Annotated in this window: 48 protein-coding genes and 1 tRNA gene (1 of these 49 only partly in view); 19 read left to right on the top strand and 30 right to left on the bottom strand. The window is 71.1% G+C overall.

All coding sequences use genetic code 11. From position 1 onward, the window contains the following. The first annotated feature begins 181 nt into the window (after positions 1 to 181). Positions 182 to 964, top strand: a complete 783-nt coding sequence (locus tag AB0I21_RS38565; protein ID WP_360568643.1) for an META domain-containing protein — start codon at positions 182 to 184, stop codon at positions 962 to 964. Here AB0I21_RS38565 and AB0I21_RS38570 read toward each other — a convergent pair. The 3 genes from AB0I21_RS38570 to AB0I21_RS38580 are packed head-to-tail and all read right to left on the bottom strand — an operon-like array spanning position 959 to position 4,329. Further along, positions 959 to 2,455, bottom strand: coding sequence for a hypothetical protein (locus tag AB0I21_RS38570; RefSeq protein ID WP_360568644.1), 1,497 nt, complete (start codon positions 2,453 to 2,455; stop codon positions 959 to 961). The two genes, AB0I21_RS38565 and AB0I21_RS38570, sit on opposite strands and share 6 nt — an antisense overlap. A 9-nt stretch (positions 2,456 to 2,464) precedes the next feature. Then, positions 2,465 to 3,820, bottom strand: a complete 1,356-nt coding sequence (locus AB0I21_RS38575) for a hypothetical protein (protein WP_360568645.1) — start codon at positions 3,818 to 3,820, stop codon at positions 2,465 to 2,467. Further along, on the bottom strand, positions 3,817 to 4,329 hold the full coding sequence (locus AB0I21_RS38580) for a SigE family RNA polymerase sigma factor (protein ID WP_360568646.1): 513 nt from the start codon (positions 4,327 to 4,329) through the stop codon (positions 3,817 to 3,819). The genes AB0I21_RS38575 and AB0I21_RS38580 overlap by 4 nt, the downstream gene beginning before the upstream one ends. A 167-nt stretch (positions 4,330 to 4,496) precedes the next feature. Between AB0I21_RS38580 and AB0I21_RS38585 the strand changes: the two genes are divergently transcribed. Beyond that, positions 4,497 to 6,653, top strand: a complete 2,157-nt coding sequence (locus tag AB0I21_RS38585) for a hypothetical protein (protein WP_360568647.1) — start codon at positions 4,497 to 4,499, stop codon at positions 6,651 to 6,653. Between the two features lie 57 nt (positions 6,654 to 6,710). On the opposite strand, the gene AB0I21_RS38590 is transcribed toward AB0I21_RS38585, so the two are convergent. The 3 genes from AB0I21_RS38590 to AB0I21_RS38600 all read right to left on the bottom strand — a co-directional run bounded on the left by AB0I21_RS38590 (position 6,711) and on the right by AB0I21_RS38600 (position 9,503). Then, complete coding sequence (locus AB0I21_RS38590; RefSeq protein WP_360568648.1) at positions 6,711 to 7,043, bottom strand: hypothetical protein; 333 nt, start codon at positions 7,041 to 7,043, stop codon at positions 6,711 to 6,713. Continuing rightward, positions 7,013 to 7,282, bottom strand: coding sequence for a hypothetical protein (locus AB0I21_RS38595; protein WP_360568649.1), 270 nt, complete (start codon positions 7,280 to 7,282; stop codon positions 7,013 to 7,015). The genes AB0I21_RS38590 and AB0I21_RS38595 overlap by 31 nt, the downstream gene beginning before the upstream one ends. A gap of 169 nt (positions 7,283 to 7,451) precedes the next feature. After that, complete coding sequence (locus AB0I21_RS38600) at positions 7,452 to 9,503, bottom strand: hypothetical protein (RefSeq protein ID WP_360568650.1); 2,052 nt, start codon at positions 9,501 to 9,503, stop codon at positions 7,452 to 7,454. Between the two features lie 339 nt (positions 9,504 to 9,842). Here AB0I21_RS38600 and AB0I21_RS38605 point away from each other — a divergent pair, with 339 nt between their 5' ends. The 3 genes from AB0I21_RS38605 (at position 9,843) to AB0I21_RS38615 (ending at position 17,981) form a co-directional block, all read left to right on the top strand. Beyond that, positions 9,843 to 12,938 carry a DUF3427 domain-containing protein gene (locus AB0I21_RS38605; protein ID WP_360568651.1) on the top strand — a complete coding sequence of 1,032 codons (3,096 nt, stop codon included), beginning with the start codon at positions 9,843 to 9,845 and terminating at the stop codon, positions 12,936 to 12,938. Positions 12,939 to 13,062: 124 nt separating this feature from the next. Continuing rightward, entirely contained in the window at positions 13,063 to 16,293 is a 3,231-nt protein-coding gene (locus AB0I21_RS38610; protein WP_360568652.1) for an AAA family ATPase, read from the top strand. Positions 16,294 to 16,466: 173 nt separating this feature from the next. Beyond that, the gene (locus AB0I21_RS38615; RefSeq protein WP_360568653.1) at positions 16,467 to 17,981 is read left to right on the top strand and encodes a protein kinase; all 1,515 of its coding nucleotides are present in this window, start codon (positions 16,467 to 16,469) and stop codon (positions 17,979 to 17,981) included. 4 nt (positions 17,982 to 17,985) lie between these two features. Here AB0I21_RS38615 and AB0I21_RS38620 read toward each other — a convergent pair whose 3' ends face one another. The 8 genes from AB0I21_RS38620 to AB0I21_RS38655 form a co-directional block, all read right to left on the bottom strand. After that, entirely contained in the window at positions 17,986 to 18,630 is a 645-nt protein-coding gene (locus AB0I21_RS38620) for a CBS domain-containing protein (protein WP_360568654.1), read from the bottom strand. A gap of 175 nt (positions 18,631 to 18,805) precedes the next feature. After that, on the bottom strand, positions 18,806 to 20,539 hold the full coding sequence (locus tag AB0I21_RS38625) for a serine/threonine-protein kinase (RefSeq protein WP_360568655.1): 1,734 nt from the start codon (positions 20,537 to 20,539) through the stop codon (positions 18,806 to 18,808). 71 nt (positions 20,540 to 20,610) lie between these two features. Continuing rightward, complete coding sequence (locus tag AB0I21_RS38630; RefSeq protein ID WP_360568656.1) at positions 20,611 to 22,629, bottom strand: cation:proton antiporter; 2,019 nt, start codon at positions 22,627 to 22,629, stop codon at positions 20,611 to 20,613. Between the two features lie 85 nt (positions 22,630 to 22,714). Continuing rightward, positions 22,715 to 23,536 carry a protein kinase gene (locus AB0I21_RS38635; protein WP_360568657.1) on the bottom strand — a complete coding sequence of 274 codons (822 nt, stop codon included), beginning with the start codon at positions 23,534 to 23,536 and terminating at the stop codon, positions 22,715 to 22,717. A gap of 14 nt (positions 23,537 to 23,550) precedes the next feature. Beyond that, on the bottom strand, positions 23,551 to 24,567 hold the full coding sequence (locus tag AB0I21_RS38640; RefSeq protein WP_360568658.1) for an FHA domain-containing protein: 1,017 nt from the start codon (positions 24,565 to 24,567) through the stop codon (positions 23,551 to 23,553). 8 nt (positions 24,568 to 24,575) lie between these two features. Beyond that, positions 24,576 to 25,013 (bottom strand): hypothetical protein, encoded by a 438-nt coding sequence (locus AB0I21_RS38645; protein WP_360568659.1) that lies wholly within the window; start codon positions 25,011 to 25,013, stop codon positions 24,576 to 24,578. 18 nt (positions 25,014 to 25,031) lie between these two features. Then, complete coding sequence (locus AB0I21_RS38650) at positions 25,032 to 26,549, bottom strand: hypothetical protein (RefSeq protein WP_360568660.1); 1,518 nt, start codon at positions 26,547 to 26,549, stop codon at positions 25,032 to 25,034. A gap of 313 nt (positions 26,550 to 26,862) precedes the next feature. Further along, positions 26,863 to 26,935, bottom strand: a tRNA-Thr gene (locus tag AB0I21_RS38655). Positions 26,936 to 27,149: 214 nt separating this feature from the next. Here AB0I21_RS38655 and ugpC point away from each other — a divergent pair. After that, complete coding sequence (gene ugpC / locus AB0I21_RS38660; protein ID WP_360568661.1) at positions 27,150 to 28,241, top strand: sn-glycerol-3-phosphate ABC transporter ATP-binding protein UgpC; 1,092 nt, start codon at positions 27,150 to 27,152, stop codon at positions 28,239 to 28,241. A gap of 51 nt (positions 28,242 to 28,292) precedes the next feature. Here the strand turns inward: ugpC and AB0I21_RS38665 are convergent, their stop codons facing one another. Both AB0I21_RS38665 and AB0I21_RS38670 read right to left on the bottom strand, forming a co-directional pair. Next, complete coding sequence (locus tag AB0I21_RS38665) at positions 28,293 to 30,998, bottom strand: Hsp70 family protein (RefSeq protein ID WP_360568662.1); 2,706 nt, start codon at positions 30,996 to 30,998, stop codon at positions 28,293 to 28,295. A gap of 67 nt (positions 30,999 to 31,065) precedes the next feature. Beyond that, positions 31,066 to 31,641, bottom strand: a complete 576-nt coding sequence (locus tag AB0I21_RS38670) for a helix-turn-helix domain-containing protein (protein WP_360568663.1) — start codon at positions 31,639 to 31,641, stop codon at positions 31,066 to 31,068. 90 nt (positions 31,642 to 31,731) lie between these two features. Here AB0I21_RS38670 and AB0I21_RS38675 point away from each other — a divergent pair, with 90 nt between their 5' ends. Further along, the gene (locus AB0I21_RS38675) at positions 31,732 to 32,616 is read left to right on the top strand and encodes an SDR family oxidoreductase (protein WP_360568664.1); all 885 of its coding nucleotides are present in this window, start codon (positions 31,732 to 31,734) and stop codon (positions 32,614 to 32,616) included. Here the strand turns inward: AB0I21_RS38675 and AB0I21_RS38680 are convergent. Next, a complete protein-coding gene (locus tag AB0I21_RS38680; RefSeq protein ID WP_360568665.1) occupies positions 32,528 to 33,133 on the bottom strand; it encodes a response regulator transcription factor in 606 nt (201 codons plus the stop codon). The genes AB0I21_RS38675 and AB0I21_RS38680 overlap by 89 nt on opposite strands. A 149-nt stretch (positions 33,134 to 33,282) precedes the next feature. Between AB0I21_RS38680 and AB0I21_RS38685 the strand changes: the two genes are divergently transcribed. Then, positions 33,283 to 33,885, top strand: coding sequence for a hypothetical protein (locus tag AB0I21_RS38685; RefSeq protein ID WP_360568666.1), 603 nt, complete (start codon positions 33,283 to 33,285; stop codon positions 33,883 to 33,885). On the opposite strand, the gene AB0I21_RS38690 is transcribed toward AB0I21_RS38685, so the two are convergent. Continuing rightward, entirely contained in the window at positions 33,876 to 35,207 is a 1,332-nt protein-coding gene (locus tag AB0I21_RS38690; protein ID WP_360568667.1) for a serine/threonine-protein kinase, read from the bottom strand. The genes AB0I21_RS38685 and AB0I21_RS38690 overlap by 10 nt on opposite strands. Positions 35,208 to 35,236: 29 nt before the next feature. Here AB0I21_RS38690 and AB0I21_RS38695 point away from each other — a divergent pair, with 29 nt between their 5' ends. After that, a complete protein-coding gene (locus AB0I21_RS38695; RefSeq protein WP_360568668.1) occupies positions 35,237 to 35,770 on the top strand; it encodes a sigma-70 family RNA polymerase sigma factor in 534 nt (177 codons plus the stop codon). Between the two features lie 67 nt (positions 35,771 to 35,837). Here AB0I21_RS38695 and AB0I21_RS38700 read toward each other — a convergent pair whose 3' ends face one another. Then, entirely contained in the window at positions 35,838 to 36,608 is a 771-nt protein-coding gene (locus AB0I21_RS38700) for a HEAT repeat domain-containing protein (protein ID WP_360568669.1), read from the bottom strand. Between the two features lie 38 nt (positions 36,609 to 36,646). On the opposite strand from AB0I21_RS38700, the gene AB0I21_RS38705 reads away from it, so the two are divergent. After that, complete coding sequence (locus tag AB0I21_RS38705; RefSeq protein WP_360568670.1) at positions 36,647 to 37,150, top strand: DUF2199 domain-containing protein; 504 nt, start codon at positions 36,647 to 36,649, stop codon at positions 37,148 to 37,150. Between the two features lie 48 nt (positions 37,151 to 37,198). Here the strand turns inward: AB0I21_RS38705 and rlmB are convergent, their stop codons facing one another. Continuing rightward, a complete protein-coding gene (gene rlmB / locus AB0I21_RS38710) occupies positions 37,199 to 38,293 on the bottom strand; it encodes a 23S rRNA (guanosine(2251)-2'-O)-methyltransferase RlmB (protein WP_360568671.1) in 1,095 nt (364 codons plus the stop codon). A 5-nt stretch (positions 38,294 to 38,298) separates the two neighbouring features. Then, positions 38,299 to 39,705 (bottom strand): cysteine--tRNA ligase, encoded by a 1,407-nt coding sequence (cysS, locus tag AB0I21_RS38715; protein ID WP_360568672.1) that lies wholly within the window; start codon positions 39,703 to 39,705, stop codon positions 38,299 to 38,301. Positions 39,706 to 39,762: 57 nt separating this feature from the next. On the opposite strand from cysS, the gene AB0I21_RS38720 reads away from it, so the two are divergent. Next, entirely contained in the window at positions 39,763 to 40,395 is a 633-nt protein-coding gene (locus AB0I21_RS38720) for a helix-turn-helix domain-containing protein (protein WP_344509213.1), read from the top strand. A gap of 191 nt (positions 40,396 to 40,586) precedes the next feature. On the opposite strand, the gene AB0I21_RS38725 is transcribed toward AB0I21_RS38720, so the two are convergent. After that, a complete protein-coding gene (locus tag AB0I21_RS38725) occupies positions 40,587 to 41,111 on the bottom strand; it encodes a GNAT family protein (RefSeq protein WP_360568673.1) in 525 nt (174 codons plus the stop codon). Continuing rightward, positions 41,108 to 42,151, bottom strand: coding sequence for a hypothetical protein (locus AB0I21_RS38730; protein WP_360568674.1), 1,044 nt, complete (start codon positions 42,149 to 42,151; stop codon positions 41,108 to 41,110). The genes AB0I21_RS38725 and AB0I21_RS38730 overlap by 4 nt, the downstream gene beginning before the upstream one ends. 68 nt (positions 42,152 to 42,219) lie before the next feature. Between AB0I21_RS38730 and AB0I21_RS38735 the strand changes: the two genes are divergently transcribed. Both AB0I21_RS38735 and AB0I21_RS38740 read left to right on the top strand, forming a co-directional pair. Beyond that, entirely contained in the window at positions 42,220 to 42,900 is a 681-nt protein-coding gene (locus AB0I21_RS38735; protein ID WP_360568675.1) for a CHAT domain-containing protein, read from the top strand. Continuing rightward, positions 42,897 to 43,184, top strand: coding sequence for a hypothetical protein (locus tag AB0I21_RS38740; protein WP_360568676.1), 288 nt, complete (start codon positions 42,897 to 42,899; stop codon positions 43,182 to 43,184). Before AB0I21_RS38735 ends, AB0I21_RS38740 begins: the two co-directional genes overlap by 4 nt. On the opposite strand, the gene AB0I21_RS38745 is transcribed toward AB0I21_RS38740, so the two are convergent. From AB0I21_RS38745 to AB0I21_RS38755, 3 genes are read right to left on the bottom strand one after another with little or no spacing between them, the layout of a single operon-like run. Then, a complete protein-coding gene (locus tag AB0I21_RS38745; protein WP_360568677.1) occupies positions 43,141 to 44,070 on the bottom strand; it encodes a hypothetical protein in 930 nt (309 codons plus the stop codon). The genes AB0I21_RS38740 and AB0I21_RS38745 overlap by 44 nt on opposite strands. A 33-nt stretch (positions 44,071 to 44,103) precedes the next feature. After that, entirely contained in the window at positions 44,104 to 45,486 is a 1,383-nt protein-coding gene (locus AB0I21_RS38750; RefSeq protein WP_360568678.1) for a class II fumarate hydratase, read from the bottom strand. A 30-nt stretch (positions 45,487 to 45,516) separates the two neighbouring features. Then, positions 45,517 to 48,414, bottom strand: coding sequence for a BTAD domain-containing putative transcriptional regulator (locus AB0I21_RS38755; RefSeq protein WP_360568679.1), 2,898 nt, complete (start codon positions 48,412 to 48,414; stop codon positions 45,517 to 45,519). Positions 48,415 to 48,773: 359 nt separating this feature from the next. Here AB0I21_RS38755 and AB0I21_RS38760 point away from each other — a divergent pair, with 359 nt between their 5' ends. After that, complete coding sequence (locus AB0I21_RS38760) at positions 48,774 to 50,054, top strand: esterase-like activity of phytase family protein (protein WP_360568680.1); 1,281 nt, start codon at positions 48,774 to 48,776, stop codon at positions 50,052 to 50,054. A gap of 275 nt (positions 50,055 to 50,329) precedes the next feature. Continuing rightward, on the top strand, positions 50,330 to 51,655 hold the full coding sequence (locus AB0I21_RS38765) for a PQQ-binding-like beta-propeller repeat protein (RefSeq protein WP_344509190.1): 1,326 nt from the start codon (positions 50,330 to 50,332) through the stop codon (positions 51,653 to 51,655). On the opposite strand, the gene AB0I21_RS38770 is transcribed toward AB0I21_RS38765, so the two are convergent. Next, positions 51,652 to 52,203, bottom strand: coding sequence for an XRE family transcriptional regulator (locus AB0I21_RS38770; RefSeq protein WP_344509188.1), 552 nt, complete (start codon positions 52,201 to 52,203; stop codon positions 51,652 to 51,654). The genes AB0I21_RS38765 and AB0I21_RS38770 overlap by 4 nt on opposite strands. 87 nt (positions 52,204 to 52,290) lie before the next feature. On the opposite strand from AB0I21_RS38770, the gene AB0I21_RS38775 reads away from it, so the two are divergent. The 3 genes from AB0I21_RS38775 (at position 52,291) to AB0I21_RS38785 (ending at position 54,995) form a co-directional block, all read left to right on the top strand. Next, on the top strand, positions 52,291 to 52,971 hold the full coding sequence (locus AB0I21_RS38775; RefSeq protein ID WP_344509186.1) for an AzlC family ABC transporter permease: 681 nt from the start codon (positions 52,291 to 52,293) through the stop codon (positions 52,969 to 52,971). Between the two features lie 73 nt (positions 52,972 to 53,044). After that, positions 53,045 to 53,353 (top strand): AzlD domain-containing protein, encoded by a 309-nt coding sequence (locus AB0I21_RS38780; protein WP_344509184.1) that lies wholly within the window; start codon positions 53,045 to 53,047, stop codon positions 53,351 to 53,353. Positions 53,354 to 53,366: 13 nt separating this feature from the next. Further along, on the top strand, positions 53,367 to 54,995 hold the full coding sequence (locus tag AB0I21_RS38785) for a fumarate hydratase (RefSeq protein ID WP_360568681.1): 1,629 nt from the start codon (positions 53,367 to 53,369) through the stop codon (positions 54,993 to 54,995). Positions 54,996 to 55,116: 121 nt separating this feature from the next. Here AB0I21_RS38785 and AB0I21_RS38790 read toward each other — a convergent pair whose 3' ends face one another. From AB0I21_RS38790 to AB0I21_RS38800, 3 genes are read right to left on the bottom strand one after another with little or no spacing between them, the layout of a single operon-like run. After that, positions 55,117 to 55,476: a CopG family transcriptional regulator gene (locus AB0I21_RS38790; protein WP_360568682.1), complete on the bottom strand. Its 360-nt coding sequence runs from the start codon at positions 55,474 to 55,476 to the stop codon at positions 55,117 to 55,119. Next, on the bottom strand, positions 55,469 to 55,747 hold the full coding sequence (locus tag AB0I21_RS38795) for a hypothetical protein (RefSeq protein ID WP_360568683.1): 279 nt from the start codon (positions 55,745 to 55,747) through the stop codon (positions 55,469 to 55,471). The genes AB0I21_RS38790 and AB0I21_RS38795 overlap by 8 nt, the downstream gene beginning before the upstream one ends. Before the next feature lie 57 nt (positions 55,748 to 55,804). Continuing rightward, positions 55,805 to 56,290, bottom strand: a complete 486-nt coding sequence (locus AB0I21_RS38800; protein WP_360568684.1) for an Lrp/AsnC family transcriptional regulator — start codon at positions 56,288 to 56,290, stop codon at positions 55,805 to 55,807. A gap of 101 nt (positions 56,291 to 56,391) precedes the next feature. On the opposite strand from AB0I21_RS38800, the gene hppD reads away from it, so the two are divergent. Beyond that, a protein-coding gene (gene hppD / locus AB0I21_RS38805) for a 4-hydroxyphenylpyruvate dioxygenase (protein WP_360568685.1) crosses the window boundary here: on the top strand, positions 56,392 to 57,111 show its 5' portion. Its footprint extends 438 nt past the window's final position; the window shows 720 of its 1,158 coding nt (coding positions 1-720); the start codon lies at positions 56,392 to 56,394; its stop codon lies beyond the right edge, outside the window.

Raw genomic sequence — 57,111 nt, forward strand, 5'->3', positions numbered from 1 at the left:
CACTCGGTACGACAAACTCGCCGTCCGCTGGCAGGCAGTCCTCACCATCACCATCATCGGCGAGTGGCTCTGACCCGTTATGAAACGCGCCCTAGGTCCGTGCTACCAGCGGTGGCGGGGTCGATCCTGTCCGGATGTTCGCCTTTGGAACCGCGAGGCGGGCTCTTGCGTCCAAGGGCGCATGAGGCGTTTGGGGACCGTGCTGGTGGTGGTGCTCCTGTCGGCCCTCGGGCTGGCCGGGTGCGCCCGCGGGAATGCGGCGGGCGGCGGCGGGCCGTGGGGGCGGACGTTCCTGTCGCAGTCGGCGAGCCGCCCGCTCGTCCCCGGCACCCAGATCGAGCTGCGGTTCAGCGACGGCAAGGTCGGCTTCCGGGCAGGCTGCAACTCCATCAGCGGTGCTGCGCGGATCGACAGCGGCCGGCTGGTCGTCAGCGAGGTCGAGAGCACGGCCATGGGGTGCGAGCCGCAGCGGGGCGAGCAGGACAACTGGTTCACGACGTTCCTGCAGGCGGGCCCGGAGTTACGCCTTGAGGGCGCGGATCTGGTGCTGGAGGGCGGCGGCACCACGATCAACTTCGTCGACCGCACGGTGGCAGAGCCGGACGCGCAGCTCGTCGGTCCCGAGTGGACCGTCGACACGCTGGTCGACGGGCAGACTTCCGGCTCGGTGCCGGCCGGTGTGCGCGCGTACCTGACCTTCACGATCGACGGGAAGGTCACCGGCTCCGGCGGCTGCAACAGCCTCACCGGCACGTACACGGTCGACACCGAGACGATCACGTTCACCGCCATGGCCTCGACCCGCAAGGCGTGCAGCGAGGCAGGCATCGTTGAGAGCAAGGTGCTACACGTCCTGCAGGGCACGGTGCAGTTCCGGATCGAGGCCAGCCACCTGACGCTGACCGCCGCCGACGGCACCGGCCTGCGCCTCACCGCCGGACGCGTGACGCCGTCACCCTCATGATGACGTCAGTTGGGCGAGTCGCTGGTTGATGGTGTCGAGGTCGAACGGCGTGGTGTCCGGGCCGTCGTCCTCGTTCCAGTCCTCGACCGGGGCGTCGCCGGCGCCGGCCGTACACGTGATGGGACCCGGATCCGTCGGGACGGTGATGCGGTCGACGGTGATGGTGTGCTCCCACCTGTCGCCGAGGTCGTAGACGTACGTCATCCGCGCGCCGCGGCCGGGCAGGAGCTTCGACAGGCGGACCGCTGACTCGTCCTCCGACTCTTCCAGGTTGAAGTACACGTCGCTGTACTGCCGGCCGCCGGCTTCGAACAGGTGGACGTGCGCGTCGTCCCAGTCGAACGCGACCTGGATCGCGGCGTGGAGCACTTCCAGGGTCGTCGGGCCGGGCACGCGCAGGCGGCGCCAGACCGTGCGACTGAGGGCGACCAGCAGCTCGTACACCGGAATCTCCGGACGGCCGGACGCCTGCAGCAGATCGAGAAGATGGGCACGGGCGGGGTGGTCGCTGGCCTCGATCATCGCCGTGCCGCCGCACTCCTCGACCAGGTGGTAGCGCTCCTCCGGGTCGTCCTCGGCGAGCGCGCACTCGACGGCGAGCCAGCACCGGTCCGCCTCGGACGGCCCCTCGTCGGACAACGTCGTCCGGGCGTGCACCGCGAGCATCGGGTGCGACGAGGCCCGGCGCAGGAAGGGCCGCGCGGGGTCGCCGATCGCGGCGATGACACCGAACGCTTCGAGCCGGTCGGCGGCGCCGCCGGCCTCGGCGACGGCGAGCAGCTCGGCGACGGTCGCGGCGAGGTCGCGGCCATCGAGCCAGCGCCAGGTGATGCGCCAGGCGTCGGCGTCGGGCGTACCCCGTAGCCTGGCGAGCAGTTCGGCGGCCGGCAGGTCGGGCGACACGGGTGGCGGCACGGCGAAGCGTACGGCCGTCTCGCGGCCCAGCTCGGTGAGGCGGCCGTGATCATCGACCGCGCCGAACTCGGCGAGCAGCGAGAGCGCCCCCGCGACCGGCAGCACACCGCGGCGGAACGCCCGGTACACCGCCTGAAACTCCCGCGGCGACCGGTTACAGAGCCGTTCGTCGACAAGGTCGTCGAGGCTGGCGAGGTTGGCGCCGTCGACCAGGGCGGCCAGCACCTCGGCGCACGCAATGAACGCGCCCTCGTCCCGCGGGTCGTCGGACTCCACCGCCAGGACGGCGAGCAGCGCGTCCCACCACGCGTCGGCCGGATCACGGCCGGGGCCGTCGACCAGCGTCGCTCTGTTGCCGTCGATGCTGATGTACCCGGCGGCGACCGCCGCGGTCCACGGCCGGTGCAGGCCCTCCATGTCGGCGGCGGACCTGACCCGCGCGGGCACCTCGACGCCGACGACCGCCGCGGCCGCCGGGATGTCGGCCGGCCGCGGCACACCCTTGGCCGTGACGGGCCGGCCTCCCGGTCCGACCCACTCCGCGAGTTTCCGGGCACGGACCATGATGTCGAGCATGGTGAGGTTCTACCAGCCGTGGATCTCCGGCTCGTAGCCGCCGGAGGGCTGGTTGCCGGTCAGGTCCGCGAAGGCGCGCTGCGCGATGACCTTGCCCTGGGCGTCGAGGGCGCGGACGGTCAGCTGGAGCGGGCCGGGCAGTTCGACCCGGCCGAGGCCGTTGCTCAGCAGTACAGTCGCCAACACCTCCTCGCCCTTCAGCAGGTCGGCCCGGACGGCCTGCGGCGGCGCCACGATCTGGAGGGTGTCCGGCGCCGTGTCGTCGAAGTGGGGCATGCGCATGGCGATCACGGTGTGCTCGGGGTTGCCCGAAACGCCGGCGCCGGTCGGGTGGTTGCGGCCGTTGGGTTCCGGGCTCGTGTCGGTCGCGATGGTGATGTACGGCCCGCCGCCCTGCTCAGTCACCGCCATCACGGTGGCGATCTGGCCGACGCCGTCAGGCACCGCGAAGTCGTCGCTCCACAGCACCACGTATTGGATGCCCGGTCCGACCAGCCCGGTGCTGTACGCGAGCGCGTCCGCCGCCACCTGCGCCGCCCTCGGAGCGGGTTTGCCGCGGCCGTACAGCGGGCTCGGGTCGATCCGTTCCGCCCGCACGGTGCCGGGCGGGGCGACGGGCGCCTCGTAGAACACGACGTCGCCCTTGCTCATGCGGACCCGCAGCCCACGCGGCAACGTGCTGGTGTCGCGGACGATGTACCCCGCCGGCTCAGGCTCCCACGTCCGTTGGATTGTTCCGTCTTCCATGTACCGCGGCGCCTCCGAAACCGAGACTTCGTAGTCCGCGGGCCCGAAGAGCAGCGCGTAGCCCTGGTTCTTGTCGTTGCGCCAATCGTCGCGGACGACCGGATCCTCCACATCGGACCAGCCGGTGAGCTCCAGCTCCTTCGCCGCCGCCTTCCCTGACGCGGTGAGGTGGACCATCCGCGGCACGGCGGTGACCCCGGCGACGAGCGCCACCCTCCGGTTCCCGGGCAGATCCCCGGCGAAGAGCACCCGCAACCGCGCACGATCGCTCGGCAATCCAAAGGCGGATGGATTGTCGACGACCCGATCCAACACCGCGTCGAGGAACGCGGCGTCATCTTTGAGGGATCCGCGCGTCGGCGCTTCGAGCAGCGGCAGCACCTTGCTCGACGGCTCCCCGTCGAGCCTTCCGGGCCCGCCCTCCGGCCTTCCCGGCCCGCCGGACGGCAGCACAAACGCGAGCACCCCGACGAGCACCGCCACCATCGTCACCATCGCCACGACGGTCTTGCGCACCCGCCGGCGCCGCCGCACGACCTTGATGGCGTTGTCGGTGAGGTCGTACAGCTTGGCCTGCTCGGCGACGTCCCCCAGCACCTCCGCGAGCCGCCGCGTCACGACCACACCTCCATCACGTCTTCCAACTCCGGCGCCAGCACCCGCAACCGCCCCAGCGCATGACTGGTCTGGCTCTTCACCGTCCCCACCGACGTCCTCATGACCTGCGCCGTCTCCACTTCGGACAGATCCTCGAAGTACCGCAGCACCACAACCGCCCGCTGCCGCTTGGTCAGCTTGGCCAGGGCCTGCTCCAGCACGACCCGCAGCTCCGCCCTGCCGGTCTCATCGCCACTGACGGCCGCGTTCTCAGGAACGCTGGCCGTCGTGTGCTCAAGGAAGCGCCGCCTCCGCCAGGAGCGGACATGCTCGTGATAGAGGATCTTCCGCACGTACGCCTCGGGATCCCCGGCCCTGGAAACCTTGGACCAGTGCGTGGCCGTCTTGATCAGGGCAGCCTGGATCAGGTCCTCGGCCTGCGCGTGCCCGCCGGCAAGCAGGTAGGCAGCACGGGACAGCCGAGGCAGCCGCGCCCGCACGAACTCCCGGAATCCTTCTTCGTCCTCCACGCGGCTCCTCCCCTTCGTTGGAGTACATGCCTCCACAGCACGGTCAGGTTGGAACCTGTTCGTCATCCAGCCGGGCGTGCACGTGGAATGCACGGGTTCTGAATGTGGGCGGGGTCACGCTGGCGGCGCAAGCGGCAGTGTGAGTTCGACACTTCGAGGAGAATCGATTGAAACGACTACTTCGGGCCGCGCTCGTGGGGCTGGTGGCCCTGGGGGTGGGGCTGGTGGTGCCGGGGGACCCGGCGCGGGCGGCGCTGAACTGCGATGTGCCCAAACCGCCACCGCGTTGTAACCCGACCGAGCCGGTCGATCCGGAGGGCGTCCTGACCAGCGCGACCCGGGTGCCGGGCGGGGTGGCGGTCGTCGGCTGGGCGACCGACCCGGGCGGCTATCTGGTCCGGGTCAGCGTCATGATCGACAACGTCATCGTCGGCACGCTGGACGCGGCTCGGACCGGGGGCTTCTCCGGCACCGTGCCGGCGCGGGCCGGCTCGAACGTGTGCGCCCTGGCGGTGACCACCAGTCCCGTCGGCGGGAGCACCCACCTTGGCTGCGTCAGCCTGGCCGTCGCGGTCGACCCGGTGGGCGGGATCGACTCGTTCGACCGGTCCGGGACCGACCTGATCCTCAAGGGCTGGGCGATCGACGGCGACACGACGGGTGCGGTGGACCTGCACCTGTACCACGACGGGGCGTTCGCCGGCACCGCCCGGGCCGACGGCCCGCTGGCCTCGCCGCCGGCCGGCTACCCCAACTACGGGACCTCGCACGGCTACACCGTCCGGGTTCCGGAGCGGCCGGGCGACGGGGCGCACACGATCTGCGTCTACGCCATCAACGTCGGGGCGGGCAGTGTCAACACGCTGCTGGGCTGCCGGCAGTACACCGTGAAGCACGACCCGTTCGGCGCGCTCGACGGCGTCACGCGCACCGGCGACAAGGTGCGCGTGTGGGGCTGGTCGGTCGACCCGGACGAGCCGCGCACCCCGACCGACGTGCACTTCTACGACAGCGGTGTGTACGCCGGCTCGGTGACCGCGAACGGGAACCGCCCGGACGTGCCCGGCGAGTACGGGGCTGCGCACGGCTACGACCTGACCCTGCCGGCGCGCATGACGGTGGGCGACCACTCGTTCTGCGCGTACGCGATCAACCGCTCGTACGGCGGCAGCAACACCCTGCTGGGATGCCGCACCTACAACGTGCCGGCGCCGGTCGTGGCCCCGACGATCCTGCCCTTCCAGGAGTGGGACCTGACGTCCAAGCTGGTCGAGCTGGAGTGGACGGACAACTCGTCCAGCGAGACCGGTCACCGCATCGAACGGTCGGTGGCCGGCGGGCCGTGGCAGGAGATCTGGCGGGACCCGAACAACGTCAGGCGGACGTACCCCGACCAGGCCGTCACGCCGGACACGCGGTACTGCTACCGGGTCATCGCGTTCAACGACCTCAGCGAGGCGGCGGCCGAGGTCTGCGTGACCACCGGATTCCCGGCGCTGCCCCGCCCGACCGGTCTGACGATGGCCGGCCGCACCGACAACAGCATCACCATCCGGTGGACCGACAACGCCGACGGCGAGGACTACTACCTGGTCACGTGGGGGCGCTACACCGACACCGCCGTGACCGGCTCCGCGACCGTGGCGGCTCGTCCGGGCACCGGCGGCGAGGTGACGTACACGATCACCGGCCTGCCGGCCCTGACCGGGTACCGGTTCTACGTGGCCCCGATCAAGGCCCGCTACGACCGCGGTGATGCCGTGTCGGGCACCGGGGGGACGAGCGGGTCGCCGGTGATCGACACGTTCACCTCGTCGATCGGGTCGGCCGAGGCGTGTGTACCGCGTTCCGTCACCCTGAAGTGGTCGACCAGCGGCGCGAGCCGGGTCGTGGTCTCCCGGGGCGGGAGCGTCCTGTACGACCAGACCAGGGACCTGTTCCAGTGGTCGGACGAGGTCGGGGGCGGCACCCACGACGGCAACGTCTCCTACACGCTGACCGCCTACGCCCCGGACGGTCGAACCACGATCAAGACGGTCACCGTCGCCCGGACCACCACCATGCCGCTGTACAAGAGCATCACCTTCAAGAACAGCAGCACGAGCCACACGATGTACGTCTATGCCTACAACCTCAACGACCAACCGTTGGGCATCATCGCCGAGATCGCCTCGGGCAAGTCGTACACGCTCACCCTGCAGCACTGCACCCCCGTGCGGCTCAGGGTGGTCGAGGGGGACACCGGAACGATCAAATGGGAGACCAATCCCAGGGTCATTCTCGGCTACAACGAGGGCCACGAGTCCACCGAGGAATTGTACTGACCTGAGCCGGCGGAGTCCGGCAGCGTCGCGCATCGCGGCCCTGCCGGACTCCGCCGGTCACGCGGACGGGGACGGGCTCGCCGAAGAAGGCGACACCGTCTTGCAGCGCGCGTCCCATTCCGGCACCCGAAGCAGCGACGGCGCGCTCATTCCCTCCCGGCTCGCCGTCGCCGCGAACGCGATCCCTCGGACGCAGACCATCGCCACGTTCGGGAAGTTGTCGGCGTTGCGGAAGACCTCGATGTAGTCGACGTCGGAAATCTTGTCGGGCGGGGCGCCTTCCTTGCCGCCGCGGTCGCCGAGTTGTTCGGAGCAGCCGGCCAGCGCCAGTACCAATGCCGCGGCCAGCGCCAGGCGCTTCATTTCGCGGCCGGGCAGGTCGGGTCCCATTCGGGGACGCGGACGAGGTCCGGTGCGGCGTAGGAGTCCTCGCCGCGGGCGCCGCTGGAGGTGGCCGCGAACGCTATCCCGCGAATGCACACACGGGCCACATTCGGGAAGTTATCCGCGTTGCGGTACACCTCGATGTAGTCGACATCGGAAATCTTGTCTGGTGCGGCGCCCTCGTCGCCGCCGCGGTCGCCGAGCTGGTCCGAGCAGCCGGTCAGCGCGAACAGTACGGCCGCCATCGCAAGCATGCGTTTCATCGGTTCCCCCGTTGTGCGGATGGGGTGGAGGCCGCCGCGGCACAGCAGCGCTGGCGTGCCGCGGGTACAGCCCCCGATACCGATGAAGGTAGGGACAACCGTCGAAGCGTTGGGCGTTTCGGCCGATGGGTTGACCAAGTCTTGAGCAGTCTCAGATGCCCGTACGGAACTCCATGGTGCCCTTGCGCTGCCCCTGCATGAGGCGAATGGCCAGCTCCGCGTTCATGGCGAGCTGGTTGAGCAGCTGCACGACCGTGCCGAGGACCTTGATGGCCTTGGTCATCGCGGCGAGGGCCTTCTCCTCTTCGAGCAGTTTCGCGGCGGCCTTGGTGGCCCGTTCGAACGCCGACGGGCGGGCCTTCTCCACGAGATTCGTCAGCTTCGCCGTCAGCCGCTGGATCTCACCGTCCAGCTGCCGCTGCTTGAGCAGGCACTGCTGCACCTTCGGCGGGCACACGAGCGCGAGGCGTTCGGCCTTGCGCGCGTCCAGATCCGTTTTGACGGCCTTGATGTCGTCGTCGATCTCCTTGAGCCGAAGGTCTTTCTCGGCCTTCTTGGTGGTCGCGTCGAGCACGTTCTGTTCCTGGTCCGGCAGGCGTTCCTGGAGGTTTGCCTGGCGCCGTTCCAGCTGCTCCTTGGTCGCGCGGTCGCCGAGTTTGTACGGGTCGGCGCCGAGCCCGAGCCACGCCTTCGTCACCTCCTCCGCGAGCTGCGCGAAATCACCGATGACCGGAATCGCCCCGAGGATCGAGGCCAGGAACTCGCGCAGCCTGGTCGCCTCCGGTTCCAGCGTCAGCGCCGCATACAGGTACCCACCCGCGACGGCGATTTTGCCCTTGCCCTGGGCGATCCGAACCATCTCGTCGATGGCGGCGCGGGTGTTCGGCAGCGGCCATTCCGAGACGCTTTCCCAGTACGTCATGGCGCGCGCCATCGCGTTCACGTCGATGCTGCCGCCCGAGACGGAGCTCAGGAACCCGGCCAGCGCAGTCGCCGCGAGCGCCCGCCTGTCGGCGATGTCGGCGTCGACCCAGAAGCTCTGCCCGGCCTTGTTGAAACACCCGCCGGTCCACGTCGCGACCCCGTTCGGCGGCAGCAATCCGAGCTCCGCGGTGGCACCCGGCACAGGCGGACTCGTCAATGCCGGAGACGCCGCGGTGCGCAGCGTCGCCCAGATCCCGATGTCCGACGTCACGGTCAAGACGGTCCGGGCCCCGTCGCACGGCGCTTTCGGATCCGCGACCAGACCCTTCACGAGCCCATTGGCAAGCGTGTCAACCACGTCGATGCGATAACCGACCGTGACCTGCCGCCGCACGGTCCGCCCGGTCCCGTTCTTGGTGGCGGTCATCGCGATCTCATAGGTCCCCGGCAGCGGCGCATTCCACACCACACTCGGTCCGCTCTCACCGAGCGGTGTGCCGTTGACGCTCCACGTGTACGAGGTGTCGACGGCCGGACTCGACACCACCAACCGACGCGACAACGCCCTTCCGGGAATCTCGACGACCTCGAAATCCACCGGCGCCGTGATGGTGAACGTCCCGGTCGCGAACTTGCAGTACAGCGGCGGCGACACCGTGCAGAAGCTCAGCTTCACCTCGTACCTGCCGGGCGCCAGCCCGGCGACGGTCGCCTCGGCACCGTCCCGCTCGGCGACCGGGTCGGCGGCGCCCTCCGCGTACACGTCCCAGCTGATGAGGCCCGTGTTCGGCGCGATGTCGACCGCCTTCAACGCCACCGAATTGCCCGTCACGGTGATGACCGGCGTCGCGCTGGGCCCGCCGTCACCCTTGACCGTCCCGGTGACCTTCCCCGCCGGGCCGGACACCCCCGCCTCATCGACCTCCGCCGACCGGCACCCGACAAGCTTCCCGGCCACGGGCGCCGTGAACGTGAAGTCGACCGTCGTGTACACACCCTGCACGCGCTGATACCCGACGGTCGCGAGGTCCTCGACGACGCTGTACGAATTGTCGACGAACTTCAGCTCAAAATAGAAGTCGTTGGAACCCCGGCCCGCCATGGTGGCCGTGCCCGACATTTCCGCACCTGCACTGATGTTGTCCATGACGAGATGCGCCGGCCCAAGGTCCGTGTTGCATCTGTCGGCCGGGTATCCCGTACTGCTACTCGTAAACGCGATGGGCCGGTCCCCCGGATCGGCCTGCGCAGCGGTCTCGGAAAACGACAACGTCGCCACGACAACGGCACCCGCCAAGGCACCTGCCAGGACACGACGCGAGCGGGATAAACGCATGCCTCATACAACCGCAGCCCCCGCCGTCCAGCCTTCAGTCAAACCCGCGAACCCATCACGCCATGTGGTCAACCGATACCAGCCGGTTCGCTACCTTGCCTCGCCGCTCACGTCAGTTGCCAGCCGCCGGTACACCTCGGAATCCACCGACTGCTCGACGAACGCCTCGACAGGTTCGGGCCGCTCGCCGCGGGGACCGAACAGGACACCGCTTGGTTGCGGACGGCTTGGATCGCGGTCCTGCCGCAATCGGCGACGGCCGCCCTGGGGCAAACTGATGCGGTGGCTAACGACGTGCCTGCGGGGCTCTACGAGATCGTCGTAACGAAGGCCCTCGAAGAGCGGTTGTTGAGCGTCGACCAGGGACTCGTCAAGCGGCACGGTCTGCGGTCGGCCGACGCAGCCGATCGGATCGCGCTGCTGATCGCTCAGCAGGTGGAGCGAGCCCTCGATGCCGTGCCTGAAGCCGACCGAGTTGCGACCGGCGTCGACGTGGCGCGGCGTCTCCTTGAAGCGCTCGGCACCCAACTGCCCCGAACTGGCCCGGCGCTCGAATCGCCACTGGCGCCCGGTGAGGTGTTAACCGCCGTCGGTGAGCGGCAACCTGACGGCTCCGTCCGTAGTGCCGGACGACCACTCATTCCACTGCTTGATACGACGCTGCTCACCAACGCGCCCGGCGAACCCCGAGTCGGCAGTCAGGTCCTCACCGAAATTGAGTCAGCGGACGCCATCGACCTGGTGATGGCGTTCATCCGCACGAGCGGTCTACGGCCAATCATTGACGCACTCAGGCAGCATTGCGCGCGAGGAAGACGGCTACGGGTCCTGACGACCACCTACACCGGCTCGACCGAAGGTAAGGCGCTCGATCTGCTGGCCGATCTCGGCGCCGAAGTCCGGGTCTCCTACGACGTAACCACGACCCGCCTCCACGCCAAGGCGTGGCTGTTTCACCGTCGGTCAGCGTTCAGTACGGCATACGTCGGATCATCCAACCTCACCCACTCTGCCCAGGTGGCCGGCCTGGAGTGGAACGTCCGAGTGTCGGCAGCTCGCAACCTAGACGTCATTAAGAAGATCGATGCCGTCTTCGAGAGCTACTGGCAAAGCGGCGACTTCGTTCCCTACGTCCAGGCAGACTTTCAGCAGGCCCTCGACCGATCCCGACGGTCCGACGGACGCACTGTTCCGGTGCTGAGTCCACTGGAGGTCCGTCTTGAGCCGTTCCAGGAGCGGATGCTTGAGCTCATCGAGCTCTCACGCACGCGGGGACATCATCGCAATCTGCTGGTCTCGGCCACTGGCACGGGCAAGACAGTGATGGCAGCAGTTGACTATGCGCGGCTCCGGCAGAAGCTGCCTCGGGCACGGCTGCTGTTTGTTGCACATCGAGAGCGCATCCTCGATCAGAGCATGGCGACGTTTCGCCACGTGATGCGCGACTACGAGTTCGGCGAGAAGTGGGTTGGAGGTGCGCGACCCGCCCAGTTCAACCAGGTTTTTGCGTCTGTGCAGACGTTGGCGGCCAACGGGCTGCAGCACCTCGCTCCGGACCACTTTGACGTCATCATCATCGATGAATTCCACCACGCCGCGGCGCCGTCGTACCGCGCCATCATGGAAGATCTGAAGCCGCAGGAGCTGCTCGGACTTACCGCCACGCCAGAACGGGCCGATGGCCTACCGCTTTTGCACTGGTTCGGCGATCGCATCGCAGCGGAACTGCGCCTGTGGGACGCCATCGAACAGCACCGCCTGGCGCCGTTCGCCTACTACGGCATCCACGACGGTATCGACCTGCGTGAGGTGCCGTGGCGCCGCGGGCGCGGTTATGACGATGCGGCGCTGACGGAGATCTACACCAGCGACATGGCATGGGCGCGCTTCGTCTACAAGCAACTCGACCAGCACGTAACCGATGTCTCGACGATCCGATGCCTGGGCTTCTGTGTCAGCGTCGCCCACGCCCGCTTCATGGCCGAACAGTTCCAAAAGCTCGGCGTGGCCGCCGTTGCCGTCTCGGGTGAGACGCCGGACGTGGAGCGTGAGTCCGCGATCCGGGACCTTGAGGAAGGCAGGCTTCAGGTCATCTTCTCGGTCGAGCTGTTCAACGAGGGCGTTGATGTGCCCGACGTTGACACCCTGCTCATGCTGCGGCCCACCGAAAGTGCCACGCTGTTTCTGCAGCAGCTGGGCCGGGGCTTGCGGATCGCGAAAGGCAAGAGCGTCTGTACGGCGCTGGACTTCGTCGGGATGCACCGCCGCGAGTTCCGTTTCGATCAGCGGTATCGAGCGCTTCTCGGTGGCACTCGCAGCGACCTTGAACGAGCCGTCGCAGAAGGCTTCCCGTTTCTACCGGCCGGCTGCCACATGGAGCTTGACCGGGTGGCGCGCGACATCGTCCTGCGCAGTGTTCGCGAGGCCATCCCGTCCCGTTGGCCGTCCAAAGTCGCCGAACTCCGGGCGCTGGCTCAACATCAACCAACGGTGACCATAGCGAGCTACCTCACCGAGACGGGCCTCGAGGTTACGGATATTTACGCCGGCAACCGCGGCTGGTCGGCGCTGCGCGAGGCAGCTGGCCTGTCCGTGGCTACTGCGGGGTCACATGAACAAGCCCTCCGCCGTGGCATCGGCCGAATGCTGCACGTGGATGACCGTCAGCGGGTTGATGAGTACCGCTCGCTGCTAGCGCACACGAGCCCACCCAAGGTCGACACGATGAGCGGCGTCGAGCGGCGCCTGGTGCACATGCTCGTTGCGAACCTCGCGGATCAGGTGGTCACGAAGGACACCTCGCTCCAATCTGCGGTCGACATGCTCTGGTCACACCCTCAGGTGATCGTTGAGCTGCGCGATCTGCTTCATGTCCTTGGCGATGCGTCCAGCCACCTGCAGCACCAGGCGCTGCCCGACGTCCCACTACAGGTGCATAGCCAGTACACGCGCATTGAGATTCTGGCGGCAGTCGGCGAGGGTGCCGGGGCCAAGACGCCCCGGTGGCGCGAGGGTGTTTACGACGCAAAGGCCGTCGGTGCCGACGTGTTCGTCTTTACCCTCGACAAGACCAGTGGCGACTTCTCCCCAACCACTCGCTACCGCGACTACGCCATCAGCCCCGACCTCATCCATTGGGAGAGTCAGTCCACCACGTCTGGCGACAGCCCAACCGGTAGGCGGTACTGCAACCACGTGGCGATGGGCCGCTCAATCCTGTTGTTCGCGCGGACTCGGGCTGATGACCGGGCATTCTGGTTCCTCGGCCCTGCTACCTATGTCCAGCACGAGGGTGATCGCCCAATGGCCGTGACCTGGAAGCTCGAAACGCCTCTCTCAGGAGACCTGTTCGCCGCGTTCGCTGCTGCAGTCAGCTAGTAGTCGGCGCTGCGTGGGAGACCGCCGTCTCCGATCGATGGTTGAGTGCCCGTGCCTGAGCTTCCGGCGGCGGGCACAGGTTGGCCGTGTCCCGGTACAGTGCGGCGCACGGGAGGGGCACAGAATGAGTGTGGTGCTGCAAGTCGCGCGTGGCTGGTCGGGTGGGTATCCGTCGATCGCGGCGGCGATCGCAGCCGCGCCGGCGGGGGCGACGGTGCTTGTCTTTCCGGGGGACTACCAGGAGTCGGTGGTGCTGGCCCGGGCGGTTCGGATCCAGGCCCGCGACGGTGCCGGTTCTGTGCGGTGGCGGTCGGCGCGGGGAGCTGCGGTTCACGTCCGTGGTGGGTCGTCGGTCCTGAGCGGGCTGTCGATCGCTGGTGACGACCGGGATTTTGCCACGGTACTGGTTGACGCCGGCGAAATCCTCGTCGAAGACAGCCAGTTGGAGGGCGTCGCTTCGGCTGTCTTCGTCCGGGGTGGCGCGGCCATCGTACGGGGATGCTCGCTGCGTTCGACCGCGGCGGACGGCATTCAGGTCCGCGACGGGAAGGGCGTCATCGAGCGGTGCACGATCGGCCCCGTCGGGGTGAGCGGGATCGTGGCCGACAACGCGGCGGTCGCGGTGTCCGCCTGCACCGTCACCGGTGCGGCCGGCAACGGTCTGTACTGGCACAACGGCGCGTCCGGCGAGTGCGTCGATGTGACCGTCACCGGAAGCAAGATGCCGGCCATCATGGTGGCGAACGGCGCCAGGCCGGTCGTGCGGCGGGCGCGGCTGCGTGAGCTCGCCGCGCAGGCGATCGTGGTCCGCGGTGCCGCCGGCACGTTCGAGGAGTGCACCGTCGAGCAGGTCGACGGAGCCAGCGCGATCGCGGTCGAAGCGGGTGCGACGCCCCGTTTCGAGCACCTCCAGCTGCGGCGCATCAACGGCCTGGGGGTTCAGGTGACCGGCGACGCGGCACCTGTCATGCAGCACGTGACCATGGAGTCGGTCGCGTCCCAGGCGTTGGGCGTGACCAACGCCAAGGGAAGGTACTCCCACTGGACGGTGCGCGACGTCGCGGACAAGAGCGTGCCGGCGGTCGGCATCCAGGGGCCGACGGCCGAGGTGTGGCTGGACACGCTGGCCTTGCGCGATGTCGGCGTCGGCGTCGTCCTTTCCCAGGGCGCCGCGACCGTGTCCGGCGTGAGCATCGAGCGTGCCGAGGGGTCCGGCATCGTCGTGCAGGGTGCCCGGCTGGTCGCCGGCGACGTGCGGATCAACTCCGGTGGGCAGACGGGCATCGCCCTGAGCAATGCGCGCGCCACGCTGACCGGTGTCAGCGTCACCGACTGCATCGTGGGCATCTACGTCGGAGCCGGCACGAGCGGCGAGCTGATCCGTTGCGCCACCACCGGTAACCGCCGCGACGGCATCCAGTTCGACGCGTGCGGCGAGATGGCGGTGACCGACTGCACCGCCACCGGCAACGCCGAGGACGACGTCTGGCTCAGGGGTGGCGAACCGGTCACGTTCGCACGCCATGTCGGCCCATTGCCCGAGGGGGCGCGCGAATCAGCGCCCGCCGGCGCCGGCCCTGTCATCGATGAAGGACGACGGGCGGCGGGCGGTCAAGCCGGCAGTACAGCGGCGACACAGAACTCGGACCAGGCAGCGCCCGCGGAGCAGGGCCCCCACCTCGACACGGCGCTCGCCGCGCTCGACGCCATGATCGGCCTGGGTCGCGTCAAGGAGGAGGTGCGCAAGCTGGTCGACTTCGCCGACTACCAGCGGCGCCGGGCCGAGCGTGGGCTGACACCGGTGTCGTTGGAGCGGCACCTGATCTTCACGGGACCGCCGGGCACCGGCAAGACCGAGGTGGCGCGGCGCTACGCGGCGATCGCGTCCGCCCTCGGCCTCATCGCGCGCGACCACGTCGAGGAAGCGGACCGGGCGAAGCTGGTCGGCTCGCACATCGGCGAGACGGAGAAGCGCACGCTCGCCGCGTTCGAGCGGGCTCGGGGCGGGGTCCTCTTCATCGACGAGGCCTACGCGCTCGCGCCCGCATCCGGCAACGAGGACAGCAACGACTTCGGCCGGCTGGCGATCGACACGCTCATCAAGCTGATGGAGGACCGCCGGGACGAGGTCATCGTCATCATGGCCGGTTACCCGAACGAGATGCGCAAGCTCCTGGACGTCAATCCCGGCCTGCGCAGCCGGTTCACCACGACGATCAACTTCCCGCACTACACGGTCGAGGAACTCGTCGAGATCGTCGAGAAGTTCGCGGTGGACGAGGACTACGTCGTGCCCGGCGAGACCCGCGCCGCGTTGACCGCGACGATGATCCAGCTCAGCCGCGCCGCCAACTTCGGCAACGGCCGGGCGGCCCGGATGCTGTTCCAGGCGATGCGGGAGAACCTGGCTCGCCGTTCAGCCCGCAACGACGCCTATGACGTGGCGGCGTTGACGACGCTGCTGCCCGAGGACGTGACGGCGGCGCGAGCGGCCTCGGGCATCGCCGCCGGCGTGGGGGTCGCCGACCAGGAGGAGACGCAGCGGCTCCTCGCCGAGCTCGACGCGATGGTCGGTCTCGGCGCGGTCAAGCGGGAAGTGGCGACGCTGGTCGCGCAGGTCGAGATGGCCCAGCACCGCGCCGCGCTCGGACTGCCGGCGCAGCCGCTGAGCCGGCACCTGATCTTCGTGGGCCCGCCGGGCACCGGCAAGACCTCGGTCGCCCGCCTGTACGGTCGGCTGCTCGCCGCGCTCGGCGTCCTCGCCGACGGCGGCATGGTGGAGGTCAGCCGGGCCGACCTGGTCGCCGGGTTCGTCGGCCAGACCGCGCTCAAGACGACCTCACGGTTCGAGGAGGCCCGCGGCGGCGTTCTCTTCATCGACGAGGCCTACACGCTCTCCGCACACCACGGCCCCGGCCACGACTTCGGCCGGGAAGCGGTCGACACGCTCGTGAAGCTGATGGAGGACCACCGGGACGAGGTCGTCGTGGTGGTGGCCGGCTACCCGGCCGAGATGGACCGCTTCCTGATCACCAACCCGGGCCTGCGCAGCAGGTTCGGCCGGCGGATCGAATTCGCCCAGTATACCGTCGACGAGCTGGTCGCCATCTTCCACCGGATGGCCTCCGAGCAGCACTACCAGTGCCCACCGCAGACCCTGGCAGCTGTACGGGCAGCGCTCGACGCCCGCTCGTCGGACACCAGCGAACCCGACGACTCCTTCGGCAACGCCCGCGCCGCCCGGCAGCTCCTGGAGTCGATGACCGGCCGCCAGGCGATGCGGCTGCGGGGCACCGCCAACATGGACAGGGAAGCGCTGACCACCCTGCTCCCGGAGGACTTGGAGGACGCCTGAACGGCGTCACCAGCGGCGGGCACGCGGCGATGATCGTCGATCTATGCGGCTTCAAGCATCCGCGGCCACCCGGCCGTCCGGTCAGGGCAGGACGACGCCGGGCGTCCGGCCACCGTGACGTGTCGTGACGCCCCTATGGGGTGATTAGGACGATTGTGTCAAGGTTAACCACCATGGTGGGGCGTCTGTTGAACGGCCGGTACGAACTGCGATCGGTCATCGGCCGCGGCGGTATGGCCGATGTGTGGCTGGCTTTCGACGGGCGGCTGGATCGACCTGTGGCCGTGAAGATGCTCCACGACCAGGGCGGCGCGGATCCGTCGATACCGGAGCGGTTCGAGCGCGAGGCGCACACCGCCGCGCGGCTGTCGCATCCGAGCATCGTCGCCGTGTACGACGTCGGGGTCGACGGCGTTACGCCGTACCTCGTGATGGAGCTGGTCCAGGGGCACAGCCTCGCCGACGAGCTGGCCAGGGGTCCGCTGGATCCGCGGCGTGCGGTGCGCATCGCCGAGCAGGTGTGCGACGCCTTGACGGCCGCGCACGACGCCGGAGTGGTACACCGGGACGTGAAGCCGGCCAACATCCTCCTCAGCGACGAGGGCCGGGTGAAGGTCTGCGACTTCGGGATCGCCCGCATCACCGACCGGGCACAGGCAGCGCTGACCGCACCCGCCACCGTGGTCGGCACCAGCTCGTACATGGCGCCGGAGCAGGTCCTCGGCGAGCCCGTCGACGCCCGGACCGACCTGTACGCGCTGGGCTGCGTGCTGTACGCGATGCTCACCGGCCGTCCGCCGTTCACCGAAGGCTCGCCGGTGCAGATCGCCTGGCAGCAGATCCACCAGGCGGCGGTTCCGGTGGCGGTACTGCGACCCGGCCTGCCGCCGCGGCTTGCCGGGCTGGTCGGCGCGCTGCTGGCCAAGCGCGCGATGGACCGGCCGGCAAGTGCGGCGCAGGTCCGCGCGGCTCTGTCCGGCGCCGCCGGCGGGACCGGAACGGCTGTGCTCGCACGTACCGCTGAAACGGCCGCACTCAAGGGCGAGGCGCCGATCCGCGGCCGCGCCCCGGTACGGCCGGCGACGCAGAACCTGCCCGCGCTCGGCGAGCCACCCGAGCCGGCTGCCCGGCGGCGGGGCGGCCGTTCGACCGGGATCGCCATGACGGCGCTCGGTGCGGCGGCCGTCGCCGTGTTCGCGCTCGGTGTCCTCCCGGACCGATCCGGCCACCCGGCCGCGACGCCCACCACCCCCGCGGAGACGACCCGCTCCCTGCCGTCCGCGGACATCTCGAGCGCGGCCCCGAGTGACCCGCCGGCCGACACCCCGAGCCCGACACCGACCGACACACTGAGCGACACACCGAGCGCCCCGACGAACGACCCGGTCGAGGCGTCGCTGGCTGCGGCTCGCGCCGCCGTGCAGGCCCAGACCGGTGGCGGCGGCCTGGACCGCGATACCGCGCGTGAGCTGAACCGCCGATTCGACAACCTCGCCGGCCAACTCGCGCGCGGCAACAACGACCTCGCCGCAATGGAGCTGGCCGGTCTGCGCGCCCGGCTCAACGAGCTGCACCGGGACGGCACACTCACCGACACCGGCTACGCGGCGGTCCTCACCCCCGCCGACCAGCTCGGGGCGAACCTGCCTGCCCCGGCGACGACTGGGCCGCCCAGTCCGTCTGCTTAGGGGTTCAGGAAACGTCGGACGTCGCGTAGACCTTCCCGACGAACTCGGCCAGCCGGCGTTCGTCAAGGTTGCGTGCCAGGTCGGCCTCGCTGATCATGCCGACCAGGCGGTGGTTCTCGATGACCGGCAGCCGCTTGACCTGGCGGTCCTCCATCTGATGCAGCACCTCGTCGACGCCGGCGCCGGCATCCACCCAGACCAGCTCACCCCTGGCCAGGTCGCGCACGCTGACCTGGCCGGGATCCCGGCCCTCGGCGATGCACCGCACGACGATGTCGCGGTCGGTGACGATGCCGTGCAGCCGGTCGTCCGCGCCGCAGATCGGCAGGGAGCCGACGCCGAGCTCGCGCATCTTCCGCGCGGCGGCCGCGGCGGTCTCGCCCTCGTTGACGCACTCGGCTCCCGGGTGCATGATGTCTCTCGCCCGCCGCTCATACTTCGCACGAAGCGCCTGCTCATGGTCGTCCAGAGCACGGAGCTTCCGGGCCACGGCCTCATGCGTCGCGTGGCCGGCGTGTTCGGCGTAGCTGGCCTTGCCGAGCTCGTACAGCAGCTTGTCACGCTGCCGCTGGGCTTTCGTCTCGTCTATCCGGGCCCGGCCCGTCGCCAGGCCACGCTTGGCGGACTCCATCATCTTGTCCAAGGGCATGATGTCCTCCTCTGGCGTACGTCAACGCAAGAGCCGACAACAGCTGTGCCCAGCCAACGCTACGTCGCCGACCCCGCTGACAGCACCTCCTCATCAGCCCACGGCGCAGCTCAGCCGACCGGATCAGCACACCGTGCTGCAACCGGCCGGGACCCGAGAGCCACGTCGTGCAGGGTCAGCCGGCCGGCTTGCGGATCTCGATGTTGGAGAACAGCACGGAGTACGGCGGCGGGGTTTCGGGCTTTGACTCCTGGAAGATGCCGAGGACGACGCGGCCCTTGTTGAACATGGTGTCGGTCAGGCTGCCGACGGGCTGGCCGTCCCGGGTGAAGGTGAGGTTCGGCCCGGCGGCGGTGATGCCGACCGTGGTCGCTTCGCCGTAGGCGATCGGGGTGGTGAGCGGAAACCGGCCGAGCTCCTTGATCGTGGCCGCGCCCGTGGCGCCGTGGGCCACCAGCGAGTACGCGTCGGCGCAGATGCGCAGCGCGTAGCCGGAGCCGTCGAAGCGGAACCAGACCGCGGCGCAGCTGCCCTCCTCGCGGAGCTTCACGTCGACGGTGGCGGTGAAGTCGGCGATGACGTCCTGCGGGCCGAGGCAGCGGTAGGAGCCGCCGGTGCTCCGGGTGACGATGAGCGCGCCCGCGAAGGTGCAGGAGGCGTTGTTGGGCTTGTCGTCCTTGGGGTGCCACAGTTTCTCGACGCTGAGCGGGTCGGCGATGATCACCGGGCCGAGGGGGTCGGCGGTGGCCGACGCGCTCTGGGCCACCGTGCTCGGTGCCGGCGACCGGCCGGCGGAACCGCTGGGCAGGTCGATCGCCCCGGACGCGATGCCGACGATGGTGAGCGACGTGACCAGCGCGGCGACCGCGACCACGACGAGCGCGGCCCGGCCCCACCGGCGGCCCCGGTCCGGCGGCGCCGACGTCAAAAGCGCCGATGTCGCAGGAGCCGACGTCGCAGGCGCCGGCGTTGCTGGTACCGGCGACGCCGAAGGACCGGGCGGCGGCGCGATCCGCGTGGTTTCGTTCGCGCCGAGGACGACGGCGGCGGTCTGGCCGGTTGCCTGGGCCTCCTCGGCGGCGACGAGCAGGTCCGGCTGGCGGGCCAGCGCCGCTGCCAGGTCGGGTGAGCGCGCCGGTCCCGGGCCGAGCAGCTGCTCCAGCAGCCCGCGGGCCGTCGGCCGATCGGCCGGGTCCTTGGCCAGGGCCTGCTCGACCAGCCCGCGCAGCATCCCGGACAGCCCGGTGAGGTCGGGCGGCGAGGTGAGGATGCGCGCGGCGACCACCGGTGCGGCGTCCGAGCCGAACGGGGTCCGGCCCGTGCCTGCGTACGCGATGACGGCGCCCCACGAGAAGATGTCCGCCGCCGGGGTGACGGGCGCGCTGCCGGCCCCCGCCGACCCGAACCGCTCCGGCGCCATGTAGGAGATGGTGCCGACGATCTGGTCGGTGCGGGTGTGCCCGCTGGTGCCCTGGACCGAGTAGGCGATACCGAAGTCGATGACCTTCGGGCTGCCGGCGGCGAGCAGCACGTTGTTGGGCTTGAGGTCGCGGTGGATGACGCCCGCGCCGTGGATCGCGGTGAGCGCGGTCGCGACCCCGATCGCGAGTCCGTGCAGGTTCGACTGGGACAGCGGGCCCTTGTCCCGCACGACGGTGGCGAGGCTCGGCCCGTCGACGTACTCGACGACGAAGTACGGCATCTCGTGGTCGGGGTCGGCGTCGAGGACCTCGGCGGTGCAGAACGGCGGCACCTGCCGGGCGCGGTCGACCTCGCTGCGGAACCTGCGGCGGAACTCCTCGTCGTCGGCGAGGTCGGTGCGGACCACCTTGATCGCGACCAGGAGGCCGTCGGGTGCCTGGGCGAGGTACACGGTGCCCATGCCGCCCTCGCCGAGGCGGCCGATCACCGCGTACCTGCCCAGGTGCCGGGGATCGCCCGGGCGGAGGGGCGATCCCGGTGATGGTGCCTGGTTGCCCGTCATCGCTGTGGTGCTCCCGCGGGTGTCGGCGTTGTGGTCGACGTGATTCTGCGCTTTGCGGTGGGCTCCCGGCGACCCTGAACCCGCAGATGCGCTGTCCCCGTATCACCGGCGGTGATGACCAGCGCCGATGCCGGGTCCGGCATCGGGGCGGTGCGGGCGCCGAGCTCCTCGATGACGGCCGCGATGCGGCGGGACGGCTTGCCGCCGGTGTCCGCGATCAGCTCGACGCCGTGCGCGGCGGCGAGTTCGGCACCGACGCGCAGCGCCGCCTCGCCGTCGGAACCGCCGGAACCACTGAAACCACCGGAACCACCGGAGCCGCCACCGGCCCGCACGAGCACCGCGCTCCACGACTGCGGCGGCTCCGTCACCACGGTGACCAGGGTCGGTCCGGCGGCGTCGAGCAGCGCCTGGTAACCGGCCTGGCCGGCGTCGACGACCAGGACGTCGGGCTCGGCGGTGCCGACCTGGGTGAGGATCTCCGCGGCCGGGTCGGCACTGAACCGGGCGAGCACGGGCGCCGCCGGTCCCCGCTGCCGCACCGGTGCAGCCAGATCGGCGAGCTCGGCCATGGACGACGTCATCGCGAGCAGATCACCGGACAGGCCGGTGCCGACCTCGACCCGGGCCTGCGTGTACGGCAGGACCCGGCTCAGGACGACCTCGGCCGGGTCACGGCGGGCGGCGATGTCGGTGGCGAGCGAGACCAGCGGTGCCGCCGCCGCGCCCGCGGGCACGAGCGCGAGCACGCGGTAGGCGCCGGCGCCGCCGAGCGCGGCCCGCTGCAGCTCCGCGGCGTCGCGCTCCACGGCCGACTTCGGGTAGATGACCGCGAGCAGCGGACCGGCCATCGCGGTCGTGACCAGAGCCATCACGACCATCAGCGAGAACAGCGACTCGTCGAGAATGCCCAGCTGCAGCCCGACCGTGAGGATGACGATCTCGGTGAGGCCGCGGGTGTTCATCAACGTGGCCAGCGCCCCGGCCCGGCGGGGCGCGATCCGGTTCAGCCGGGCGCCGAGGTACGCGCCGGCGAACTTCCCGGTGATCGCCACGGCCAGGATCAGCGCGAGGTCGGTCAGGCCGGACGCGCCCACAGTGGACAGATCGACGCGCAGCCCGGCGATGACGAAGAAGACCGGCAGCAGGAGCAGGACGCTGACCTGTTCGAGCCGTTCGAGGGTCTCGTGCCGCAGCTGCTCGCCACCGGCGCGGGGCATGACCGCACCGAACACGAACGCGCCGAAGATGGCGTGCACGCCGATCGCCTCGGTGGCCCAGCACGACAGCAGCAGGCCGGCGAGCATGATGCCGAGGATGTCCGGGGTGAGCCGGCCGGCCCGGTCGCGGGCGGTCAGCAGCCGGCGCAGCAACGGCCGGACGACGAGGAACATCACCAGCGCATACGGCACGGCGAGCAGGATCTGCCACGGCACGTCACCGCCGCCGGCGCCGAACGCGACGACGCCGGCCAGCAGTGTCCAGGCAAGGATGTCGTCGACCGCGCCGCTGGCGAGGGCGAGCCCGCCGACCTCGGTGCGCAGCATGTCCCGGTCGGTGAGGATGCGGGCCAGCACCGGGAACGCGGTCACCGACATCGCCGCGCCGATGAACAGGGCGAAGGGCGCCACGTCCGTGACGCCGTGGTGGCCGGCCAGCCACAGCGCCAGCAGGATGCCCATGCCGAGCGGCAGCACGACCGAGCCGATGGACACCGACACGGCGGCCCGCCGGCGGCCGCGGACCGCGGCGAGGTCGACCTCATAGCCGACGATGAACATGAACAGCACCAGGCCGACGTTGGCGAGCCCGGCCAGGGCGCTGCGGATGTCCATCGGGAACAGCAGGTCGCTGACGGTGGTGCCGAACAGGGACGGCCCGATCAGCACCCCGGCGAGGATCTCGCCGATGACGGCCGGTTGCCCGAGCTTGCGGGCGATCGCCCCCAGGAGACGGGCCAGCAGCATGATGGCGGCGAGCCCGAGCAGCAGCTGCCCGACGGCGTGCGCGGTCATGCCGTCACCTCCGCTGCGCTCCGGCGCCGCCCTGACCGAAGAACTGCGCCCATGATGACCGGCTCCTCGCTCCGCTGCGGGCCGGTCATGCCAGCCCGTCGATCCGGGTGGCGACCGTGGCCGCGGACGGGCGCTCCCCCGCCGGGGCGAGGCAGTCGCGGACGAGGGCGGCGACGGGCCCGGGGAGCCGGTCGCTGAGCTGCGGCGGCACCGACAGGACCCGCCGCAGCGCGAGCAGGCCGTCGCCGGCGGGCAGGTCGCCGTGCACGCCGGTGCCGGCCACGACCCGGTGCAGCATGACGCCGAGCGACCACACGTCGGTGGCCGGCACGCTGCGACCGCCCATGAGGACGGCCGGGTCGATGTACTCGACCGAGTCGAGCGGCCCCATCCCGGTGATGGTGACGCCCTCGGCGAAGACCTGCGCCAGCCCGAGGTCGGACAGCTTGCCGCCCTGCGGGTGCAGCAGCACGTTGCCGGGTTTCAGGTCGCGGTGCACGATGCCGGCCGCGTGCAGGGCGGCGGCCGCCCGGGCGGCGTCGGCGACGGCCCGCAGCGCCTCGGCGGTCGTCACCGGCTGCGCGGGCGCGGCCAGCGAACCGGCCGGGAAGTACTCCATCGAATAGTAGAAGCTGCCGTCCTGCTGGCCGGCGTCGAACGGCGCGACCAGGTGCGGGGACTGCACGGTGCTGAACGCGGTCAGCTCCCGCACCGCGCGCCGGAACGCGGTGTCGGTGGACTCGGCCGACAGCACCTTGACGGCGACATACTCGACGTCGACCGGCAGCCGCTGCGGGCGCCGGGCAAGGAAGAACTGCCCGTTGTTGCCGGAGCCCAGCGGCCGGACGAACTCGTAGTCGGCTATGCCGTGCATCTGCGCGGCGCTCCCCTCTGGGTTCCAGGTCATGGGTTTCACGGGCTTCACGGATTGCGGTGCGACTCGTACCGCAGCCAGCGGCGTCCGAAGAGGACCTTCGAGCCGGGCCGCAGCACCGTCGAGTCGCCGGGTGGCACGCGGTGCGCCTCCGCCTCGCCGGGTGCCTGCAGGTAGGTGCCGTTGGCGGAGCCGAGGTCGACGACCCGCACCTCCCAGCCGGCGAGCTTGACCCGCAGGTGTCGGCGGGAGATGCCGCCGTGCGAGTCGGCGATGCGCAGCGGGCGCGCCCGCCGGGCGAGCACGTCGGGGTCCTGCGCGGGTTCGCGGCCGACGACGTAGTCGGTGTCGACCCGCAGCGTCATCCCGTTGTCCAGCAGCAGCACGCCCAGCGGCGGCCGCGGCCCGAGCCGGGTCACGTGCGTCACCTGCAGCATCCCGATCCCGCACCGCTGGCAGAACCGCAGCCCGGGATCGTTGAAGTGGCCGTTCTTGCAGTCCACACCCTCGATCAGGGCGACAGTGTCGACCACCGGCACGTCGTCTGGCGGCGGCACGGGCTGCCCGGGCAGCAGCAGCACCGACTGGAACGGCGCACCCTTGTCCTCAGCTCGGGCCGGCGGCGGAGCCGGTTGCGGCCGCGCGAACCGGGCCGTGAGACCCGCACCGGTGACCACGCCGGCGCCGAGGCGGGCGTACGGATGCGCGGCACCCGCACCGGGTAGCGCCAGGCGCAGCCGCGAGACCGGACCGGCGACCTGCCGCTGCTGCGGCGCGGGACCGGACAGCCGGACCTCCTCGTGCGGGCCGGCCAGCTCGGCCGCGCCGTGCCCGCAGACGAACACCGCGACACCGCCGTCGCCGGTCATCCCGCCCACGGCGCAGCTGAGCTCGCCGGCCGGCAGCAGCTCCGCGGTGTGCCGGGCCAGGTCGGCGCCGTCGCCGCCGTCGGCCGCCACCCGGTCGAGCAGTGCCAGCAGTTCCTCGCAGCCGGCCGGCTCGCACACGACGAACAGGTCACCGGCCCTGGCCACCAGACCGTTGCCCGGCAACGGTTGCACCATCGGCGCGCTCACGTGAGCCGCCCACCGCGGAAGCGCCAGCGCAGGAACGGCACCCGCATCGGCCCGTTCGCGGCCAGCCACACGGCGACCCAGACCACGGCGAAATGCACGACGAACGCCGCGAGCGGAGGCGCCGCCGCGATCCCGGGGACCAGCTCCGCGTCCAGCAGCAGCCAGAGCACGATCGCCTCCGGTACCCCCGACAACAGGCCGAACAACGACGGCCAGTCCTTCTCCCAGCGGAACTGCATGAGCAGGTGATAGAGCAGTTCCCAGCCGATGCCGAGGACGGCGACGGCGGCGAGCACGATGAACGTCGTGCGGTAGCGGTCCGCGAGTGCGCCGTCCCCCGGCAGCACCGGGGTGAGCAGGGCGGTCACCGCCGAACCCACGATCGCGAGCAGGAAGATCCGGGTCTGGATACGACCCAGCAGAATCGGCACCATCGGTTGTCTCCGTCCCCTTCAGACCGGTCGTCCGAGCACCCAGCGCACCCATTGCGCCGTGGAGCGGACCGGGCCGATCCGCCGGCACCAGCCGCGGCGGGCCAGGTCGTCGGCGATCTCCTGGGCGGCGACCTGCAGGCCCAGGAACGTGTCCACGCCGGGGAAGTAGCCGCCGAGCGTGGTCGCGCCGGACGCGTAAAGCGCGCCGTCGCCGCTCGCGGTGCCCTTCACCTCGAAGTGCCGCTCGACCTCGAGGCGGCCGAGCGGGTTACGGCCGGCGCCGCCGTGCTCCAGCAGGTCGGCGAGGACCCGGTGCTCGGCGATGTCGGCCTCCAGGCCGGTGCAGTCGATGATGTAGTCGGCGCGGATCTCCTGGCTGCCGGCGTCGCCGTCGACCAGGCTGACGAGCGTGCCGTCGGTGTCCGGCCACACCTTCTGGACCGTGCCCTGCGACGCGCGGTACCAGCCCTCGACCCGGCCCTTGCGCATCTGCTGCTGCCAGCGGCGGCGTTTCGGCGTGTTCGTTCCGCCCATCTCGCGGTACAGCGCGGCGCGTTCCTCCCCGTCGAGACGCCGCATCCGCGCCTTCAGCTGCCCGCCCCACACCGACTTCGGATAGTTGAATCCCTGGTACGCGAAGCCGTCGCCGCCCTTGCGGCGCGCCCACAGGTGCGGGCCGTGTGCGCCGGTCACGAACGTGCGGAACAGGTGCACGACCGTGGTCTGCAGCCCGTGCCGCTCCCGGTCGTCCATCAGCCGCTGCAGCACCCGCGACGCGACGATCCCGCCGCCGCGCACGAGGACCGTGCCCGGCCGGGTCTTGAGGAACTCGTACACGTGCTCGTGCGGCTCGTACGCGTTGACGACGCGCTGGAAGTCGCTGTGCTGCTCCCGGTACGCCTGCAGGTCCGGCAGGAACCGCAGCCCCGGATACCCGACGGCGAGATGCACGAACCGGGACCGGTAGGCGACCCGCTTCGTGGGTCCGCTGCCCGCCGGCGGGGTGAGGATCGTGAAGTAGCCGCCCTGCTCGCGCCGCCGGACCAGCCGGACGACTCCGGTGACGCGCATCTGCTCGTACCCGATCCGCGCCGACTCCCGCCGCATTCCGGCAAACACGTCCCCGGCCCGCGGGGTCCAGTAGTCCGCGAACAGCGGCTCACCGAGGACGTGCACCAGCGGCCGCAGCGTGCGGTCCCGCCAGGCCTCGCTCAGCGCGTACGACGGGAAACCCCAGATGTTGTCGGGCCGCGACGACGAGTCGGACCGGATCCGCTCCCGCTCCGGGATCTGTGACACCCGGGTCAGGTATTGGTAGGTCTGCCAGGGATGGTCGATGTTGGACAGGACGCGGATATCCGACACCGGCACCCCCGCGATCCGCAGGTAGTCGACGGTCACGAACGACCCGATGCCCCCACCGACGGAGACGAACGGCACGTCGACAACCGGTATGCCCGCGGCCTCCACCATGGCGTCCGACCATGTGGCGGCACCCAGCAGCGCAGGCGTCAGCTCGCCAGCTTGCATTCGCATCCCCCGATCCGTGTGCACATACGGATAGCACACGGACACAAACGCTGCGGTACCTCTTCCCGGTTGGAGCCTTCCGCCCCCGGTGCCCGGCGCACCGCCGCCTGCGCCGCGACGGTGGGCATCGATGACCTCAGGGCCGGCGGGGTCGTGGCAGCCGTCCGAGGAGGAACTGGACGCGGTCCCCTTGCAGGAGATCCCGGTGCCGGCCGCGGAGCTCTTCGCCAGGTTGTGGAGCCCGGCAGGACCGCTGGACGTCGCGGCGACCGGGTCACCGCCGGCGACTCGGCATCTGACAGGTCGGGCTGGACGGGAGAGCCGACGGCGGGACTTGAACCCGCAACCTTCCGATTACAAGTCGGGTGCGCTACCAATTGCGCCACGTCGGCTGGTGGGCTGATCCTACCGGGCCGGGCGGGGGGCTTGCCTCCGACATACGGGTCGGGCGGGTTGGCATCAAAGTGGGCAAAAGGGGCTGGCGACCTTGGCAGAGCGGTGAACGGCGCCTAGTGTTACGGGAACTCTGGGTGTGCAGTGACGCTGCCTGGGGCTTCTACTCGGATCGTCCGGCACGTTCCTGCCGGTGGAAGGTGGCACTCTGTCATGGCTACGGTCACGTACGCGAAAGCGTCCCGGATCTACCCGGGGACGCAGCGTCCCGCTGTTGACCAGCTGAACCTTGAGATCGGGGACGGCGAGTTCCTGGTGCTCGTCGGGCCGTCCGGCTGCGGTAAGTCAACGTCGCTGCGCATGCTCGCAGGGCTTGAGGACGTGGACGCGGGCGACATCCTGATCAACGACCGCAACGTCACGCACCTGCCGCCCAAGGCTCGTGACATCGCGATGGTGTTCCAGAACTACGCGCTGTACCCGCACATGACGGTGTACGAGAACATGGCGTTCGCGCTGAAGCTGCGCAAGACGCCGAAGCACGAGATCGACCGGCGGGTGAAGGAAGCCGCGGCGATGCTGCAGCTGGAGGACTACCTCGGCCGTAAGCCGAAGGCGCTGTCCGGTGGTCAGCGGCAGCGTGTCGCCATGGGCCGCGCGATCGTGCGTGAGCCGCAGGTCTTCCTCATGGATGAGCCGCTGTCGAACCTCGACGCGAAGCTGCGTGTGCAGACGCGTTCGCAGATCGCCACGCTGCAGGCGAAGCTCGGCATCACCACCGTGTACGTCACGCACGACCAGGTCGAGGCCATGACCATGGGTCACCGGGTCGCCGTGCTGCTGGATGGCGTGCTGCAGCAGGTCGACAGCCCGCGTGCGCTGTACGACCGCCCGGCCAACGTCTTCGTCGCGGGCTTCATGGGCTCGCCGGCGATGAACATCAAGACGGTGCCGCTGACGGAGAAGGGCGGCCGCTTCGGCGACGTCACGCTGCCGCTGACCCCGCAGCAGATCTCCGCGGCGCAGGCCGACGGTGGCGGCAACCGCGTCACGGTCGGGTTCCGCCCCGAGGACACGGACCTGGTCGGGCCGAACGACGGTGGCATCCCGATCACCGTCGACCTGGTCGAGGAGCTGGGCTCGGACGCGTACGTGCACGGCACCGTCGCGCTCGACGGCCAGGACGAGCGCTTCGTCGTCCGCGCCGACCCGCGCCGCACGCCGCGCCTGACGGAGATCGTGTACGTCCGGCCGCACGTCAACACGCACCACGCGTTCAACGCCAACACGGGCCTGCGCATCTGAGCTGAGCCACAAAGAAAAGGCCGCCTCCACCGGAGGCGGCCTTTTCCATGGTCAGGAAGACGCGAACCGCCAGACCTGGAACTTGCCCTCCGAGGCGCACAGGATCACGGAGGCGTTCCACGAGCAGCTCAGGCCGATCGCTTTCGACGACAGCGGGCCCAGGGCGATCCGCTCGCCGGAGGACGACGTGACCCCGACGAGCGAGATGTCGTAGGCGGAGGAAGCGCTCAGGGTGCCGGTGAAGAACATCAGGCTGCCGGCGGTGACGCGGACGCCGTAGGACGTCTTGTCCTCGTTGCGCAGCAGCTGCTTGCCGTCGTAGGAGAGCAGCACGCTGGCGGGCTCGTCCCCGTCGGTGGCGAACACCTGGCGACCGGCGGGGACGAGGACCGTCGAGCCGGGCGCCGGAGCCTCCCAGACCTGCTTCTTCTCGGCGACGGAGATGGCGCGGACCTTGTTCTCCTTGCCGCCGGACGGGCCGTCGATGAGGCACAGCCGGTCGTCGGCGCACGGCGCCATGTCGACGATCTGGACCTTGTCGTTGGAGAAGCTGTAGATCTGCGCCGGCTGACCGGAAGCGGTCAGGTCGTAGACGCTGACCTTGTACTTGGTGCTGCCGCCCGCGACGAACAGCTTGTCCTCGTGGGCGAGGTACTTGGCGCCGTACTCGCCGATGTTGTTCCAGCTGCGGATCTCAGTACCGTCGGAGGCCTTGATGAGGCGGATCGTGTCGTCGCCGTCGACGCTGACGAGGTCGTCGCGGGCCTTCATGTCGCGGACGGCGGGCGCGCCGCCGAAGTTGCTCGGGCCGCGGAGATCGGTGTTCCTGGTCTGGCTGTAGATGGCGGAGCCCTTGGGGTTGTCGGGCCGGCTCCAGCTGTCCTTGCCGGCCCAGGTGACCGTCTCGATCTTCTTCCCCTCGTACCGGTGGATCGCCAGCACCGGGCCGAGACCGTAGAGCACGTCGTAGGAGTTGAACGGGGCGTCCCAGAGCTTCTTGCCGCTCTTCCAGTCCAGCAGGAACATCTTGCCGGGGTCCGAGCCGGTGGCGGTGACGACGATGCCGCCCTGGTACGCCGCGAGGCCCCACTTGCTGTAGTCGCCGTCGAGGGTGACCTTCGCCCAGGCGGCCTTCATGCCGTCGAGGTCGATGGCCTGGACGAAGAACTGCTTGTCGACCTGCCAGCCGATGACGGCGCGCTCGTTGAGCGTGACCGACAGCGTGGCGTCGATCTTCGAGGGGTCGTCCATCTCGAACGACTTCCCGGCCTTCAGGGTGGCGAAGTCGACGGCGGTGTTGCCGTCGCGGAAGAACCAGAACCAGCCGCCGGCGGCCACGAGGGCGAGCACGACGACCGCGGCGACGACCGCGGCGAGCAGGCCGCGGCGGGAACGGCGCGGAGCGGCAGGAGAGGGGACGGGGATCGACCCGGTCGGCGGGGCGCTGGCACCGTACTGGCCGGGCGGGATGACCTGCGCCGCCGACATCGGCAGGCCCGACGTGGGCGCGCCACCCGACGTCGGCGCCCTGAATCCGGGCGAAACCGGGGAGGCGGGCGAGCCACTGAAGGCACCGGTCGAAGGATGCGCCGGAGAGCCGGTCGTGAAACCCGTCGGGCTGGCGCCGTAGCCGGTCGCGGAGGTCACCTCGGCGCCGCCGAACCCCACCTGCGCGGGCGGCGGCGCCACCTCGGCCAGCGCCCCTTCGGCGACGGGAAGCTCCGGCTGCTCCAGTACAGTCGGCGCGATCCCCAACTGAGCATGCAACTGCCTCGCCGCCAGCGGCAGCCGGGACGATCCCCCGACCAGGAACAGCCCGGCGAGCTGGTCGCCCCGCAGGCCCGCGGACGCGATCACCGATCCGGTCTCCCAGACAGCGCGGTGGATCAGCGGCCCGACGACCCGGTCCAGCTCCTCGCGCGTGAGGTGGATCGCCTGGTCCGCGCCGGGCACGGTGATCGGCGCGACGGTGGAGCGGGACAGCATCTCCTTCGCGCCGCGGATGTCGTCCCAGAACAGCCGGCGGTCGCGGCGCTGCGTCGTCGTCATCGGGTTGCGCAGCGCGTCCCAGGTCGCGGGCGCGAACCCGGCGATGACCTGCCCGAGGTGCTCGACCAGCGCCGCGTCGATGTCGAGGCCGCCGAGGTCCTCGACGCCGCCGGAGCCGATGACGGTGAAGCGGCCGTTGTCGTTGCGGACGACGGCGATGTCGAGCGTGCCGCCGCCGAAGTCGAACACGGCGAGGGCGGAGCCGACAGGGACCGGGCGGCGCAGTACATCGGCGAAATAACGGGCGGCGGCCACCGGCTCCGGGACCAGCATGACCGGCGGCCAACCCGCGCGGCGGGCGGCGGTGGCGAGGGTGTCGCGGCGGCGGGTGCCCCACGCGGCCGGGTGGGTCAGGACCGCGGTGGGCAGGAACCCGACCGCCTCCACGGCCGCGCGGGCGACGGCGGCGAGGATGGCGGCGAGCAGGTCGACGGTCGGGATCTCGCGGTCGCCGAGCAGGACGGTCGGCTCGTCGATGCGGCGCTTCGGGTTGGGCTCGAAGCGCGACGGGTCGAGCCCCGCGAGCCGGGCCGCGTCGCGGCCGACGTGCAGCCTGCCGTGCTCGTCGACGTACACCCCGGACGGCATGATCGGCGCGCCGTCGACCAGCAGCGGCCGCGTGCGGCCGTCGGGCCAGCGCACCACGGCCACCGTGTTGGACGTGCCGAGGTCGACACCGATCCCGAAGCCCTGCTGAGGCTCATTCACCGGCCCATCCTAGGTGCGCCGCCAAATCGTTCGTTCAGCCTGACATCGCGGCTGGTGCCGCCGCTCGTCACGGTCGCGGCGCGGGCGATGGGGTGTGCAGTGCGCTGAGCTCGGCGAGGGCGGCGCGGATGCACGCCGGGAAGTCCGGCGAGTCGGTGATCCACTGCTCGAACGCCACCTTGAAGACCGCCACACCGAGCTCGGCGGCGAGGGCGGCGGCGACGGGCGGCACGCCCCGGTCGCGGAGCGCCGCGGCCGCCGCGGTGCCGAGGGTGGCGAGTTTCAGCAGCTCACGCTCGTGCAGGCTGGGGGTGGCGGCGATGATGGCGGCCCGCTGGCGGGCGAAGTCGCGGCGGTCCTGCATCGCAACAGCCGCGCGTTCCATGGCGGCGCCGACGACGTCGAGCGGCCCGTCGGAAGCCGGAGCGGCGGCGATCGCGGCGACGACCGTCTCCTGTAGGGCCCCGGAGCCGTCGAACAACACTTCGCGCTTGTCGGCGAAGTGGCGGAAGAACGTGCGCTCCGTGACGCCGGCGCGCTGGGCGATGTCGGCGACGGTGGTCTGTTCGTAGCCGCGTTCGGTGTACAGCGCGAGCGCCGCCAACATGAGGCGTCCCCGCGCGTCCGGCTCCCAGCGTGCCATAGCTCACGAGTCTAGTGATGACAGCTTCTGACATCACGCGCTATGGTCGGTGATGTCAGCGACTGACATCGTCCACAGGAAGGCACCATCATGCGCATCTTCGTCACCGGAGCCACGGGCTGGATCGGATCGGCCGTCGTCCCCGAGCTCATCGCCTCGGGCCACGACGTCGTCGGCCTCGCCCGTTCTTCTCAACAAGCCGCCGCGCTGCACGACAAAGGCGTCGAGGCACTGAACGGCAGCCTCGACGACCTCGACAGCCTCCGGGCCGGCGCCGCGAACGCCGACGCCGTCGTGCACCTCGCGTTCAAGCACGACTTCACCGACTACGCCGGCGCCGGGCGGACCGAGCGGGCCGCCATCACCGCCCTCTGCGAGACCCTGACCGAGGGCCAGCCGTTCCTCTTCGCGTCCGGCGTCGCGCTCATCACGCCCGGCCGGGTCGCGACCGAGCACGACCAGAACCCCACCAGCGGCCCGGACGCCCCTCGCGGCGGCGCCGAGCAGCTGGCGTTCGAGTTCGCCGCAAAGGGCGTCCGCAGCGTCTCGCTCCGCTTCGCCCCGACCGTCCACGGCGCCGGCGACCACGGGTTCGTCGCCGAGCTGGTGCGGGTCGCCCGCGAGCGGGGCGTCTCGTCGTACGTCGGCGACGGCACCAACCGATGGCCCGCAGTGCACCGTTTCGACGCCGCAGCCCTGGTACGGCTGGCGCTCACCGCACCCGCCGGCGCCATCGTGCACGCGGTCGACGAGGAGGGCGTGCCGGCCCGGGACATCGCCACGGCGATCGGCGACGGCCTCGGACTGCCGGTCGCACCCGCCGCCGCCGAGGAGCTCGGCTGGATCGGCCGGTTCTTCGCCGCCGACATCCCCGCGTCCAGCACCGTCACCCGGGAGCTGCTGGGCTGGCAGCCGACCCACCCCGGCCTGCTCGAGGACCTGGCGGCCGGCCACTACTTCCGTGCAGCTTCGTGACGATCGCCGACATGTAGCCGGCGACGGTGCCCGCGGCCAGGCCGAGGCGGGTCGCGACGGTCGCGACGGGCAGGCCGGCGGCGACGAGCTCCAGCACCTGCCGCTCCTTCGCGCTCAACCCCTTCGCGCTCAGATCAGTCGCGGCGAAGTGGTCCAGCATCCGACGGGCGACGCCGGGGCCGAAGAAGGCGCGCCCGGCCGCGACCGCCGCGATCCCGTGGCAGATCTCGTCCTGCGTGGCGCCTCTGACGAGGTACCCGCGGGCGCCGGCCCGCATCGCGTCGAAGACCTGTGCCGCACCGTCGGACATGCTCAGCACCAGCACGGCGGTGCGGGAGACCAGGGCGTCGAGGCCGGTCAGGCGCAGGTCCATGACGAGCACGTCCGGCTGGGCGGCGGCCACGGCCTCGGCCGCCTCCCGGCCGGTCGCCACCGAAGCGACCATGTCGACGCCGGGCAGCGCCGCGAACAGGGCACGACTCTCGGCATGCTCAGCGGCGACGGCCACGCGGATCACGGAACCAAGCCTAAGCCGTAGCAGAGCGCTTGACGGCACACAAGATCATGGACCCTGACGGATTGCTGACTCGGCCGCGGCGAACAAACCCGCGGGGAGGCGCATCGAACCCTGCGACACCGAAACAACAACCGTTCAGGGAGCCCATCATGCGTACCAAGGCCATCACCGCGATCGTCGCCGCCGCCCTCCTGCTGTCCGCGTGCACCACGTCGCCCGAGCGCAAGGACGGCGACGCCGCACCGGCCGCCGCCACGAAGCCCGCCACCGCCGCGCCGACGTCGGCCACCACGTCGGAGGCCGCGCCGGCCGCCACCAAGACCAGCGCCGCCACCACCACGACGCTGGTGCTCGGCCCGCAGGGGTACGGCGCGCTCCGGCTCGGCATGACCCGGGAGCAGGCCGTCGCCACGGGGCTGCTGACCGCGTTCGACGACTCCGGTTGCGCCCAGGCGTTCATCAAGGGCCGACCGGCGGGCCAGGGCAGGGTCTTCCTGTCCCCGGACCGGGGCATCGCCGCGATCCAGGCGTGGCCCACGCTGTCGACGGCCGAAGGGCTGCGGGCCGGCATGTCCGTCACCGAGGCGCGCGGCCTGTACCCGAACTGGACCATCGTCGACGGCACGCTCACCCAGGGCCGGCACTTCGCCAAGGTGCCCAGCAACGACAAGGCCGTCTTCCGGATCGCGACGGTCGACAACAAGGTCGCGGACGTGACCCTGCAGCTGGCGAACCAGAACTGCTACGAGTAGGCGGACAGCCGCAGGCCGGCCAGCACCTCGTCGGTCCGGTCCGCGGCGCCCACCTGCCTGACCTGCACGTACACCCCGTAGCCGCGGGCGGAGAGCAGCACCTCGCTGTAGGAGACAGGTCCGGCGCAGGACGTCCAGCGCCGGACCTGCGCCTGTGTGCCGGCGACGGCCACGGTGCGGTCCGGCTGCCGGACGCAGGGGGCGGCGTGCCCGGGCAGCGTGGGCGCCGGGCCGCCGGTGGTGAAGGCGCCCGCGAAGACGCCGGGCAGCGCCCTCGCCGGGTCCGCCCAGGCGACGACGTCGGTCGTCACCACGAGGCCCGGGGCGCGATCGCTGCGCAGCCCGAGCATCGCCGGGTCCCAGCCCGCGTCGCGCAGTTGGCCCGCCCAGGCCGGCGGCACCGCGATCGACAGCACGCCGTCGGCGTCGTGCACCCGCACCCAGCCCGGCGGCGGCCCGCCCGCGGCGGCGGAGCCCGCGCTGCCTGCCAGTACAGCTGCCACGGCGGCAACCAGCGTCGCCGACCGCCAGACCTTGTGCCGCCGGGTGGTCCGCCCGATCGAGTCGACGGCCGACCGCAGCTCGGCGGAGAGCTCGGCCGCCGACGCGAAGCGCTTGCGCGGGTCGGGGTGCAGCGCCCGGCGCACGATGTCGTTGACCGGGCTCTTACCGGCGATCCGCTCGCCCGCGGTGGGCGGGCGGCCGGTGAGCATGTGGAACAGCGTCGCGCCGACCCCGTAGACGTCGGCCCGCACGTCCAGCCCGCCGCCGAGCCGCGCCTGCTCGGGTGCCGCGTAGCCCGGCGTGCCGGCGGCGATCGTGAAACCCGAAGCGGTCGCCAATGCCTTGGCCAGGCCGAGGTCCGCGACCAGGACCCGGTCCCGGCCGGGCGCGGGCTGGAACAGCACGTTGGACGGCTTCAGGTCACGGTGCAGCACCCCGGCCGAGTGCAGCTCCGCCACGGCGTCGGCGATGTCGGCCGCGACCAGCAGCGCCTCCTCGACCGGCAGCGGCCCGCCGGCGAGCCTGTCGGCGAGGGTGCCGCCGGCCGCGAACGGCATCACGAGATACGGGCGGCCGTCCGGCAGCTCGCCGACGTCGAGGACCCGGACCAGCAGCGGGGAGTCGGCCCGCCGCATGATGCGCCCCTCCTCCTCGAACCGCGCCCGCAGGTCCGAGTGGTACGTCCAGTTGTCCGCCAGCACCTTGATCGCCACGGATGCGTCGAGCGCGTCGTCGGCCCCGAGCCACACGGTCGCGAACGCCCCGGACCCGATGCGCCGCAGCACGCGGTATCGACCGATATTGTCAGGCACTGGCACGCCGCAATTATCGGCCATGGAGGGCTTCGTTGACCGACATCGAACAGCTCGCGGCGCGCGCCGCGACCGGCGACACGGCCGCGCGTGACGCGCTGCTGGCCGGCATCGCCCCGCAGGTCATGCGCCAGTGCCAGCGCATCCTGCCCTGCCGCCAGGACGCCGAGGAGGCGTGCCAGGACGCGCTGCTCCAGGTCGCGATGAAGATCACCACGTTCGACGCCCGGTCGCGCTTCTCCACGTGGCTGTACGTGGTGACCGCGAACTGCGCCCGGCAGACGTACCGCAGCCTCAAGCGCCGGGCGAGTGAGCAGTCGACCCCGCAGCTGCCCCTCGACGCCGCCGACCCCCGCACGACGAGCGTCATCGCCGGGTCCCGCCTGGATCTGCTGGACGCCCTCGAGCAGCTGGAGGCGCACCGGTCCGAGCTGGTCGGCCCGCTGGTGCTCCGTGACCTGTGTCAGCTGTCGTACGAGGAGATCGCCGCCCACCTCGACATTCCGGTCGGCACCATCAAGTCCCGCATCCACGACGCCCGCCGCCACGTGCGAGCCTCGCTCTCATAGGTGGGTCATCGTGCCCAGTTTGAGGTTCGCGCAGCCGCGCACACTCTGGTTCTCGTCGTGGAGCAGCTCACGCAGGGCCGCCCTCGCCGTCTCCACCTGAGCGGCGGTGGCGGGCGGTCCGGGCCGCTGGCGCGGTGACCGCCAGGTGGGCACGACCAGCTGCGCGACGGCAAGGCTCAGCACCTCGCGGACCAGCACCGACGGGTCGTGCCGGGAGCGTGACCATGCTCTCCAGCGCCGCGAGGTCGCCGTAGTACCCGAGACACAGCAGCGCCGAGCTGCGCAGGCCCGGATCCGGGTCCCGCAGCATGCGGACCATCGCCGGCAGCGCGCGCTCGTCGCCGTGCAGCTCGGACAGCGCGCCGAGGGCCGTCCCCCGCACCCGCCGGTCCTCGTCGTGCAGCGCGGCGTCGAGCAGCTCGAAGTCGCCGGGCGTGGCCAGGTGCTCCAGCGCCCACAGTCCCGCACACCGCAGGTCGCGGTGCCGCTCGGCGGCGAACGACAGCACCGTCGGCCGGCACCCCGCCGGGTCGGCCGCCATGAGCCCCGCGAGGGTCGCCTGGAGCCCCTCCCACTCGTGCTGGACCGGCCGCGCGACCGCCCGCAACAGCAGCGGAAACGCCCGCGTGCCGCGAATTCCGGCCAGGATCTCGGCGAGAAGCTCGACCCCTTCGTGGTCCTCGTCGTCCAGGCACCGCTCCAGCGCCGCCTGCACCGGCGGCACGAGGCTGAGGTCCCCGCTCGCCGCGAGTTCCTGGACGGCACCCGGCCGGAGCCTGACGGTGATGTCGTCGACGCTCGCCAGTACATCCGCCAACGCCGCCTGCATGTCGGCCATGGCGCGAACATTAGCGCCCGGCGCTGTAGGGTCGCGCGATGAGTGAGCAGGGGTTCGTGTGCCGGGGCTGCGGCCAGCGCCATGGCGGGATGCCGTTCTCCTACGGGGCGGTCGCCCCGCAGGTGTGGAGCGACGACTACGCCGGCGACGAGAGCAGCACGCTCGAGGACGAGCTGTGCATCATCCAGGCCGAGCACTTCTTCGTCCGGGCCCGCATCGTCATCCCCGTGCTCGACGCCGACACCGACTTCGACTGGGGCGTCTGGGTGTCGCTCAGCAGGGCCAACTTCGAGCGGTCGCTGGAGCTGTGGACGACGCCGGGCCGGGAGCAGGAGCCGCCGTACTTCGGCTGGCTGTCCACCGAGATCCCCGTGTACGAGCCGACGACGCTGAGCCTGAAGACCCACGTGCACACCCAGCCGGTCGGCAGCCGCCCGCGGGTCGAGCTCGAGGCGACCGACCACCCCCTGGCCGTCGAGCAGCGCGACGGCATCACACGCGACCGCGTCCAGGAGTTCGCCGAGCTGCTCCTGCACCCGTAGCCGCCGGATCGGTGGGGCGCCCTTTCCTGGGCACCCCACCTTGCGGCGCTACTGGGTGCGGCGGCGGTTGACCTCGGCGAGGGTGACCGCGGCGGCGACCGACGCGTTCAGTGACTCGATGTCGGAGACCATCGGGATCGAGACCTTCAGGTCGCAGGTCTGGCCCACGAGGCGGGACAGGCCGCGGCCCTCCGAGCCGACCACCACGACCAGCGGGCCGACGGCGGCCTCCAGGTCGTACAGGGAGGTGGCGCCGTCGGCGTCGAGGCCGGCGACCATGAAGCCCTCGTCCTGACAGGCCTTCAGGGACCTGGTCAGGTTCGTCACCTGGGAGACCTTGACCCTGGCGGCGGCGCCGGCGCTGGTGCGCCACGCGGTGGCCGTGATCGCCGCCGACCGGCGCTCGGTGAGGAACACGCCCTGGGCGCCGAACGCCGCGGCGGAGCGGATGATCGCGCCGAGGTTGCGGGGGTCGGTGATGCCGTCGAGGGCGATCAGCAGCGGCGCCGTGTGCTCCTTGGCGGCGGCGAGCAGGTCGTCGAACGGCTCGTACGCGAACGGCGGCACCTGCAGGCCGAGGCCCTGGTGCAGCACGCCACCGGTCATCCGGTCGAGCTCGGCGCGGGTGACCTCGAGGATCGCGATGCCGCGCTCGGCGGCGGTGCGGACCGCCTCCTTGACGCGCTCGTCCATGTCGATGCCGAGGGCGACGTACAGCGCGGTGGCCGGCACGTGGGTGCGCAGGGCCTCGACAACTGGGTTGCGGCCGACGAGCAGCTCCGGCCCGTCCTTCGGCTGCGACGACTTCCGACCGGGCGAGACGCGCGGCGTGGACCGTGCCCCCGCCGAGGTCGGCTTCGAGGCACCGAACGGCCCCTTGCCGGCGGTGCGCTTCGTGCCGGGCTGGCCGATCTTCGGGGCCCGGCCCTGGGCGGCCGCCGCGCGCAGCTCGTTGGCCTGCTTGCGGGCGGTCTTCTGGGGAAGCTCCTCGTCGCCGCTGTACCCCTTGTGCCAGGGGCGCTCGTCCGCGGGCAGGGTGCGCCCGCGGCCCGTCAGGGACTGCCGGTTCTTCCCACCGGAGCCCTTGGCGGCGCCCTTCTTCGAGACGACCCGCTTGCCGCGGCGTTCAGAATTGCCTGGCATTGTTCTCAGCTCTCCAACGTCCATCGTGGACCGGCCGGGGTGTCCTCCACCGCGATACCGGCGTGCTTCAACTGGTCCCGCACCGCGTCGGCGGCGGCCCAGTCCTTGCGGCCGCGGGCCGCGGTGCGCTGCTCCAGTGCGAGCGCCACCAACGCGTCGACCACCCGCGTCAGGTCCCCGGCCTGCGTGTCGCTCCACTGGGCGTCCAGCGGGTCGAGCCCGAGCACGTCCAGCATGGCCCGCACCGTGGCGAGGGCCGCCGACACGGCCGCCGAATCGCCGGCCGCCAGAGCGGTGTTCGCGTCCCGTACGACATCGTGCAGGACGGCGAGCGCGCGCGACGTGTTCAGGTCGTCGTCCATCGCCTCGACGAACGCGTCGGGCAGCTCCGACAGTTCGCCGGGGCCGACCAGCTCCACCGCGCGGGTCACGAAGTTCTCGACGCGGCGGAACGCGGCGGCGGCCTCCTCGAGCGCCTCCTGCGAGTAGTCGATCACCGACCGGTAGTGCGGCGCCAGCAGGTAGTACCGCACCTCGACCGGGCGCAGGCCGGCCTCGACCAGCGCTTCGAGGTTGATCACGTTGCCGAGCGACTTGGCCATCTTCGACCCGCCGAGGTTCAGCAGCGCGTGATGCACCCAGTACCGGGCGAACGGGTGCCCGGCGGCGTGCGACTGGGCGACCTCGTTCTCGTGGTGGGGGAACTTCAGGTCCAGCCCGCCGCCGTGGATGTCGAACTCGATGCCGAGGTACCGCCAGCACATGGCCGAGCACTCGATGTGCCAGCCCGGCCGGCCGGTCCCCCACGGCGACGGCCAGTTGGCCTCGGCCGGCTCCTCGGGCTTGGTGCCCTTCCACAGCGCGAAGTCCCGCGGGTCCTTCTTCGCCCGCTCCGGCCCGTCCGTGGCGGGCTCCATGTCGTCGGGCCGCTGCCCGGACAGCGCGCCGTACTCGGCGTGCGAGCGCACGTCGAAATACACGTCGCCGCTGCCGTCCGTCGCCGGGTACGCGTGACCGCGGTCGATGAGCAGCTGGATCAGCTCGTGCATCTCGGTGATGTGCCCGGTCGCCCGCGGCTCGTAGGTCGGGGGCAGCACGCCGAGCTTCAGGTAGGTCGCCGACAGCAGCCGCTCGTTGGCATACGCGACGGCCCAGAACGGCTTGCCCTGCTCCTCCGCCTTGACCAGGACCTTGTCGTCGATGTCGGTGATGTTGCGGATGAACGTGACGGCATACCCCGAGCGCAGGAACCAGCGCCGCAGCACGTCGTAGTTCACCCCGGAGCGCAGGTGGCCGATGTGCGGCCCGCCCTGCACGGTGAGCCCACACAGGTAGATACCGACCTGCCCGGGCGTCATCGGGACGAAGTCCCGGACCGATCGGGTCGCGGTGTCATACAGGCGTAGGGTCACGGATGCAAGAGTAACGGTCGGACCGCTCCAAACCCGCACCAGCACTAACCTGAGCCTGTGGCTACCGAGACCGCCCAGACCCTCGACCGTGGCCTGCGTCTGCTGCACGTGGTCGCGGAGACGCCCGGCGGCCTGACGATGACGGAGGCCGCAGCCCTCCTCGGCGTCGGCCGCGCCGTCGTGTACCGCCTGGTCGCCACCCTTTCCGAGCACGGCATGGTCCGCCGCGACCGCTCCGGCCGCCTCCGCCTGGGCGCCGGCGTCCTCCAGCTCGCCCGCCGCGCCCAGCCTCTCGTGGCGGACGCCGCCCTGCCGGCCTTACGCCGCCTGGCCGAGACCGTCGGCGCCACGGCCCACCTGACCATCGCCGACGGCGGCGAGGCCTACGCCCTCGCGGTGGTGGAGCCGAGCTGGACCCAGTTCCACGTCGCCTACCGGACCGGCTCCCGCCACGCCCTGGACGTGGGCGCCGCCGGCAAAGCCATCCTCGCCGGCCGCCGCGGCGACTACACCGCCATCACCACGGTCGGCGAACTCCAGCCCGGCGCCTACGGCGTGGCCGCGGCCGTCGCCGGCGTCGAGGGCCTGGAGGCGAGCGTGGGGGTGGTCGCCCTGACCGCGCTGGACCCGACCTCAGTCCCCACCCTTGTCACCACCGCCGCCACCACGGTCGCCTCCGCCCTGCGCTGATCCCACGCCGGGCCGTTCGGCGAGCTGCGCGCCGCTGAGCATCTGCTCATGCATCTCGCGGCGACGGGCGACGCGTTCGGTGCTGTCCCACATCGGGTCGGCGGCACGAGCCTTCGCCTTTACGTCGCGCCAGGTCGCGGCTTCGGTCATGACCCGTTCCTCTTCTCCGTGTTCTCCGTGATCGAGGTGGCTTACAGCGGTGGGGCGGGGTCGGTGCGGAGGCGGCTGTAGAGGTAGCCGTCGTGCCAGCGGCCGGCGCGGAACTCGCAGGCTCGGACGATGCCGTCCAGAGTGAAGCCGGCCTTCTCCAGGGATTTCTGTTCGGCGATGTTCTCCGGGTGGGTGCCGGCCTGGATGCGCTGGACCGGAGAGTGGGCGAAGAGGTGGTCGCACAGCATGGCCTGGGCGCGCCAGCCCAGGCCGCGGCCTCGCCATTGCGGGAGGAGGGCGATGCCGATCTCCCAGTAGCCGATGGGGCCGCTGTACTTGCCGGCGACATAGCTGACGAAGCCCGCCGCTACGCCGTCCGGGTCGGCCTCCACCATGAGGCGGCCCGAGCCGGGGCCGAGGTAGCCGTCCAGGGCGAAGCGCCGGTCGGCCGCGTGCGGGTCGCGGTAGCCGGACCAGTCCAGGCCGATGAGGCCCGGCTCGGTGGCGAACCGGTGGAACATCGCCAGGTCCGATTCGGTCACCGGACGGAGGCGGATGGCGCTCATCGAGCCTCATCCGGAGCGGACGACGAATCCCCAGCCGAATCCCCAGCCGAATCCGCAGCCGAAGAAGCAGGCGAAGAAGCAGGCGAAGAAGCAGGCGAAGACGGCGCTGAGGCGAGGAAGGCGCGGCTGATCGTGGCGAACAGCAGACCGAGCAGGAGCGCCACCGTGGCGAGGGAGAGGTCGGTGTCGGCGGAGTCGACGGCGGGGTTGCCGGCCAGGGACGTCATCGCCGCGCCGACAGCGGAGCCGATGAAGTACAGCAGCAGGTACGCCGGGATCAGCGCCAACGCGCAGGCGCCCGTGATGGCGAGGAGGCGCAGCGGGGGCACGTCGCCGGTGGCGGTGACCGCGGCCGCGGCGGCCGACGGCAGGAGGACCAGGCCGAGGGCGCCGAGCCAGCCGTACGCGGCGGTGGCCGGCCACGCGGCCAGCGCGGCCAGCGCGGCGAACGGCAACGCCCACAGGAGACGGTCCAGCGGCAGGAGCCCGACCGTGACGGCCGCGAGCATCACGATGAGGACGATTTTCAGCAGGGAGAGACCGTTCTCGACGCGGACGTCGGCGGCGTCGGTGACCGGCTCGTCCCACGGCGTCGTGATCAGCACGGTGACCGCGGCGGCCACCGCGAAGACCGTCGTCAGGAAGTGCGCCGGTCCGGGTTCGGGGGTCGCCACCGTACGGGCGGCGAACACCATCCCGGCGAACGCCACGGCGCCACCGACGGCCAGCCAGGCGGCCGCCGCGCCACCGCTGACGCCGGCCCGGTCGAGCGCCAGGTCAGCCCCGACCCAGATCACGGCCCCCACGGCGGCGGCGAGGACGGCCCGCAGATCGGCACGGAAGATGAGGACCACCCCGCCGAACGCGAGCAGGATCGCGAGCTGCCGGATGTCCCGCGGCCAGTACGTGTTGTTGCCGACGAACCCGGCCGCCGGAGACGGCTCCATGTACGGTTGGTAGATCGCCAGGCACACGGCCCAGATCACCGCCGCGGCGAGCCCGCTGAGCCCGCCGATCACGCTCCGCCAACGCATCCCCATCGCTGCATCCTGATCCCTGCCTGCCCGGAGCGGAACCCCTCCGGCCATGCTGTCCGTCAGGAGCAGGCATGCAGGAGTACGGGCCGCAGACCAACACCGTGCACAGCGGCGACATGTACGTGACTCAGCGTGGCGACATCAATGTCACCGGCCGGTCGGCGGCGCGGGAGCGGAAGATCCGGGTGCTGATGCTGGCGGCCAACCCCGGCAGCACCGAGCGGCTCGCGATCGACGAGGAGGCGCGGCAGGTCACCGAGCGGCTGCGGCTGGCGCACGACCGGGACGTGTTCGAGCTGATCACGTGCTGGGCGGTGCGGCCGATGGACCTGCTGCAGTACCTGAACCAGCACAACCCGCAGATCGTGCACTTCAGCGGGCACGGCAACCGGGCCGGCGAGGTGTACCTGTCCGCGGGCGACGGCACCGACCGGCGGGTGTCCGCGGCGCGGATCGGGGAGCTGTTCCGGACCGCCGGCGAGCAGATCCGGGTCGTCGTGCTCAACGCCTGCCACTCCGCCGCGCAGGCCGCCGAGATCGGCCGGCACGTCGACCACGTCGTCGGCATGAACGCGTCCGTCACGGACGAGGTCGCCACCATCTTCGCCGCGTCGTTCTACTCCGCGCTGGGCTTCGGCCGCCCGGTCCCGCAGGCGTTCGACCAGGCGGTCGCCGTGCTCGGCATGCACGACCCGGCCAGCCACACCATCCCGCAGCTGGTGTCGCGCCCCAACGCGAAGGAGCACCTGTGAGCAACGGCGGCCAGAACAACTCGGTCAACAACTGCGACCTGTACGCCACCCAGAGCGGCGACATCCACATCAACCACGGCGCCCCGCCCGCCAGGCGAGGCCCGCGCACCGACACCAAGGTCCTCTTCGGCACCCTGCTCGCCGACGCCGGCTACTTCCTCTACGGCGTGAAGGCGTACACGGGGAACGACACCAGCGCGGACATGTGGCGCTCCTGCACGTTCCTCCTCCTCTTCCTGGTCACCTGCGCCCTGCTCGGCCGCTGGGTCCGCCGCCGGATCTGACCAGGTCCTCGAACTCCCGCCGGAGGTCGAGGAGGCCGAGGCCGGACCGGCCGGTCGCCTGCTGGATCAGCTCGGTGAGCGGCCACTGTACGAGGCAGCCGAACCGGGCCGCGTAGATGCCGGCGCCGCGCAGCGCGTACCGGTCGCTGAAGTCCATCAGGGCGTAGCCGAGCAGCTGGTACACGTCGGTGGCGGCGAGCGCCGGTGACCTGCTGCCGTCCAGGCGCGGCCGGCCGCCGGAGCCCGACTTGATGTCGATGAGGAGCCCCGCGACGACGAGATCGGCGTCCGCCGCGAGCAGCTCGCTGCCGTCGAACGTCGGTCCACTGTGCACGGTCCCGGCCGCCAGTCCCGGCAGCAGCCGCGTCAGGGCGAGGTCGCGCATCGCGATCAGGTCGGCCACCTCGTCGTCGTTGGCGAGGGCGAGCAGGTCGTCCGCCCTGCTGCCGGCGGGGAGGGTGAACAGCCGCGAGCCGGTGGCCATCGGGTTGCGGAAGCGCTCGACCAGCAGCGCCAGCGCGTAGCAGGTCCGCGCCCACCACTCGTCCGGCCGGCCTTCGTGCAGGCCTGCCTCGAGCACGGTGGGGCGGCGCGGGCAGAGCACCTCCAGCAGCTCCCGGCCCGCCCCGTCGAACGCCGCCCGGCGGTCCCACAGTCCCCGGATCGGCAGTTCGAGGGACACCTTCGGGTCGACCAGCAGGCGGATCCACCAGTCGATCGCCCCGCCCTGCGTACCGAGGGCGACCGCCGCCGCCGGGGTGACCGCCAGTTCGTCGGCCGCTTCCCGGACGGCCTGCTGCAGTGGCGCCAGGTGCGGGAACGTGGCCCGCATCCACCGCCCGACCGGACTGTCGGTTTGCTGCACGGCGGCGGTGAGGCTCGGCATCCGTGCAGCCTACGGGCGCTTCCGCAACGAGCGTCAGGGGTGCGTCATCGACAGCAGGTCGAGGGCCTCGTCGAGCTGGGCCTGGGTGAGGGTGCCCCGGTCGAGGTGGCCGCGGGAGATGACGACGTCGCGGATGGTGTGGCCGGTGGCGAGGGCCTCCTTGGCGATGGCGGCGGCCTCGTCGTAGCCGAGGTAGCGGTTCAGGGGCGTGACGATCGACGGGGAGCCGGCGGCGTACGAGTGCAGGACCTCCTCGTTGGCCTCCAGGCCGTCGACGCAGCGGGCGGCGAAGAGGCGGGCGGCGTTGGCGAGGAGGCGGATGGACTCCAGGAGGTTGCGGGCGATCACCGGGAGCATGACGTTGAGCTCGAAGTCGCCCTGGGAGCCGGCGAACGCGACGGCGGCGTCGTTGCCGATGACCTGGGCGACGACCTGGCGGAGCGCCTCGGGGACGACGGGGTTGACCTTGCCGGGCATGATCGACGAGCCGGGCTGGAGGTCGGGCAGGCGCAGCTCGCGCAGGCCGGCGCGCGGGCCGGAGCCCATCCACCGGATGTCGTTGGCGATCTTGTACAGGCCGACGGCGATGGTCCGCAGCTGGCCGGAGGCCTCGACGAGGGCGTCGCGGGCGCCCTGGGCCTCGAAGTGGTTGCGGGCCTCGGTGAGCGGCAGGCCGGTCGTCTCGGCGAGGGCGGCGATCACCGCGGCGGAGAACGACGGCGGGGTGTTGATGCCCGTCCCCACCGCGGTGCCGCCGAGGGGCAGCTCGCAGACGCGCGGCAGGACTGACTGAATTCGATCGATGCCGTACCGGACCTGAGCGGCGTATCCGGAGAATTCCTGCCCGAGCGTCACCGGCGTCGCGTCCATGAGATGCGTCCGCCCCGCCTTGACCACAGACGCAAACGAGTCCGATTTATCCGACAAGGCGTCAGAAAGCACGGAGAGAGCCGGCACCAATTCGGATGTCAGCGCCGACGCGGCGGCGATGTGAATGGAGGTGGGAAATACGTCGTTGGACGACTGCGACGCATTCACGTGGTCATTCGGGTGTACCGGCGAGCCAAGCAACCGGGACGCCAGCGTCGCGATGACCTCATTGGCGTTCATGTTCGACGACGTGCCCGACCCCGTCTGGAACACGTCGATCGGGAACTGGTCGTCGTGCACGCCGCTCGCCACGTCCGCCGCCGCGGCCACGATCGCCTGCGCGAGCCCTTCGGGCAGGACGCCCAGCGAGGCGTTCACCGCGGCGGCCGCGCCCTTGATCTGCGCCAGGGCCCTGATGTGGGAGGACTCCAGCCGGCCGCCGGAGATCGGGAAGTTTTCGACGGCGCGCTGCGTCTGCGCCCGCCACAGCGCGTCGGCGGGGACGCGGACCTCGCCCATGGTGTCGTGCTCCACGCGGAATTCCATACGTTCTACAGTGCCCCGCGGCGACCGCCGTCAACGGTAGAGCGCGCCCAGATCACTGACGCCGAGCTCCTCGAAGAGCGCGACCGCCTGCTCGTGGCGGCCGAGGCCGGCCAGGGCGCGGGCCTGCTCGTACCGGTCGCCGATGCGCACGGACTTGGCGAGCGCCTCCTCGTTGAGCTGCCGGGCCTCGTCGTGCATGTCGAGGGCGCGCAGCGTGAGGGCGAGGTCGTTGGCGGTGAGGCACTGCCCGGAGACGTCGGCGACCTGGTCCATCAGCGACCGCGCGGCGCGCTGGCAGGCGAGGGCGTCGGCGAGGTGGCCCTGCAGGCGGTGCGCGGTGCCGAGCTTGCTGAGGGTCTCCGCGGAGCCGAACTGGTTGACCGAGTGCTGCTTCAGCGTCAGCGCGCGCCGCAGCAGGGCGGGCGCGACGGTGAGGTGGCCGAGGTGCAGGTGGTTGAGGCCGAGCTCGCCCATCATGATGCCGACGGCGCGCATCCCGCCGAGCGTGCGCGCGGCGGCGAGGCCGCGCCGGTTGGCCTGCAGGGCCTGGTCGTAGTTGCCGGCCTGGGTGTGCGCGATGCCGATCGTACTGTTGATCTTGAACTGGAGGTGCGCCGGGGCCTCGTCCAGGTGCAGCGCGGCGGCGGCCTCCGCGGCGGCGATGGCGGCGGCGTACTGGCCGAGCCGGCTGTGCAGCATCGCCATGTTGGTCAGCGCGGTGCCCATGAGCCGAGGGATGCCTTCCCGCTCGGCGATGGCGGTCACGAGCCGCAGCGTCGAGAGGGCGTCCGCCATGCGGCCCATCCGGAAGTACACGCCGGCGAGGTAGTTCTGGGCCTCCGCCTCCAGCTCCGCGCTGGGCAGGGTCCGCGCGGCCGCGATCGCCCGCTCGTACAGGTCGAGCTGCGCCTCGCCGTAGCCGAAGCCGAACAGGAACGGCGACACCGCGCGGGTCATCAGACAGATCTGCCGGTGCCGGCCGAGGTCGGAGGCGAGGCGCGCAGCGCTGAGGACGTTGGGCAGCTCGCGCTCCATCCACCCGCGCGCCTCGGCGATCCCGGTGAACACCCGCGCGGCCGGCGGCGGGGTGTCCAGCCGCAGCATGACGCGCGTGTCGGCCAGCTCCAGGAACGCGTTCGCGGCGGCCACGCTGTACAGATAATGATCGAGCATCCGGTCGACGACGGCGTCCGCGTCGGCCACGAGCTGGGCCGCGTAGTCCCGCAGGAGGTCGTGCAGCCGGTACCGGCCGGCCTCGGGCGCCTCGACCAGGTGGACGTCGACGAGGCCCTCCAGCAGCTCCTCGGCGTCCACCACGGGCAGCTGCGCCATGGCGGCGGCGACGGCCGGCTCGAAGTCACCCGCCGGGTGCACGCCGAGCACCGCGAAGAACTGCTGCAGGTGCACGGGCAGCTGCTGGAACGACAGCGCGAACGCCGCCGCCACGGTCCGCCCGTCGACGGCCAGCTCGGGCAGCCGCCGGTCGGCGCCGCGCAGCCGGCGGGCCAGGTCGGCGATCGTCCAGCTGGGCCGGTGCTGCAGCCGCGCGCCCGCGAGGCGCACCGCCAGCGGCAGGCGCCCGCACAGCTCCACCACCTCGACGGTGCACGCCGGGTCGGCGACGGCGCGGGCGCCGACGGTGCGTTGCAGCAGCTCCACCGCCTCGTCGAGCGGCAGCACGTCCAGCGACACGGGCCGGGCGCCGTCGAGCCCGCCGAGCCGGCGCCGGCTGGTGATGAGCACCCCCGTGAGCGCCGTGCCGGGCAGCAGCGGCAGCACCTGCGCGGAGTCCAGGGCGTTGTCGAGCAGCACCAGCACCCTGCGGTCGGCCAGCTCGGTCCGCCAGAGCACCGCGCGCTCGTCCGAGACGGCTGGGACGCGCTCCGGCGGTACCCCCAACTGCCGCAACAACGCGCCGAGCGCCTCCCCCGGGTCCAGCGGCGCCCGGTCGCTGTGCCCGCGCAGGTCGAGGTAGAGCTGCCCGTCGGGGAACCGGGGGGACACCGCGTGCGCGGCGCGGACGGCGAGCGTGGTCTTGCCGGTGCCGGCCATCCCGTCGATCGCGAGCACGGCGTGCCGCTCGTCGCTGAGCGCGGCCACGATCTCGGCGAACGCGTCGGCCCGCCCGGCGAAGTCCGCGATGTCGCGCGGCAGGCAGCGGGCGGCGCGGCGCCCCTCGTCGGCCGGCTCGGGCGGCGCGAGCAGCAGCGTCACGTCGCCGTTGAGGATCCTGCGGTGCAGCTCGACGAGCTCGGCGCCCGGCTCGATGCCGAGCTCCTCGGCGAGCATCGCCCGCCCCCGGCGGAACACGGCGAGCGCGTCGGCCCGCCGGCCCGTGCGGGCGAGCGCCGTCATCAGGTGCCCGCGGAACTGCTCGTGGTGCGGGAACCGCTCGACCAGGTCGGCGACCTCGGCGAGGATCTCCTCCGCCGCGCCGAGCCGCAGCTCCAGGTCCAGGCAGAGCGACAGGGCGGCGGTCCACTGCTCCTCCAGGTGCGCCGCGGAGGCGCGGACCGCGTCGGAGTCGACGTCGGCGAGCGGCCGGCCGCGCCACAGGGCGAGGGCGGCGCGCAGCTCGTCGCGGGCCGCGGCCAGGTCGCCGTCGGCCGCCGCGGCCCGGCCGCGCTCGACCCGGGTGGCGAAGACCAGGGCGTCCAGCTCGTCGGCGCCGACCTTGATGCGATACCCGGAAGGCTCGGTGATGACGAGCTCCTCGGGCAGCCCGGCGCGGCGCAGCAGCTGGCGGAGCCGGGAGACGCAGCTGTGCACCTGGGCCCGCGCGGTGGTCGGCGGGCTGGTGTCCCACAGGGCCGAGATCACCTGCTGGAACGGCACCAGCTGCCCTTCGCGCAGCAACAGCAGCGCCAGGAGGATCCGCTCACGGGGCGCTGCAACCGTGATCTCCGAGCCTGGCGTGCGGATCTGCACCGGCCCCAAGATCGAAAACTTGGTCGAATTGCGCATAACCACCCTCTGTGCGGCGCCTGCCTCCCCTCGAAGCTGCACGCGGTATTGCCCGATGGTAGTCAAATGAGAGCGGCGAAAGAGCAGCGCCGTGGAGTCTTTTTCGTGGAACGACATGCGTGTGCCGGAATGCGTCCAGGTCTTGCAGGCGGTTTGCTCATAAACCGGATTCGGGCTACTCAAGCCCTCTGCGGGGTTGCTCTGGACGAACGGGGACATTTCGGCGCGAAATCGCATTCTGGGGCCGCGCCCAACGTTGTGTGCGGCCCCCGTTCACCCTCCGGCCACACCGCCTTCGGCCGGCTCGCCCATCGTGTCGAGCTATGCCATTCCTGCTGCGCGCGGCCGTGACCGCCGCCGTCGCCGTCCCGGCCCTGCTGCTGTCGGCGACCCCCGCGTCCGCTCACGGCGCCACCCGGGTCACCGCGACGTCCACCCTGCCCTCGATCCCGCTCAGCGCCCTCGGCGTCGCCGACGACCGCGGCGTCAAGCTCGGCGGCATCGGCAGCGACATCTTCCCGACCGGCCGCCCCGGCGAGTACTGGACGATCACCGACCGCGGCCCCAACGGCCAGATCACGGTCGGCACCGAGAAGCGCCGGACCTTCCCGACCCCCGACTTCAACCCGACGATCGTCCGCGTCCGCGCCGCCGGTTCCGTCTTGAAGGTCGTGCAGACCATCCCGATCACGACCTCGTCCGGCAAGCCCGTCACCGGCCTGCCGAACCAGCTGCCGCACGATGAGCAGCCCTACACGTACAACGCCGGCACCCCGCTGTCGATCAACCCCGACGGCCTGGACACGGAAGGCATCGTCCGCGCCGATGACGGCACCTTCTGGCTGGTCGACGAGTACAGCCCCTCGCTGGTCCACGTCTCGTCCCGCGGCCGCGTCCTCGCCCGCTACGTCCCGTCGGGCCTGGGCCTGACCGGCACCGACTACCCGGTGATCGAGGCCTTCCCCGCCATCTACGCCTCCCGCAAGGTCAACCGCGGCTTCGAGGGCCTCGGCGTCCTCCCCGGCGGCGACCTGGTCATCGGCCTGCAGAGCCCCCTCCTGGTCCCGACCAAGGCCGCCGGCGAGGCGTCGCTGAACACCCGCCTGCTGCGCTTCTCCCCCCGCTCCGGCAAGGTCATCGGCGAGTACGCCTACCAGTTCGCCCCCGTCTCGGTCGTCGACCCCGGCCAGACCAACCCCGCCGAACTGAAGATCTCCTCCATCGTCGGCCTCGGCCCCGACACCGTCCTCGTCCAGGAGCGCACCGACCAGGCCGCCCGCCTCTACCGCGCCGACCTGCGCAAGGCCACCAACCTCCTCGGCGGCCCCTACGACAACCCTTTGACGGCGCCCTCCCTCGAGCAGGACGCGTCTGCGGTAACTGTCGTCCCGAAGACCCTCGTCATCGACCTGAACACCGTCCCCGGCACCCAGAAGAAGATCGAGGGCGTCGCCGTCCTGAACCCGTGGACGATCGCCCTCATCAACGACAACGACTTCGGCATGACCGACGGCCCAGCCGCCTTCGACGCCTCCGGCCGCCTGATCGACAGCGGCATCAAGACCACCCTGGTCACGGTCCGCCTCACCCACCCACTGGCATAGCCCGACGGGCCGCCTCCACCCCCGGTCGAGGCGGCCCACCTCACTGCCCGCCCATCTCCGTGATCTTCGGAATCACGACGCCATGGTTGGCACACGCCCCCGCCAGCGCGCTCCACTTCTCCACGAGCTGCGAACTAACCTGGCTCGACTCCCGTGCGCCAGAAGGTCGCCCGCCTGCCACGAGACTGCTACCGACACGGGTAGATGAAATATCCGCGACACGGGCTAATCGGGCGATCCACCGCAGTAAGATCCGGCGCCGTTACGGTGGGCGGGTGGCTAGGGGAGCGGTCCGGAACTTTGAGACGGCGCTCGGTGCGATCGGGGTGCTGGCGCTCATCATCACGGGGATTTTGGTCACCGGGTGGAATCCGCTGCCCAAGATGTCGATGGACTTCACGGGCTGGTGGGAGAAGGTCGCCTCCAGCGGCGGGAAGCTGTCGGAGCCCGAGACGTTGTGGACGGACCGGGTCGGGGGGCAGCCGTCGGCGGCCGTGATCGCCGGGGATGCCGTGGTCGTGCAGATGCGGGGGACGATCGAGGCCCGGGGGCTGCGCAGCGGGACGAAGCTGTGGGACAAGGAGGCCGACTGGGCCGCCGTCGCCGGGGACGGGGCCGGTCAGGTGGTCGTCGTCGGGCGGCGCGGGAAAGGGCTTGAGGCCGTCGACCCCGCGAACGGGTCCGTCAAGTGGAAGGACGGCGACGCGGTCGGGGCGTGGACCTACCGGGACTCGGTGCTGGCGCTGGCCTGCGGTGGGTTGACCGACTGCACGCTCACGGCGCGCTCACCCAAGGACGGGGCGCAGATCTGGAAGCTGACGCTGCCCGGGATCGGGCGGGTGCTCGCGGGCGTGAACACGGACCTGCTCGGGACCAGGCTGCTCTCCGACACGTACGACAACGCCGTCGAGGCGAGCCCGAACGCCATTCCGGCCATGCTGGGCTTCCCGATCGACCAGCGGGTGCAGGTGATCGACACGCTCAGCGGGAAGCGGTTGCGTACCGAAGAACCGACGAACACCAGTCGGATCGTGGTCGTCGGTGGGAGGGTCCTCGTCTCGACCGCGCAGCCGAAGGACGGCAACTGCCGCTACAGCCTGGAGGCGCGGGACGCCGCGACGGGCAAGACGGTCTGGCGCAAGGACGGCTACGACCTGCGGACGTCGTCCGGTGCGGGGTGTGAGCAGCGCAGGGACCCGGCGGGGGCGGACTCGGTGATCGCGGCGACCCGCGGGGACAACCGGGAGGTGTTCCTGTCGCCGCGCGACGGGCGGGAGCTGTTCGTGGGGGCGCTCGGGGACACGCTGGTCGCGGCCGACAGCCAGTACGGGCTGATCCGCGGCGCCGACAAGAAGACCCTCCAGGTGATCAACCTGACCACGGGGAAGACCGCGTGGAAGCAGGAGATCGGCGAGAAGGCGGACGTGGCGATCACCCGCTACGCGGTGCTGATCCGGGACTCGGGGACGCTCAAGGCGTACAAGCCGGACAACGGCACCCTCAGACTCGACGCGAAGACAAGCTCTGACGTCCTCGGCGTCGGACCGGACGGGCTGATCGTCTCCCGTGGCCGGAATCTGGGGTTTCTGCCGTACAGCTAGCGATGCTCCATCACGAGCGTGAACGACGTGCCGGGTTCGAGCGCCTCGTAGAGATGCGGCACGTCGCCGGGGAACGAGCAGTAGTCGTGCGGTGACAGGTCGACGGTCGCGTCGGACGGGCCGACCCGGAGGCGGCCGCTCATGAGGACCACGTGCTCGACGGTGCCCAGCAGGTGCGCGTCGGCCTTGCGGGGACCACCCATGCCGACGTTCATCAGGTAGATGTCGCGCTTCGCGCCGGGCGGGCAGGTGGCGAGCAGCGCGCCGCCGAAGTCGGCCTGCTCGGCCTGGATGGAGGGGCCCTCGCCGGCGCGGATCACCCGCGGGGCGGTCGGCGCTGGCGGCTCGACCAGGCGGCTGAACGGCACGTTGAGCGCCACCGCCAGGGCCCACAGGGTCTCGATGTTGGGGTTGCCGGCGCCGGACTCCAGCTGGTGGAGGGTCGACTTGGCGATGCCGGCCCGCTTCGCGACCTCACTCAGCGACAGCTTCTCCCGGTCGCGCTCGCGGCGCAGCGCGGCGGCGATGAACTCCAACGGCGCGCCCATGTGCGACCCCCTGTTCGGTCTAACGAACGAATCATTCGACTTGACGAACGGCTTCAGCGAAGTCCAGCATATCGAACTATGCGTTCGATGATACGAACACGGGATCCCATCGTCCGCGACGTCAGCGCGCTGTGTGCCGCGGCCGTCGTGGTCGGCCTCTCGTTCGGCGCGATCGCCACCGCCGCCGGCCTGCCGCTCAGCCAGATCGTGGTCATGTCGGCGTTCGTCTACGCGGGCGGCGCGCAGTTCCTCGCGGTCGGGCTCGTCTCCGCCGGCGGCACCGCGCTCGCGATCGTCCTGGCCGGCCTGCTGCTCAACGCCCGGCACCTGCCGTTCGGCCTGGCGATCGGCAACGAGACGCTCGGCGCGAGCCGGTGGCGGCGGATCGTCGGCAGCCACATCCTGACCGACGAGTCGGTCGCGTTCGCCCTGGCGCAGGACGACCCGGCGCAGCGCCGCCGCGCGTACTGGCTGACCGGTGTCGCGCTGTTCGTCACATGGAACATCGCCTCGACCGTCGGCGCGATCGCCGGCAGCGCCCTCGGCGACCCGAACCGCTACGGCATCGACGCGGCGTTCCCGGCCGCACTCCTGGCGCTGACGCTGCCCTCGTTGAAGGATTCCGCGTCGGTACGAGTGGCAGTCGCCGGTGCCGCGATCGCGCTCGCCACCACGCCGCTGCTGCCGGCCGGGTTGCCCGTGCTGCTGGCGCTGCTCGGACTCGCGTTCGCGCTGCCCGTGCCCGGTTCCAAGCGGCGGCCGTCATGAGCCTGCCCGTTCCGGGTTTTCCGGCGGCGGCCGTCCCGAGGCTGCCCGTTCTCACGTTCCGGAGGTGGCCGTCATGAGCTGGATCGCGATCATCGTCCTGGCCGCCGGCACGTACGCGCTGCGCTTCGCCGGACCCGTCCTGCGCAGCCGGCTGTCGGTCTCCGACGCCGTCAAGCGCTACCTGACCCTGGCCGCGGTCGCCCTGCTCGCCGCGCTCATCGGCACCGCCGCGCTGCTCGACGGCACCGACTTCGTCGGCGTCGCCCGGCCGGCCGGCGTCGTGGTCGGCGCCGTGCTCGCGTGGCGGAAGCTGCCGTTCGTGGTCGTCGTGGTGGCCGCCGCACTCACCGCCGCCCTGCTCAGACTGGCCGGAATCCAGTAACTACAGTCGAGGCATGCCTGAGTTCGCGTTCTCGCCGCTGCTGCCGCTCGGACCCGACACCACCGAATACCGGCTGGTCACCAGCGACGGGATCGGGCGCGACGGGCGGTTCCTCACCGTCTCCCCGGAGGCGCTGACGCTCCTCACCGACGAGGCGATGCACGACATCGCGCACTTCCTGCGCCCCGCGCACCTCGCCCAGCTCCGCTCGATCATCGACGACCCGCTGGCCTCCCCCAACGACCGGTTCGTCGCGCTCGACCTGCTCCGCAACGCCAACATCGCCGCCGGCGGTGTCCTGCCCATGTGCCAGGACACCGGCACCGCGATCGTCATGGGCAAGCGCGGCCGCTTCGTCCTCACCGACGGCGACGACGAGGCGGCCATCGCCCGTGGCGTGTTCGACGCGTACACCCGCCTCAACCTGCGCTACTCGCAGCTCGCCCCGCTGACCATGTGGGACGAGAAGAACACCGGCTCCAACCTGCCCGCGCAGATCGAGCTGTACGCCGAGGGCGACGACGCCTACAAGTTCCTGTTCATGGCGAAGGGCGGCGGCTCGGCCAACAAGAGCTACCTCTACCAGGAGACGAAGGCTCTGCTCAACCCGACCCGGATGATGCAGTTCCTGGAGGAGAAGCTCCGCCTGATCGGCACCGCCGCCTGCCCGCCGTACCACCTGGCCGTGGTCATCGGCGGCACCTCCGGCGAGCACGCGCTGAAGACCGCCAAGCTCGCCTCCGCGAAGTACCTCGACACGCTGCCCACGTCGGGCTCACCGACCGGCCACGGCTTCCGCGACCTGGAGCTGGAGGCCGAGGTGCTGCAGCTGACGCGGGAGTTCGGCATCGGCGCGCAGTTCGGCGGCCGGTACTTCTGCCACGACGTCCGCGTCGTCCGCCTCCCGCGACACGGCGCCTCCTGCCCCGTCGCGATCGCCGTCTCCTGCTCCGCCGACCGCCAGGCCGTCGGGAAGATCAACGAGTCCGGGGTCTGGCTGGAGCAGCTGGAGCGCGACCCGGCCCGCTTCCTGCCCGACGTCACCGACGAGCACCTGGACGACGACGTGGTCGCGGTCGACCTGACCCGCCCGATGTCGGAGATCCGCGCGCAGCTGTCGGCCCTGCCGGTGAAGACCCGCCTGTCCCTGACCGGCCCCCTGGTCGTGGCCCGCGACATCGCCCACGCCAAGATCGCCGAACGCCTGGACGCCGGCGAGCCGATGCCCGCCTACCTCCGCGACCACGCCGTCTACTACGCCGGCCCGGCCAAGACCCCCGAGGGCTACGCGTCGGGCTCGTTCGGCCCCACGACGGCCGGCCGCATGGACGCCTACGTGTCGAAGTTCCAGGCCGCCGGCGGCTCCCTCGTCATGCTCGCCAAGGGCAACCGCTCCAAGCAGGTCACCGAGGCCTGCAACACGCACGGCGGCTTCTACCTCGGCTCCATCGGCGGCCCCGCCGCCCGCCTGGCCCAGGACTGCATCAAGCACGTCGAGGTCCTCGAATACCCGGAGCTCGGCATGGAAGCCGTCTGGAAGATCGACGTCGTCGACTTCCCCGCCTTCATCGTCGTCGACGACAAGGGCAACGACTTCTTCGCCGAAGTCACCAAACCCGTCCTCACCGTCGGCCGCCGCTGACCTTCTCGCCGCCGGAAGCCCTCGCCCTCACCGGCGAGGGCTTCCGCGTTTGCGCTGCTGCCGAGGCGAACCCGATGGCCGGCTTCCACGACCGGGACGAAGTCTGGGCCGAGCTCCGACCTCAGGCGGCGTTGCGGGTCCGGTCCGAGTCGAGCGTCTCGGCGATGCGTTGCACAGCGGCGCTGAGGTACCGCAGCTCCGCGACCGGGTCGGGAGTGGTCTCGTTCACGAGCGCGGCCTCGATCCAGCGCCGGATGAGCGCGGACGGCGTGGTCCCCGTCTGGTCGGCGAGCCGCTTCACCGCGGCATCGACCTCGTGCGGTAACCGGACCGGCCGGACGACCGTGACCGGCGCGCCGACGGGTGGCAGCTCCGGCACCGGAGCCGAGTCGTCGTAGACAAGCTCGACCTCGCCCGCAGCGAACGCACGGGCGAACTCCTGGTCGGCGGCGATCTGGGCGTGGTCGAGATCGTCATGCATGGTCTTGCTCCCATTGCTCGAGTTGGGCGGCCTCAAGGGTTGTCATGGGTTTCGCCGCCACGATCATCGAATCAAGTCCGCCGAGATGACGGAGGACAACGATGATCGGACGTCCTGTGCCGGTGCGGGTCCAGATGGCGAGGTACGGGATGCCGTGCTGACCTTTGACTGGTCGAGGCCACCGGCGCGGGTTGTTGAGCGCCTGGGTGACCTCATGCTCGGCAACATCGCGGAGGATCGCCATGAGGCCGGGCATCCACTGGTATCCCACCTCTGCAGTGTATACGTTCTGTATACGGCCTGGCCAGGCGGCTGCGGCTGAACAGAGTTACCCCACGGGTGAGCGGGAGGCGGCGTGGACCAGGGGGAGGGTGCGGTGGGGGATCTGTTCGGCGAGGGCGATGATCGTCGAAGAGCGTTCGATGCCGTCGAAGCCCATGACGCGGTCGATGACGCGTTGGAGATCGGAGTTGGAGCGGGCGACGATGCGGCACATCAGGTCGCCTGAGCCGGTGATGGTGTGGGCCTCCAGGACCTCGGGGATCTCGGCGAGGTGGGCGGCGACCGGGTCGTGGCCGTAGCGCTGGCGGATCTCGAGGGTGACGAAGGCGGTCACGCCGTAGCCCAGGGCCGCGGGATCGATGTCGGGGCCGTAGCCGCGGATGACGCCGCGGTCGGTGAGGCGGTCGAGCCTGGCCTGGACCGTGCCGCGGGCGACCTGCAGGCGGCGGGAGCACTCCAGCACACCGATGCGGGGCTCCAGGGCGAGCAGCGCGATCAGCCGGGCGTCCAGCGTGTCGATCGGACTGGGCAACTTGTCCACCAGTACCCCCGAAACAAGCGGCAAAATGAGCAACCTGACCATGCAGAATAGCGTTCCTTGCACAGTCGCCGTGGGCGACCGAGGCTTGGCGCATGACCCAGGCTGTCGAGGACATCAACGAGCTCATCGGTGCTGTCGAGCGCGACGTTTCGCATGATCCGTTCCCGCTGACGGGGCTCGATCACGTGCTGTTCTACGTCGGCAACGCGAAGCAGGCCGCGCACTTCTATTCGACCGCGTTCGGGATGACACTGGTCGCGTACCGGGGGCCTGAGCAGGGCTACCGGGACCACGCGGAGTACGTGCTGCGGTCCGGCTCCGCGGTGTTCGTGCTGGCGGGCGGGGTGCACCGGCAGGCCGCGGCGACGCAGCACCACGAGCGGCACGGTGACGGGATCGCCGACATCGCGCTGGAGGTGCCTGACGTCGACGCCGCCTACGCGCACGCGCTGCGGCAGGGGGCGACCGGGCTCGAGCAGCCGCACGACGAGACGGACGAGCACGGGACCGTCAGGGTCGCGGCGATCGCGACGTACGGCGAGACCCGCCACACGCTGATCGACCGCTCGCGGTACAGCGGACCCTGGCGACCGGGCTTCGTGGCGAGGCAGCCCATCGTGGCGCCGCCGGCGAAGCGGTTCTTCCAGGCGGTCGACCACGTCGTCGGCAACGTCGAGCTGGGCAAGATGGACGAGTGGGTCGAGTTCTACAACCGGGTCATGGGCTTCACGAACATGGCGGAGTTCGTCGGTGACGACATCGCGACGGAGTACTCGGCGCTGATGAGCAAGGTCGTCGCCAGCGGCACCCGC

Origin of the sequence: Dactylosporangium sp. NPDC050588 (assembly GCF_040654975.1) — a bacterium.
In the GTDB taxonomy this organism is placed as follows: domain Bacteria; phylum Actinomycetota; class Actinomycetes; order Mycobacteriales; family Micromonosporaceae; genus Dactylosporangium; species Dactylosporangium maewongense.

Excerpts from the sequence above, each read along its gene's own strand:
- AB0I21_RS38565 (WP_360568643.1), top strand. The coding sequence starts at position 182 with ATGAGGCGTTTGGGGACCGTGCTGGTGGTGGTGCTCCTGTCGGCCCTC.
- AB0I21_RS38635 (WP_360568657.1), bottom strand. The coding sequence starts at position 23,536 with ATGACCTGGAACCCAGAGGGGAGCGCCGCGCAGATGCACGGCATAGCC.
- rlmB (WP_360568671.1), bottom strand. The coding sequence starts at position 38,293 with ATGCCAGGCAATTCTGAACGCCGCGGCAAGCGGGTCGTCTCGAAGAAG.
- AB0I21_RS38615 (WP_360568653.1), top strand. The coding sequence starts at position 16,467 with ATGGTGGGGCGTCTGTTGAACGGCCGGTACGAACTGCGATCGGTCATC.
- AB0I21_RS38595 (WP_360568649.1), bottom strand. The coding sequence starts at position 7,282 with ATGGCGGCCGTACTGTTCGCGCTGACCGGCTGCTCGGACCAGCTCGGC.
- AB0I21_RS38645 (WP_360568659.1), bottom strand. The coding sequence starts at position 25,013 with ATGGTGCCGATTCTGCTGGGTCGTATCCAGACCCGGATCTTCCTGCTC.
- AB0I21_RS38705 (WP_360568670.1), top strand. The coding sequence starts at position 36,647 with ATGAGTGAGCAGGGGTTCGTGTGCCGGGGCTGCGGCCAGCGCCATGGC.
- AB0I21_RS38780 (WP_344509184.1), top strand. The coding sequence starts at position 53,045 with ATGAGCTGGATCGCGATCATCGTCCTGGCCGCCGGCACGTACGCGCTG.
- AB0I21_RS38675 (WP_360568664.1), top strand. The coding sequence starts at position 31,732 with ATGCGCATCTTCGTCACCGGAGCCACGGGCTGGATCGGATCGGCCGTC.
- AB0I21_RS38640 (WP_360568658.1), bottom strand. The coding sequence starts at position 24,567 with ATGGTGCAACCGTTGCCGGGCAACGGTCTGGTGGCCAGGGCCGGTGAC.
- AB0I21_RS38650 (WP_360568660.1), bottom strand. The coding sequence starts at position 26,549 with ATGCGAATGCAAGCTGGCGAGCTGACGCCTGCGCTGCTGGGTGCCGCC.
- AB0I21_RS38630 (WP_360568656.1), bottom strand. The coding sequence starts at position 22,629 with ATGACCGCGCACGCCGTCGGGCAGCTGCTGCTCGGGCTCGCCGCCATC.
- AB0I21_RS38590 (WP_360568648.1), bottom strand. The coding sequence starts at position 7,043 with ATGGGACCCGACCTGCCCGGCCGCGAAATGAAGCGCCTGGCGCTGGCC.
- AB0I21_RS38670 (WP_360568663.1), bottom strand. The coding sequence starts at position 31,641 with ATGGCACGCTGGGAGCCGGACGCGCGGGGACGCCTCATGTTGGCGGCG.
- AB0I21_RS38770 (WP_344509188.1), bottom strand. The coding sequence starts at position 52,203 with ATGGGCGCGCCGTTGGAGTTCATCGCCGCCGCGCTGCGCCGCGAGCGC.
- AB0I21_RS38610 (WP_360568652.1), top strand. The coding sequence starts at position 13,063 with ATGAGTGTGGTGCTGCAAGTCGCGCGTGGCTGGTCGGGTGGGTATCCG.
- AB0I21_RS38750 (WP_360568678.1), bottom strand. The coding sequence starts at position 45,486 with ATGGAATTCCGCGTGGAGCACGACACCATGGGCGAGGTCCGCGTCCCC.
- AB0I21_RS38760 (WP_360568680.1), top strand. The coding sequence starts at position 48,774 with ATGCCATTCCTGCTGCGCGCGGCCGTGACCGCCGCCGTCGCCGTCCCG.
- AB0I21_RS38725 (WP_360568673.1), bottom strand. The coding sequence starts at position 41,111 with ATGAGCGCCATCCGCCTCCGTCCGGTGACCGAATCGGACCTGGCGATG.
- AB0I21_RS38700 (WP_360568669.1), bottom strand. The coding sequence starts at position 36,608 with ATGGCCGACATGCAGGCGGCGTTGGCGGATGTACTGGCGAGCGTCGAC.
- AB0I21_RS38620 (WP_360568654.1), bottom strand. The coding sequence starts at position 18,630 with ATGCCCTTGGACAAGATGATGGAGTCCGCCAAGCGTGGCCTGGCGACG.
- AB0I21_RS38735 (WP_360568675.1), top strand. The coding sequence starts at position 42,220 with ATGCAGGAGTACGGGCCGCAGACCAACACCGTGCACAGCGGCGACATG.
- ugpC (WP_360568661.1), top strand. The coding sequence starts at position 27,150 with ATGGCTACGGTCACGTACGCGAAAGCGTCCCGGATCTACCCGGGGACG.
- AB0I21_RS38730 (WP_360568674.1), bottom strand. The coding sequence starts at position 42,151 with ATGGGGATGCGTTGGCGGAGCGTGATCGGCGGGCTCAGCGGGCTCGCC.
- AB0I21_RS38570 (WP_360568644.1), bottom strand. The coding sequence starts at position 2,455 with ATGCTCGACATCATGGTCCGTGCCCGGAAACTCGCGGAGTGGGTCGGA.
- AB0I21_RS38775 (WP_344509186.1), top strand. The coding sequence starts at position 52,291 with ATGATACGAACACGGGATCCCATCGTCCGCGACGTCAGCGCGCTGTGT.
- AB0I21_RS38685 (WP_360568666.1), top strand. The coding sequence starts at position 33,283 with ATGCGTACCAAGGCCATCACCGCGATCGTCGCCGCCGCCCTCCTGCTG.
- AB0I21_RS38790 (WP_360568682.1), bottom strand. The coding sequence starts at position 55,476 with ATGCATGACGATCTCGACCACGCCCAGATCGCCGCCGACCAGGAGTTC.
- AB0I21_RS38785 (WP_360568681.1), top strand. The coding sequence starts at position 53,367 with ATGCCTGAGTTCGCGTTCTCGCCGCTGCTGCCGCTCGGACCCGACACC.
- AB0I21_RS38745 (WP_360568677.1), bottom strand. The coding sequence starts at position 44,070 with ATGCCGAGCCTCACCGCCGCCGTGCAGCAAACCGACAGTCCGGTCGGG.